Source organism: Amycolatopsis mongoliensis (genome assembly GCF_030285665.1).
Taxonomy (GTDB): Bacteria; Actinomycetota; Actinomycetes; order Mycobacteriales; family Pseudonocardiaceae; genus Amycolatopsis; species Amycolatopsis mongoliensis.
The window spans coordinates 619,422-675,931 of the sequence record NZ_CP127295.1; the positions used below are offsets into that span (position 1 = coordinate 619,422).

Below are 56,510 nucleotides of genomic sequence, written 5' to 3' on the forward strand. Positions count from 1 at the left end.
GACGAGAACAGGCCGTCCGGGACCAGGCGGACGCCCACCCGGGGCGCCGTGCCCGCCGCCGCGCAGATCGAGTACGACCGGCGCTCGTCCCGGCCCGCCACCGACCGGCGCAGCGTCAGCGACTGACCCGGCTTGAACGCGAACTCGGCGGACAAGGGAGCGGGCACGTCGAACGTCACCGCGACCGCGTCCTCGCACAACCGCGTGACGCCCGCGACCTTCAGGGGGTGAAACGCCACCTCAGATCTCCTTGACCTGTTCGAACGGTTCGGCACACGCACGGCAGCGCCGCAGCGCCTTGCACGCCGTCGCGCCGAAGCGGGACTGCTCCTCCGTGTCCGTGGAACCGCAGTGGGGGCAAGAAACCCGGGAAACCGGCGCCGTCAGCGTCAGCGGGATCGGCCCCGACCGCCGCGGTGCCGCGCCCGGCGGGGCGATCCCGGCCGAGGCCAGCTTCCGGCGCCCCGAAGCCGAAATCCAGTCCGACGACCAGGCCGGTGACAGCTGCGTCCGGATCTCGACGTCGGCGAAGCCCGCCGAAACCAGCGCGTGCTCCAGGTCGTCGCGCATGGTGTCCATCGCCGGGCAGCCGGTGTACGTCGGCGTGATCGCGACGACCACGCGCCCGCCTTCTTCGGACACCGAACGCAGCACGCCCAGGTCCGCGAGCGTCAGCATCGGCAGCTCGGGGTCGGTGACCGTGGCCGCGACGGCCGCCGCGGTCACCACTTCGCGTCCGGCATCGCCCGGGCGACGCTCTGCAGCTCCGCCAGCAGGAACCCCATCTGCTCGGTGTGCACGCCGTCGCGGCCGGTCCGCCCGGAAACCCCGGCGAGCTCCCCCGAAGACGGCCGCACCAGCGTCGCCGCCGCCAGGGCCTGGTCCAGCACCGCGTCGAACTCCGGCCGCAGCGAGGCCGCGTCCACCAGCTCCACCGGGTGCGTGCGGAACAGCTCCCCCACGTACGGCCAGACCGCGTCGAGCCCCTCCTGCATCCGCTCGTGCGACACCGGCGTCCCGTCGCCCAGGCGGACCAGCCACTGCGCCGCGTAGTCGCGGTGGTAGGTCACCTCCTTGACGCCCTTGTCCGCGATCGCGGCCAGCACCGGGTCCACCGCCGGCACGAGCCGCTGCAGCAGCGCGAGGCGCCACGTCGAGAACACGAACAGCCGGGCGATCAGGTGCCCGAAGTGACCGCCGCCCAGCTCGGCGAGCCGGACGTTGCGGAACTCGTTCTCGGCGCGGAAGAACGCGAACGAATCCTCCGAGCGCGAAGAGCCGTCGGCCTTGCCGGCGCGCGCGAGCAGCAGCCGCGCCTGGCCGAGCAGGTCGAGGCCGATGTTCGCGATCGCGACCTCGTCCTCCAGCTCGGGCGCGTGGGTGCACCACTCCTGCAGCCGGTGGGAGAAGACCAGCGCGTCGTCGCCCAGCATCAGGCAGTACGCCGCCAGCCGGTCACCGTCCACACCGGACGGCACGGACGTGTCCACTCCGGACAGCGGGTCCTCGAAGCCGGTGCCGAACGCCCAGCGCGTGTCGTTCTCCTCGGTCAGCGACTCGTACACGTTGTCGAAACTCATATGTGCGGCACCTCCTCGGGGATGTCGTAGAACGTCGGGTGCCGGTAGACCTTGTCGCCGCTCGGCGCGAAGAACGGGTCCTTCTCGTCCGGCGACGACGCGGTGATGTCCGAAGCCCGCACGACCCAGATCGACACGCCTTCGTTGCGGCGGGTGTAGAGGTCGCGCGCGTGGTGCAGCGCCATCTGGTCGTCGGCCGCGTGCAGCGACCCGACGTGCACGTGGTTCAGCCCGCGCTTGCCGCGGACGAACACCTCGTACAGCGGCCAGTCGTGCTTGACCGGGCCGGGAGCGGCGGGAACGCCCTCCAGCGGGACGGCCCCGTGGCCGCCTTCGGCAGTCAGGTCGCTCACTTCCGCTCCTCCTTCTTGGCCGCGTGCGCCACCGCGGCTTCGCGGACCCAGGCACCTTCTTCGTGCGCGCGGCGCCGGTGCGCGATCCGCGAAGCGTTGCACGGGCCGTTGCCCTTCAGCACGTTCTTGAACTCGTCCCAGTCCACCGCGCCGAAGTCGTAGTGCTCCCGCGAGGCGTTCCACTTGAGGTCGGGATCGGGGAACGTGACGCCGAGGGCGGCGGCCTGCGGCACGGACATGTCGACGAAGCGCTGCCGCAGCTCGTCGTTGGTGTGGCGCTTGACCTTCCACGCCATCGACTGCGCGGTGTTCGGCGAGTCGGCGTCCGGCGGGCCGAACATCATCAACGACGGCCACCACCAGCGGTTCACGGCCTCCTGGACCATCTCCCGCTGCTGCTCGGTGCCCTTCATCATCGTCATCAGCAGCTCGAACCCCTGCCGCTGGTGGAAGGACTCCTCCTTGCAGATGCGGATCATCGCCCGCGCGTACGGCCCGTAGGACGACCGGCAGAGCGGCACCTGGTTGCAGATCGCCGCGCCGTCGACCAGCCAGCCGATCACGCCGACGTCGGCGAAGGTCAGCGTCGGGTAGTTGAAGATCGACGAGTACTTCTGCTTGCCGTTGATGAGCTTGTCGGTCAGGTCCGCGCGGTCGGCGCCCAGCGTCGCCGCCGCCGAGTACAGGTAGAGGCCGTGGCCGGCTTCGTCCTGCACCTTCGCCAGCAGGATCGCCTTGCGCCGCAACGACGGCGCCCGCGTGATCCAGTTGCCCTCGGGCTGCATCCCGATGATCTCCGAATGCGCGTGCTGCGCGATCTGCCGGATCATCGTCTTGCGGTAACCCTCGGGCACCCAGTCGCGCGGCTCGATCCGCTGGTCGCGCTCGATGGTGTGCTCGAAGTGTTCCTCAAGCGAAGCCACAGCTGTCACGGCTGCTCCTTCGAAACCAGGGTCAGGACGTCGTACTTGGCCACGGACTCGCCGTCGGCGTTGGTGACGTCGGCGTCCCAGCGGACCTCGCCGTACTCCTGGTCGATCCGCGGGGTGATCTGCTTGGCGGTGAGCGTCACCGTCAGCGAGTCGCCGACCTTGACCGGGGTGAGGAACCGCAGGTTCTCCAGGCCGTAGTTGGCCAGCACCGGACCCGGCTCGGGCGAGACGAACAACCCTGCCGCAAACGAGACGACCAGGTAGCCGTGCGCGACGATGCCGCCGAACAACGGGTTCGCGGCCGCCGCCTCCGGGTCGGTGTGGGCGTAGAACGTGTCGCCGGTGAACTCGGCGAAGTGGTCGACGTCCTCCTGCGTGACCGTCCGCGGCCCGGCGACGACGGAGTCGCCGATCTTCAGTTCGGCCAGGGACTTCCGGAACGGGTGAACGTCGCCTTCGGTGCGCGGCGCGCCGGTCACCCAGCGGCCGGTCACAGAGGAAAGAACGGCCGGCGAGCCCTGCACCGCCGTGCGCTGCATGTGGTGCAGGACGCCGCGGATACCGCCCATCTCCTCGCCGCCACCCGCGCGGCCCGGTCCGCCGTGGACCAGCTGCGGCATCGGCGAGCCGTGGCCGGTGGACTCCTTCGCGTCGTCGGCGTCCAGCACCAGCAGGCGGCCGTGGTACGGCGCCGCGCCGAGAACGACGTCGCGCACGAACTCCTTGTCGGCCGAGACCACGGACCCGGCGAGGCTGCCGCCGCCGCGAGCGGCGAACTCGACGACCTGCTCGGTGGACGTGTAGGGCATGAGCGTCGAGACCGGGCCGAACGCCTCGACCTCGTGCGGCTCCGACCGCTCCGGGTCCGCCTTGAGCAGCACCGGCGAGATGAAGGCGCCGCGCTCGGCGTCGGCGTCGACGACCTCGACGTTCTCGGGGTCGCCGAACACGACGCTCCCGGCGTCCAGCAGCGCCTTCAGCGACCGCCGGACCTCCTCGCGCTGCTCCAGGCTGGCCAGCGCGCCCATCCGGACGCCCTCCGCAGCCGGGTTGCCGACGGTCACCTTCGCGAGCCGCTCGGCCGCGGCGGCAGCGACGTCGTCGAGGAGCGAGGCCGGGACGAACGCGCGGCGGATCGCCGTGCACTTCTGGCCCGCCTTGACGGTCATCTCGGTGGTCAGCTGCTTGACGAACAGGTCGAACTCGGTGGTGCCCTTGACCGCGTCCGGGCCGAGGATCGAGCAGTTCAGCGAGTCGGCCTCGGCGTTGAACCGGACGGCGTTGCGGATGATCGCCGGGTGCGCCCGCAGCTTCTGCGCGGTGGACGCCGAGCCGGTGAACGACACGAGGTCCTGCGCGGTCACGTGGTCCAGGAGGTCGCCGACGCTGCCGGCGACGAACTGCAGCGAGCCCTCGGGCAGGATCCCCGACTCGATGATCAGCTCGACCAGCCGCGCGGTCAGGTAGGCCGTCGAGCTGGCCGGCTTCACCAGGCTCGGCACCCCGGCCAGGAACGCGGGCGCGAACTTCTCCAGCGGCCCCCACACCGGGAAGTTGAACGCGTTGATCTGGATGGCGACGCCCCGCAGCGGGGTCGCGATGTGCTGGGCGACGAACGTCCCCCCGCGCGAAAGCGGCTCGACGTTGCCCTCGACGTAGACGGTGTCGTTCGGCAGCTCGCGCTTGCCCTTCGAGGCGTAGCTGAACAGCACGCCGATGCCGCCGTCGATGTCGAACTTGGAGTCACCGAGCGTGGCGCCGGTGCGCGCGGAGAGTGCGTACAGCTCCTCGCGGTGCTCGCGCAGGTGCGAGGCCAGCGCCTTCAGCAGGGCCGCGCGCTGGTGGAACGTCAGCTCCCGCAGCGCCGGGCCGCCCACCCGGCGGCCGTACTCCAGCGCACCCGCGAAGTCGACGCCCTTCGACGAGATCCGGGCGACCTCCTCGCCCGTGGCCGCGTCGTGCAGCGGGACGCCCTCGTCCGCCGCCGTGTGCCACTCCCCGGAGACGTAGCTGCGCAGCACTGCCATCAGGTCCCGACCTCCACCGAATTACCTACCGGACGTTCAGTTATTTGCATGGTAACCGCCGGGCTCCGGGATCGGAAGGGGTGACGCTTGACACCGGCGGTGCCACTGCCTTTACTGAGCGGCACCGCCAGGTGACCGTCCATTCGGTAGGTCAGGCACGGAGGACGAATGACCAACGCCGCGCACACCATGTTCGCCGCCGACGAGGCGTCGCGCGCGCTGGGCATCGAGCTGGCCGAAGCGAGCGACGGCCGCGCCGTCGCGACCATGAAGATCACGCGCGAGATGGTCAACGGCCACGACATCGCGCACGGCGGGTACGTCTTCCTGCTGGCCGACACGGCGTTCGCCTGCGCCTGCAACACCCACGGCCCGGTGACGGTCGCCGCGGGCGCCGAAATCTCGTTCGTCGCGGCCGGCCGGCTCGGCGACCACCTCGTCGCCACCGCCACCGAGCGCACCCGCTACGGCCGCAACGGCATCTACGACGTCACCGTGCACCGGGAGACCCCCGGCGGGCCCGAGGTCGTCGCCGAATTCCGCGGCCGCAGCCGCGTCCTCTCCGCGAAACAGGACCGACCATGATCGAGGCGAACATCGGCGCGGACGAGCTGGCCGCCCTGCAGCTGGAGCGTCTGCAGTGGACGCTCGGGCACGCCTACGCGAACGTGCCCGCGTACCGGCGGAAGTTCGACGAGGCCGGCGTCCACCCGGACGACTGCAAGGAGCTCGCCGACCTGGCGAAGTTCCCGTTCACGACGAAGCAGGACCTGCGCGAGAACTACCCCTTCGGGATGTTCGCCGTCCCGCAGGACCAGGTGCGGCGCATCCACGCCTCGAGCGGCACCACCGGCAAGGCCACCGTCGTCGGGTACACCGAACAGGACATCGACACCTGGGCGACGGTGATGGCCCGGTCGATCCACGCCGCGGGCGGCCGTCCGGGCCACAAGGTGCACGTCGCCTACGGCTACGGCCTGTTCACCGGCGGGCTGGGCGCCCACTACGGCGCGGAGAAGCTGGGCTGCACGGTGATCCCGGCGTCGGGCGGGATGACGGCGCGCCAGGTGCAGCTGATCACCGACTTCCGGCCCGAGGTCATCATGGTCACGCCGTCGTACATGCTGACGCTGCTCGACGAGTTCGAGCGCCAGGGCGTCGACCCGCGGGCCAGCTCGCTCAAGGTCGGCATCTTCGGCGCCGAGCCGTGGACCGAGCAGATGCGCACCGAGATCGAGGAGCGGTTCGCCCTCGACGCCGTCGACATCTACGGGCTGTCCGAGGTGATGGGCCCGGGTGTCGCGCAGGAGTGCGTCGAGACGAAGGACGGCCTGCACATCTGGGAGGACCACTTCTACCCCGAGGTGATCGACCCCTACGAAGAGAACGTGCTGGGCGGCGGCGAAACCGGTGAGCTGGTGTTCACGTCGCTGACCAAGCAGGCGCTGCCGATCATCCGCTACCGCACCCGCGACCTCACGGCGCTCTCGCCGGGGACCGCGCGCCCGGCGTTCCGGCGGATGGCCAAGGTCACCGGCCGCACCGACGACCTGATCATCCTGCGCGGGGTCAACGTCTTCCCGACCCAGATCGAAGAGATCGTGCTGCGCACCGCCGGGCTGAGCCCGCACTTCCAGCTCGTCCGGACCACGCGCGGGCGGCTCGACCACCTGACCGTGCGGGTCGAAGCGCGCCTGGACGCGGCTCCGTCCGACCGATCACAGGCGGCGGAGACGCTGGTGGCGGGGGTCAAGGACGGCGTCGGGGTGACGGTGTCGGTGGATGTCGTCGACCCGGACACGCTCGAGCGGTCCATGGGCAAGATGCGGCGGATCATCGACCAGCGGGAGAAACCGTGACCACCCCGCGCCGCGGGCGGCCGGGCTACGACCTCGAATCGCTGCTGCAGGTGGCGGTGCGCCTGTTCAACGAGCGCGGCTACGACGGCACGAGCATGGAGGACCTCTCCCGCAAGCTCGGCATCACGAAGTCGGCGATCTACCACCACGTGCCCAGCAAGGAGGAGCTGCTGCGGTTGTCGGTCGACCGGGCGCTGGACGGGCTGTTCGCCGTCGCGGCGGAGACGGCCGAGCTGGACGGGCGCGCGATCGACCGGCTGGAGCACCTGGTGCGGGGCAGCGTGCTGGTGCTCGCCGACCGGCTGCCGTTCGTGACGCTGCTGCTGCGCGTGCGCGGCAACACGAAGGTGGAGCGGGCGGCGCTGGCCCGGCGGCGCGAGTTCGACCTGCTGGTGACGGACCTGGTGAAGCAGGCGGAAGCCGAAGGCGACATCCGCCCGGACGTCGACCCGGCGGTGACCGCGCGGCTGGTCTTCGGCATGGTGAATTCGCTGATCGAGTGGTACAAGCCGCGGCGCGGGTCCTCGGCGACCGAAGTGGCGGACGCCGTGTGCAAGGTGGCGTTCGAAGGCCTGCGCACCCCGTCGTGAGTGGTTAGGGCGGTTCTAACCGCCCTAACCACTCACGACGGGGTCAGTCCTGTGCGTTCTGGGGTGGGCGCCCCGCCTGCCAGAGAAGGGCTTCGCGCAGTTGCTCGATCAACCGCTCGTCGTCCGCTTCGGACGGGTCGACGCCCAGCGGGATCCAGCGCTCGGAGACTTTCGAGCCTTCGTCGTAGCCCGTGATCACAATTCCCGAGTACGACAGGGACTCTTCGTCCGCGCAGTCGCCGTCGGGAAGGGGTTCGTCCGCTTCGAAAGCCTCGTCGAAGCTGACGTGACGATGCTGCAGGCGGACGCTCACCCAGCGTCCGGCCGGCCGGATCGGCGCGCCTTCCTCGGTCATCTGGCTCCTACCCCCGGTCGCTGGCCTCTGCCGTCTCGTCGCATCCGGGCGCCGGGAAGTTACCGGCGGGTTGTTCCGGTTGCGTAACGACGAAGGTTGACTCGAAACACCCGTTGGCCGCCACCGGAGTCACTCTCTTGACGAGAAGTCAACTGCTTGTTGACAGCGTGCCGCTCCCCCGCGAGGCTGAGCGGATGACCAGTGGGACCCGGCCGCGGCGCCGCCGCCTCGAACCGGCCGAACGGCGCGCGGAGATCCTCGCCGCCGCCCGGCACCTGTTCGGTGCGGGCAGCTACGCGTCGGTGTCCACTTCGGACATCGCGGAGGCGGCCGGGGTGGCGCGCCCGCTCATCAACCACTACTTCGGCGGCAAGCGCGAGCTCTACCTGGAAGTGGTGCGGCAGCTGATGATCGTGCCGGCGCCGGTCACCGAAGCGCTGCCGGACACCACGATGGAGGAGCGGCTGGCGATCGGTGTCGAGCGCTGGGTCGACGTCGTGGACCGCAACCGGGACGCCTGGCTGACCGTGATCGGCCCCGAGTCCGCGGGCCGCGACCCCGAGATCGAGCGGATCATGCTGGAGGCCGACGAGGTAGCCGCCGACCGCGTCCTGGAAGCCGCGCTGATGACCGACGTCACCGAGGGCCGGGAGGAGCTGCGCGCGATGATCCGGTCGTTCGGCGGGCTGCTGCGGGCCGCGTCGCGCGAATGGCTGATCCGCGGCACGCTCGACCGCACCGCGCTGCGCACCTTTCTCACCGATTCGATCCTCAACCTGCTGAAGGTCACCTACCCGGCGGTGCTTGCCGAGCGGCCCGGAAGCGGCGGGCGAACGCCGCCGGCGTCATCCCGGTCCAGCGCTTGAACGCGTAGATGAAGCTCGACGCCTCGGCGTACCCCAGCCGGTACGCGACGTCTTCGACCGACAGGACGCCGGTGTCGAGCAGCTCCTCGGCCAACGTCTGGCGGACCTCGTCGACCAGCGCGCGGTAGCTGGTGCCGGACTCGGTCAGGCGCCGCCGCAGCGTGCGCGTGCTGAGCGTCAGCTGGCGGGCGATCTCGTCCATCCCGGCGTCGACCCCGCCGAGCCGGACCAGGCGCTCCCGCACCTGCTGCGAGATGCCCGAACGCCGGCGTTTGCGCGCGACGAGCGCTTCGCACTGCGTGGCGCACAGGGCGACGGTCTGCTCGTTGGCCTGCGGCAGGGGCAGCATCAGCAGCGCGGCGTCGAGCGTCGCGCGGCAGGCGTCGGCGCCGAACCGCGGCACCAGGCCGAACGCGGCCCGGTAGGGGTCCACTGTGGACAGCTCGTGCCGGAAGCTCAGGTCGTCCAGCACGATCTCCGGGAGCAGGTCGCGCATGACCGAGAAGATCGCTGCCAGGTCGCGCAGCACGAGGAAGCGGGCGACGTCGGCGGGCACGCGGCTGTCGTCGAGCTCCAGCGTCAGGCGCCCGTCGTCCAGCTCGACGTGCGGGATGCAGAAGGCGAAGCTGAGATCGAAGTAGCGTAGCGAGAACAGCATCGCGTCCCGCAGGGTCGGGCTGCTGATGCAGGCGAACCCGAAGATGCCGAAGGTGGTGACGCGGTAGCGGCGGCCGAGCTCCAGTGCCGTCGCGTCGGAGCCGTCCAGGTCGACCAGGGCGCGGACGACGGCCAGCTCCTGCCGCGCGTCGACCTGCACCGACGGGTCGGCGAGGAGCTCCGGCGAGAGCGTGGTCGCGGCCAGCAGCTTCTCGGCGGGCAGGCCGCGGTCGGCGGCGAACCGGGTCATCAGCTCGATGCTCGCGGTGCCGCGCGGGAAGTCCCAGTCCTTGACGGCGGGCGCGGCGAGCTCGGCCATGGCCGGAAGTATGGATGACGGCCGTTCGCCCGTCGAATCGAGGACCGGAACTGTCCGGGGTGATCGTTAGGGTGACGGCGTGGAGACCTTGAGCCGGCGGGCCCTGAACCGCGCGACGCTGGAGCGCCAGCTGCTGCTGCGCCGCGCGAAGATGTCCGCCCACGACGCCGTGGCGCACCTGGCCGGGCTGCAGGCGCAGGCGCCGTTCCCGCCGTACTACGCGTTGTGGTCGCGCCTGCACGGGTTCCGGCCGAAGGAGCTGGCGGCGCTGCTGGAAGAGCGGCGCGTGGTGCGGATCGCGCTGATGCGCGGCACGGTCCACCTGGTGACGGCGGCGGACGCGCTGGCGTGGCGGCCGGTGGTGCAGGTGCTCTACGACCGCGACCTGAAGACGAACACGCAGCACGCCCGCGAGCTGGCCGACCTGGACCACGACGTCGTCGCCGGGGCGGCGCGGGAGCTGCTGACCCGGTCGGCGCTGTCCTCCACGGTGTTGGGCGCCGAGCTGGCGCGACGCTGGCCGGACCGCGCTCCGGCGTCCCTGACGCACCTCGCCCGGGGACGGCTGCCGCTGGTGCAGACTCCGCCCCGGGCGATCTGGGGCAAGGCCGGGCAGACGACGTACGCGTGTCTCGACGAGTGGGTGGGTGCGCCGCTTCCCCCGCCTGCGCCCGCTTCGCTCATTTCGCGGTATCTGCGGGCGTTCGGGCCGGCGACGGTCGCGGACGTGCAGGCGTGGGCGGGCATCACGCGGCTCGGCGAGGTGGCTTCTGCGATGGACCTACGCCGCTACCGCGACGAGGACGGCCGGGAGCTGCTGGACCTGCCGGAGCTGACCGTGCCGGACGAGGACGTCCCGGCGCCGCCGCGCCTGCTCGGGCCGTTCGACCAGACGATCCTCTCCTACGCCGACCGGACGCGGGTGATCTCGGACGAGTACCGCAAGCGCGTCATCAGCCAGAACGGACTGGTCAAGGGCACGCTGCTGGCCGGCGGGCAGGTGCGGGGCTTCTGGGAGACCACGAAGTCGAAGCAGGCGGCGATCGTCGAGCTGTCGCCGTTCGAGAAGCTGCCGAAACGCGACCTCGCGGCGTTGGAGAGCGCGGCCGGACGCCTGCTGAGCTGGGCGGAACCCGACGCGGAGACCCGGGACGTGCGCGTCCGCCCGCCGGCGTGACGGGCTGGCCGGAATTCTCGATCGAGTGACCGTTCGTGGCCTGTTGTCACAGGCGTCCGCTGCGTAGCTTTTTCGCATGAGTAGTTCGGCGAAGGGGCCGTCGGTGCTGATCGTGGGCACCGGCTTCGGCGGCATCGGGACGGCGATCGAGCTGAAGCGCGCCGGGTTCACCCACTTCACGATCCTGGAAAGCGCGGCCGAACCCGGCGGCGTCTGGCGGGACAACACCTACCCCGGCGCCGCGTGCGACATCCCGTCGCCGCTCTACTCGTTCTCCTTCGAGCCGAACCCGCGCTGGCCGAAGCGGTTCTCGCACCAGCCGGACATCCTCGCCTACCTGCGGCGCGTCATCGCCAAGTACGGGCTCGAGCCGCACATCCGCTACCGGACCGAGGTCACCGGAGCCGCGTTCGACGAGGGACGCGGCGTCTGGCGCGTCGAAACGCAGAGCGGCGAAACGTACGAGGCAAACGTTTTCGTCCCCGCCGTCGGCCAGCTGTCGCGGCCGGTGCTGCCCGGCATCCCGGGCCGGGAGAGCTTCGCCGGCGACGCGTTCCACTCGGCGCGCTGGGACCACGGGGTGGAGCTGACCGGCAAGCGCGTCGCCGTCATCGGGACCGGGGCCAGCGCCGTCCAGTTCGTGCCCGAGCTGCGCAAGCACGCGAAGCACGTCACGGTCTTCCAGCGCACGCCGCCGTACGTCATGGCGAAGTCCGACCCGACCTACCGGCGGTGGCAGCACTGGCTGTTCGAACACCTGCCGCCCACGCAGCTGCTCGGCCGGCTGCGGATCTTCCTGCTCGCCGAGTACGCGACGTACGCGATGACGAAGCACCCCGTGCTGGCGAAGATGTTCGAGCTGCGGACGGCCCAGCTGCGACGTCGTCACATCAAGGACCCGGACCTGCGCGCGAAGCTCAAGCCGGCCTACCCGCTGGGCTGCAAGCGGATCCTGTTCACCAACGACTACCTGCCCGCGCTGGCGCAGCCGAACGTCGACGTCGAGACGCGCCGGATCTCCTCGATCACGGCGAACGGTGTGCGGGTCGAGGACGGGACCGAGCTCGAGGCGGACGTCCTGGTCTACGGCACCGGGTTCGCCGCGACGGAGTTCCTCGGCCGGATGAAGGTGCTCGGCCTGGGCGGCCGGTCGCTGCAGGACGCCTGGTCCGGCGGCGCGCGGGCGTACCTGGGCATCACCGTGCCCGGGTTCCCCAACATGTTCTGCGTCTACGGGCCCAACACCAACCTCGGCGCCGGGTCCATCATCTACATGATCGAGCGCCAGGCGCGCTACATCCGCCAGGCGGTGGAGCAGCTCGCACGGCCCGGCGTGTCCTATGTGGACGTGCGCGCCGACGTCGAAGAGCGCTACGACCGGGAGGTGCAGCGACGGCTGGGCCAGAGCGTCTGGAGCGCGTGCACGAGCTGGTATCGCCAGGCCGACGGCCGGGTGACGACCAACTGGCCGGGCCTGGTCACCGAGTACGACCGCCGGACGCGCCGGCTCGACCCCGCGGACTTCCGGGTGGTGGCGTGATGGACTACGACGTCCTGGTGATCGGTTCGGGCTTCGGCGGCAGCGTCACGGCGTTGCGGCTGACCGAGAAGGGCTACCGCGTCGGCGTGCTGGAGACCGGCCGCCGGTTCGCCGACGACGAGTTCGCGAAGACGTCGTGGCGGCTGCGGAAGTACCTGTGGGCGCCCGCGCTGGGCTGTTTCGGCATCCAACGGCTGACGTTGCTGAAGAACACGTTCGTGATGAGCGGCTCCGGCGTCGGCGGCGGGTCGCTGGTGTACGCGAACACGCTGTACGAACCGCCGGACAAGTTCTACGCCGACCCGCAGTGGGCGCACATCACCGACTGGAAGGACGAACTCGCGCCGTACTACGACCAGGCGAAGCGCATGCTGGGCGTTATCGAGAACCCGGCGACGACGGCCGCGGACCGCGTGCTTTCCGAGGTGGCCGAGGACATGGGCATCGGGCACACGTACCGCCGCACACCGGTCGGCGTCTACTTCGGACAGTCCGGAGTGGACCCGTTCTTCGGCGGCGCCGGTCCCCGGCGGTCCTCCTGCACGCTGTGCGGCGAGTGCATGACCGGCTGCCGGGTCGGGGCGAAGAACACGATGGTGAAGAACTACCTGTACCTGGCCGAGCAGGCGGGCGCGGTGGTGCACCCCTTGACGACGGCCGTTTCGGTGCGGCCGATCCCCGGCGGGTACGCCGTGGACGCGCGGCGCACCGGTGGCCGTTCCCGCCGAACGTTCACGGCGTCGCAGGTGGTGTTCTCCGCGGCTGCTTTGGGGACGCAGCGGCTGCTGCACCGAATGCGCGACACGGGAACGCTTCCTGCTCTCTCGCCCCGGCTGGGACTGCTCGCGCGGACGAACTCCGAGGCGGTGCTGGCGGCGCGGTCGCTGCGGTCGGACACGGACTACACGCGCGGGGTCGCGATCACGTCGTCGATCCACCCGGACGAGGTGACGCACGTGGAGCCGGTGCGGTACGGGCGCGGCAGCAACGTGATGGGCCTGATGGCGACGGTGCTGGTGGACGGGCAGCCGGGCCGCCGGCGCTGGGTGCTGGGGGTGCGTGAGCTGTGGCGGCAGCGTCGTGACCTGCTGCGGATCCACAACCCGCGGCACTGGTCGGAGCGGATGATCGGGCTGCTGGTGATGCAGACGTTGGACAATTCGGTGACGACGTACACGAAGCCAGGCCTGTTCGGGCGGCGGATGACGACTCGCCAGGGAGCGGGAGCGCCCTCACCATCGTGGATCCCGGCGGGGCACGAAGTGACGCGCCGGGTGGCGGAGAAGATCGGCGGCCTCCCCCAGGGCGCTTGGACGGACATGGCGAACATCCCGATCACGGGCCACTTCATCGGCGGCTGCACGATCGGCGACTCGGTGGATTCGGGGGTCATCGATCCGTATCAGCGGGTGTACGGGTACCCGGGGCTGCACGTGGTGGACGGGTCGGCGATCACGGCGAATCTCGGGGTGAACCCGTCGCTGACGATCACGGCGCAGGCCGAGCGGGCGATGGCGTTCTGGCCGAACCGGGGCGAGACGGACCCGCGGCCCCCACTGGGAGCCTCTTACCAGCGGGTGGCGCCGGTGGCGCCGAAGAACCCGGCGGTCCCGTCGGAAGCCCCGGGAGCCCTGCGGCTGCCGCTGACCCCCAAGCCGTGAATGGCACATCGAGGGACTTGAAGTCCCTCGATGTGCCATTCACGGCTTTTCAGTGCGTGGTCACGGCAGGCCCGCGAGCCCGGCCGAGACCGTGTTGGCGAACGCGTACCCGTTCGACGCGTCCCAGTTGATCGACCACGTCATCGCGCCGCGGATCGCCGGGTACGTCGTCGACGGCTTGAAGCTGCCGCACGAAGTCCCTCGGGCCAGGCAGTTCAGCGCCGACACCGTGTTGGCCGGCGCCTGGTACCCGCCGCCCGCCGCCTGGGACGACGCCGGGAGGCCCAGGCCGACCTGGTCCGCGCGCAGGCCGCCCTGGAGCTGGATGCACGCCAGCGCCGTCAGGAAGTCGACCGTGCCCTGCGCGTACACACTGCCGTTGCAGCCGAGCATCGTCCCCGAGTTGTAGTACTGCATGTTGACGACCGTCAGGATGTCCTTGATGCCCAGCGCGAGCTGGAAGTAGCCACCCTGGGTGCTCTGCATGTCGATCGTCTGCGGCGCCATCGTGATGACCTTGCCGCCGCCGTTGTAGATGCTCCGCAGCGCCTGGCCCATGTACGTCGCGTTGATGCCGTTCTCGAGGTCGATGTCGACGCCGTCGAAGCCGTAGTTCGAGATCAGCGACTTGACGCTGTTCGCGAAGTTGTTCGCCGACGACGAGTCGCTCACGCTGATCGTGCCGTTCTGGCCGCCGACCGAGATGATGACCCGCTGGCCGCGCGCCTGGACCGTCTTGATGTCGGCCTTGAACTGCGCGTCCGTGTAGCCGCCGAGCTGCGAGGACAGACCGGAGTCGAGCGTGAAGCTCACCGCTCCCGGCGTGCCCGTCGCGTCCGCGAACGACACCGCGATGATGTTGTACTTCGTCGGGACGTCCGCGAGCTTCAGCGCCTTGGCGCCGTTGTAGAAGTTCTGCCAGTAGCCGGTCAGGACGTGCTTCGGCAGGTCACCCTGGGTCGGCGGCGGCGTGGTCGTCGTCGGCGGGGTGGTCGTGGTGGGTGGCGTCGTCGGGGTGGTGGGCGTGGTCGGTGTCGTCGGCGGCGGGGTGCCCGGGCCGTCGAGGCTGACGTCGTCGGCGTAGTACGTCGGCTGGGCGTACCAGCCGTGCAGGTACACCGTCAGCGACGTGCTCGAGCCGGTCGTGAAGCTCAGCGACAGCTGCGCGTAGCCGCTGGTGCCCGGGGTCCACGTGCTCGTCGTCGCCGAGCCGGAAACGCCCAGGTAGACGTAGCTGCCCTGGACCCACGCCGACAGCTGGTACGCCGTGTTCGGCGAGACGGTGAGCGTCTGCGAGCACTGCGCGTTGTCCGACGACGTCGGCGTCGCGCTCAGGGCGCGGCTCCCGCTGTGGACCGGGGTGCTCACCGCGGTCGGCACGGCGGTGCAGGTCCAGCCCGAGGTGCCGGCTTCGAAGCCGGGGTTGGCCAGGATGTTCGCCGCCGAAGCGTTGCCGGCGAGAACGAACGTCACGCCGAGGCTCAGCGCGACCACGGAAAGTAACGAAAGCAGGGCTAGGCGAACCTTGGGGACCACGGGCGACCTCCACGGGCGGTGGTGAGGCAGGTCACCACAAAATGGACTAGACCAATCTGATTGTCAAGGAGCCCCATCCGAAAGTCGGGGCGGCGGAAACGGCAGAATGAGACGATCGGAACCAGGGCGAAGCAGGAGCGTGTAGCAGTGAGCGTGTCGGTCGAGCAGAAGATCGCCGAAGAACTGGGCGTGCGCGAAGGGCAGGTCAAGGCCGCCGTCGACCTGCTCGACGGCGGCTCGACCGTGCCCTTCATCGCGCGGTACCGCAAGGAAGTCACCGGGATGCTCGACGACGCGCAGCTGCGCACGCTCGAGGAGCGGCTGCGCTACCTGCGGGAACTCGACGAGCGCCGGCTCGCCGTGCTCGAGTCCATCCGGAGCCAGGGCAAGCTCGACGAGGCCCTCGAGGCCTCGATCCTGGCCGCGGACACGAAGTCGCGGCTGGAGGACATCTACCTCCCCTACAAGCCGAAGCGCCGCACGAAGGCCATGATCGCGCGGGAAGCCGGGCTCGAGCCGCTGGCCGACGGCCTGCTGAACGACCCGTCGACGGACCCGCAGGCGGCGGCCGCGGTGTTCGTCGACGCGGACAAGGGTGTCGCGGACGCGCAGGCGGCGCTCGACGGCGCCCGCTCGATCCTCGTCGAGCGCTTCGCCGAGGACGCCGACCTCATCGGCGAACTGCGCGAGAAGATGTGGGGCCAGGGTCACCTGGTCGCCAAGGTCCGCGCCGGCAAGGAGGAGGAAGGCGCGAAGTTCTCCGACTACTTCGACTTCTCCGAGCCCTACACCAAGCTCCCCTCCCACCGGATCCTCGCGATGCTGCGCGGCGAGAAGGAGGAGGTCCTCGACCTCACGATGTCGCCGGACGAGCCCACCGACGAGCCGCAGGCCGGGCCGACCGACTACGAGACGCGCATCGCCGCGAAGTTCGGCATCGCGCAGCAGGGCCGCCCGGGCGACAAGTGGCTCGGGGACACCGTGCGCTGGGCGTGGCGCACCAAGATCCTCCTGCACCTGGGCATCGACCTGCGGATGCGGCTGCGCCAGGCGGCCGAGGACGACGCCGTGCGCGTGTTCGCGGCCAACCTGCGCGACCTGCTGCTCGCCGCTCCGGCGGGCACCCGCGCGACGATGGGCCTCGACCCGGGCTTCCGCACCGGCGTCAAGGTGGCCGTCGTCGACGCGACCGGCAAGGTCGTCGACACCCACGTCATCTACCCGCACCAGCCGGCGAACAAGTGGGACCAGTCGATCGCCGAGCTCGCGGCGCTGGCCGCCCGGCACAAGGTGGACCTGATCTCGATCGGCAACGGCACGGCGTCGCGCGAGACGGACAAGCTCGCCCAGGAGCTGATCAAGAAGCACCCCGAGCTGAAGCTGACGAAGGCCGTGGTCTCCGAGGCGGGCGCGTCGGTGTACTCGGCGTCGGCGTTCGCTTCGCAGGAGCTGCCGAACATGGACGTCTCGCTGCGCGGCGCGGTCTCGATCGCGCGGCGGCTGCAGGACCCGCTGGCCGAGCTGGTGAAGATCGACCCGAAGTCGATCGGCGTCGGGCAGTACCAGCACGACCTGTCCGAGGTCTCGCTGTCGCGCTCGCTCGACGCGGTGGTCGAGGACTGCGTGAACGCGGTCGGCGTCGACGTCAACACCGCGTCCGCGCCGCTGCTGACCCGGGTCTCGGGCATCACGACGGGGCTGGCCGAGAACATCGTCTCCCACCGCGACACGAACGGGCCGTTCCGCTCCCGGATGGCGCTCAAGGAGGTCGCGCGGCTCGGGCCGAAGGCGTTCGAGCAGTGCGCGGGCTTCCTGCGCATCCCGGACGGCGACGACCCGCTCGACTCGTCTTCGGTGCACCCGGAGGCGTACCCGGTGGTGCGCCGGATCCTGACGAAGACGGGCACCGACCTGCGCTCGCTGATCGGCAACACGCGGACGCTTTCGTCCTTGAAGCCCGCCGAGTTCGTGGACGACACGTTCGGCCTCCCGACGGTGACGGACATCCTGGCGGAGCTGGACAAGCCCGGCCGCGACCCCCGCCCGGCGTTCAAGACGGCGACGTTCGCCGAGGGCGTGGACAAGATCGGCGACCTCAAGCCGGGGATGCGCCTGGAGGGCGTCGTCACGAACGTGGCCGCGTTCGGGGCGTTCATCGACGTCGGCGTGCACCAGGACGGGCTGGCGCACGTTTCGGCGCTGTCGAAGAACTTCGTGAAGGATCCGCGCGAGGTCGTGAAGCCCGGGGACATCGTGAAGGTGAAGGTCCTCGACGTCGACGTGCCGCGGAAGCGGATCTCGCTGACGCTGCGGCTGGACGACGAGCCGGGTGCCCCGTCCGGCAACCGCGGCGGTGGCGGCGGTGGCGGTCGTGACCGCGGCCAGGGCGGCGGTGGCGGTGGTCAGCGCCGCGGCGGTTCGGGCGGCGGCGGTCAGCGCGGCGGTGGCGGCGGCCGGGGTGGCAACTCCGGCTCCGGCGGCAGCGGCTCCATGGCGGACGCGCTCCGGCGGGCCGGGTTCGGCAAGTAGCGAGCAAGATCCCGTGAAGGCCGTCTTGGGGACCAAGGCGGCCTTCACGGCTTTCCGGCTCAGCGCAGCGCGACCAGGCCCACCGCGAACAGCACCGCCGGCACCACCGCGGCCGCCGCGCTGATCAGCCCGGTTCCGCCGCGCCAGCCCACCGGGGACGCGTCGAGCACCAGCCGGCGCACCAGCGCCGCCTCCACCACCGCCGCCAGCAGGAAGCCGAACCCCACGCTGAAGATCGCCACCGCGCCGACGAAGAACAGCCCCGACGTCGACGCCACCCCCAGCGGCGCCGCGACTTCCCACCGGACCAGCCCGGCGGACACCGCGAGCAGCGCCAGCAGCAGCACGAACGCCACCAGGAAGCCGATCCGCGCGGTCGTCTGGTGCTGGGCGTGCGCGAACCACCAGAACCCCGCGTCGAGCGCCGCCACGACCGCGGCGAGCACCAGGAACCCGGCACGGAACGTCAGCACCCGATCACCCTAGCGAGGCGGGACCTGGCTCATGAGCGCGGTCGGATGACCGTCCGGGTCGGCGAAGAACGCCATCCACTCCTCCACCCCGGACTCGTGGCGGAAGATCAGGTGCGGCGCACCGAGGAACTCCACACCCCGGGAGCGCAGCTCGTCGTACGCCGCGTCGATGTCCGGGACCCGGAAGTACAGCACCGACTCCGTACCCTTCGGCTCGCCGGCGGTCAGGAACAGGCGGACGCCGTCGCAGTCGAAGAACGCCAGGTCACCGAAGGTGTAGAGGTGCTCCAACCCGAGCACGTCGCCGTAGAACGCCTTCGCCCGGCCGAGATCCGCGACCGTCCGCGAAACCTGCCCGATCGGTCCCAGCACCGCCGCCTCCTCACCCGCCCGGCCGGCGAGCGCGCTGTCCGCCGGGGCGCCGCGCCACGCGCGCAGCTCGGCCCGCCCGGTCAGGCCGAGCTTGCGGACCGCGTTGCCGACGTGGAACTTGACGGCGTCCCGGCTGGTGCCGCGCCGCCGCGCGATCTCGCCGTTGGTCAGGCCGTGGCGGACCGCGTCGACCACCCGCCACTCGGCGGGGGTCAGCCGGTCGGGGTGCCGTGGCCTGCCGCGCTCGCCCACGCGCCGACGATAGCCCCGGATCCGCCGAATTACCCTCCCCCGGCGAACCGCGCTTCCACGCTGCCCAGCGCGCCGAAGTCCGCCACGACGTGGCCGCCGGCGTGGATCGGGCACGGCGGGGTCGCCGTCCCGGTCGTCACGACGTCGCCCGGGCGCAGGGAACGGCCGTGGCGGGACAGCTCCATCGCCAGCCAGTGCAGGGCCAGCCGCGGGTCGCCGAGCACCAGGCTGCCGCTGCCGCGCGAGAACTCCTCGCCGTCGGCGTGCAGGACGACCGCCTGCCGCGGCAGGTCGAGGTCGCGCCAGCCCGGGACCGGCCGCCCCTCGACGAACCGGCCCGCGCACGCGACGTCGGCCAGCAGCTGCGGGCCGCCCGCGTGCTGGTGGTCGGTGTAGCGGCTGTCGGGCATCTCCAGCGCGAGGAACATCGTGTCGACCGCGTCGAGCACCGCGGTCAGCGACGGCGACGAGCCGGGATCGGCCTTGAGCCGGAAGGCGAACTCGGGTTCGGCGACGCCCATGGTCATCGTGTCGGCCGGCACCGGCTCGCCTTCGGCGTGGCGGAACCGCTCGAACATCACCCCCGGCAGCGGGCCGGGGACCTCGAGGTACTTCCGGGCGTACGCGGTGGTCGCCGCGATCTTCCAGCCGGACACCGGCCCGGCCAGCTCGGCGAGCGCCGCCTGCGCGGCCATGCCCTCGCCGGCGTCGCGCGGGCGGGCGTCCTCCGGAAGCCCGTCGAGACGCTTGCCGGTCTGCCACGCGTCCCAGATGAGTTCCGCCGCCCGCTCTCGGTTCACGCCCGTGATCTTGCCAACCGGAACACCGGGTGTCGATCGGCTTCCGCCGCGAAGGCTTCGGCGGGGTCACTGAGCTTCGCGTCGAAGAACGGCGCCGTCACGGGGATCTTGCGGACGTACGCGCGCAGGACCGGCCCGGCGGTCGCGGCGTCGGCCTCCTCGACCGTCCACGTCTCCCGCGTGCGGCCGCGCCGCAGCCGGGCGGTGGCGTCGGCGCGCAGGTTGTGCACCCAGCCGACCTGCCCGTACGGCGAGACGAGCCAGCGGTCGCCGCCGACCTCGAGGACGTTGACCGGCGTGGTCCGGTCCACGCCGCTCTTGCGCCCTCGCGTGGTCAGCAGGTACCCGGTGCTCCCGTTGATCGGGATCCCGCGCGCCAGCAACGCCCGCACGACCACGTTCGCGGCTTTCCGCGCTACCCCGAGCCGGTACTTCCTGGCCATCACGGGTGCATAGCGTAGACCCCGGAGAGGTCGCGGACCCGCGCCCAGACGTTCTCGAAGCGCTCGGTGTCGACCACCGGCTTGCGCAGCGCGGCCAGCGCGATCGCCTGCTGGGCTTCGGTCGAGCTCGCCTTGCCGTTGAGGTCGACCGCGGCGGCGCTGAAGTCCTGCACGAGCACCGCGAAGATCTGGTCGACGACCTGCTCGTCGAGCCCGGTGATCCGCGCCTGCTCCAGGATCAGCTGGCCGTAGACGACGAGCGTGAACAGCTCGGTGAGCGCGAGCCCGAAGTCGAGGTCGGCCTGCTGCGCCTCGTCCGGCGCCGCCTCGGTGAGCAGCTTGACCAGCGAACCGGCCTGCTCGGTGAAGAGCGCGACGTTCGGGATGTGCGCGGCCTCGGCGTAGGCGGTCTTCCAGTCGTGGAACCGGATCTTCGACAGCCCGCGGGCCGGGCCCTGGCGGAAGAGGAACTCGTCGTCCGCGGCGTCGGTGCGCGTCGGGACCGGCGCGTACTCCTGCGGCGCGAAGAGGTAGGCAGGCATGAACTTGGCGATCAGCGCGAGGTTCACGGCCACCGTGCCCTCGAGCTTCGGCAGGCCGTCGATGTCGTTCTTCGACATCGCGAGGTAGGTGTCGGCCTCGAAGCCCTTGGCCGCGACGACGTCGGCGACCAGGCCGATCACCTTCTGCGCCTCGGTCGTCACCTTCATCTTGGTGATCGGGTTGAACAGCAGGTAGCGGCGGTCGTCCGGGTTCGCGCTGCGGAAGTAGTCGACGGCCCGGTCGGAGAACAGCTTCATCGCGGTCAGCCGCGCGTAGGCCTCGACGAACTCGCGGCGCACGTGCGGGAAGTTCGTCACGGGCTTGCCGTACAGGACGCGGTTGTGCGCGTGCGTGATGGCCTCGTACAGCGAGTGCGTCGCCATGCCGATGCCGCCGAAGCAGAGGTTGAACTTGCCGATGTTGACGGTGTTCAGCGCGGCGCTGAAGGCTTCGGCGCCGACGTGCAGGATGTCCTCGGCCTGCACCGGGTAGTCCTCGAGCCGGAACTCGGCGACGTACATCTGCGACGGCACGACGTTCTTCACGACGTGGTAGTTCGGGTGCTCGGAGTCGGCGTAGAAGAAGACGTACTGGTCGGGGCCCTCGACGCCGTCGATGCGGCCGAAGACCGACACCGTGCGCGCGCAGTTGCCGTTGCCGATGTAGTACTTCGAGCCGGTGGCGCGGTAGCCGTCGCCGTCCTTGGTGAGCACCAGGTCGGAGGAGTAGATGTCGGCGCCGTGGTCCTTTTCGGACAGTCCGAAGGCGCCGACGCCACCCGCGTCGAGCGCGTCCGCCGCGCGCTTGCGGGCGACGTCGTTGCCGCTCTGCCACACCGGGCCGAGGCCGAGGATGGTGACCTGCCACGGGTACCAGTAGTTGAGCCCGTAGAAGCCGAGGATTTCCGACAGCGCGGCGACGCGGGCGGTGTCCCAGCGCTTGTCCGGGTTGCCGTCGGCGTTCGCGGCGGGCGTCAGGAAGGTCGAGAACAGGCCTTCCTTGCCGGCGAACTCGAGGAAGTCGGCGTAGAAGGTGCGGGCGTGGTAGTCCTCGGTGAGCTTCGCCTTGCCCCGCTGCTCGAACCAGTCGATGGTGGCCCGGAGCAGCCTGCGCGTTTCCGCGTCGAAGTGGGCCGGGTCGTACTCGTGCGGGTTCAGCAGCATGGGTGAGCCTCCTCGATTACCGACCAGTAACTTAGCAAGCCCCCCAGAGTGCGGGCAATCTCACTGGGGGTACGTCACCCCGGCCAGCTATACTGATCATGCGGGCCGCTCAGTTCTGCCTCGGCCCGCTGCTGTTGTCGACTACCACGCGCCGCGGCCGAAGACAGGTCTGCGCCGGGCAGGACAACCCTTCTCAGGTAATGGAGACCAGGGCGCGAGGCGCCCGCATGCACTTATGACCACCTTCGCTGAACTCGGCCTGCCCGCCACCCTCGTGGACTCGCTGGCCGCCCAGGGCGTCACCGCGCCCTTCCCCATCCAGGTGGCGACCCTGCCGCACACCCTCGCCGGGCGTGACGTGCTCGGCCGCGGCCGGACCGGCTCCGGCAAGACCTACGGTTTCGTGCTGCCCGTGCTGGCGCGCCTCGCCGAGGGCCCGACCCGGCGCAAGCCGGGCCGGCCCCGCGCGCTGATCCTGGCGCCGACGCGTGAGCTCGCGACGCAGATCGAAGCCTCGATCCTGCCGCTGGCCAAGCCGCTGGGCCTGCGCACGACGACCATCTTCGGCGGGGTCAGCGCGAACCCGCAGATCACGAAGCTGCGTGACGGCGTCGACATCGTCGTCGCCTGCCCCGGCCGGCTCGCCGACCACATGCGCTCCGGGCACGTGAAGCTCGACGCCGTCGAGATCACCGTCCTCGACGAGGCCGACCACATGGCCGACCTGGGCTTCCTGCCCGAGGTCCGGCGGATCATGGACCAGACGCCCTCGCGCGGGCAGCGGATGCTGTTCTCCGCGACCCTGGACAACGGCGTCGACGTGCTGGTCAAGCGCTTCATGACCGACCCGATCACGCACAGCGTCGACTCGGCGCAGTCGCCGGTGTCGACGATGGAGCACCACGTCCTGCACCTCGAGGAGACCCACCGGCTGCCGGTGCTGGTCGACCTGACCGCCGCCCCGGGCCGGACCCTGGTGTTCACCCGGACGAAGAGCCGCGCGAAGGCGCTGACGCGCAAGCTCGTGGCCTCCGGCGTCCCGGCGGTGGAGCTGCACGGCAACCTGGGCCAGAACGCCCGCACGCGCAACCTCGAGGCGTTCTCCTCGGGCGCGGCGAAGACGCTGGTCGCGACGGACATCGCGGCCCGCGGCATCCACGTCGACGACGTCCGGCTGGTCATCCACGCCGACCCGCCGGTGGAGCACAAGGCGTACCTGCACCGCTCGGGCCGCACGGCCCGCGCCGGCGCGTCCGGCACGGTGGTCACGCTGATGACCGACGCGCAGGTCCGCGACGTGCGGGACCTGACGCGCAAGGCGGGCATCAAGCCGACGACGACCCAGCTCGGCCCGGGTCACCCCCTGCTGGCGGAGCTGGCCCCGGGCGAGCGTTCGTTCACGGCGTCGCCGAAGCGGCCGCCGGTGGACAACCGGCCCAAGAAGGTGACTGCTTCCGGCGCGGCGCCGGGCAGTGGCCGCGGCCGCCGGGGCACCGGCGCGCCGAAGGAGAACCGGGGCGGGCAGCGGTCTCGCGCCAACGGCCAGGGGTTCCGCGAGGAATCGCGGGCGGCCGGCCCGGAGAAGTCCGGTGGCCGCCGGTCGGGTGCCGCTTCCGGCGGTGCGCGACGCTCCGGCGCTGCCGCGGCCGCCTCGGGCGGGTCCCGGCGGTCCGGTGCGCCGGCCGCTTCGGGTGGCTCGGCCCGCTCGGGAGCTCCGGCCGCGGCCAACCGCCGCTCGGGCTCCGGCGGCGTGGCGGCCTTCTCCTCCGGCACCCGCGCGGGCGGCCGCCGAGGCCGCTGAGCGACTGAACCGAACCGACAGACCCCGGACCGCGCGTCCGGGGTCTGTCGTCTCGGCAGGCAGCGCATCCGCGGATCGCGTGCGATGCTCTCGTGATGGACGACACGGACCTGGTGCAGACCGGCATCGGCCTGCTGGCGTCGGTCTACCGGCTCCGCCTGAACCTGCAGGGCGAAGGCGACGAGTCCGGCTCGAGCGGCTACCCCGAATTGCTCGAAGGGGCCCTCGACTTCACCATGACCGCGGACTCCACGGTGCCGCCGGAGTACGCCGCCGAGGTCCAGGACGTCGTCAAGCAGGCGATCGACGAGCTGGCCCGGCGTCAGGAGGCGATCCTGCGCGGTCTGCTGCTGGGGTTCGTCAAGATCGTCGAAGCCTACGAAACGGACCAGCCCGGACCGGACGTCCTGCAGCTCCTGCAGCAGCTCTCCCTCGAAGTCGCGGTGGAGTGAGCTTCACGCACGGCCGGCCGGGACCGGGTGCGCCAGGATCCGGCCGGTCCTTTCCGCCGCCGTCCCCACCCCGTCGAGGCCTCGCCACTCTTGCGTGACCAGGTACAACGTGTCCTCGCTGAGCGCGCACGCGAAGCAGCCCCGGCCGAGCGACAGGGTCTCCAGCACCTCTCCCCCGCGGCGCACCCGGCTGCACGAGCGGCCCGGCACATCCGACACCCACACCGCGCCCGCGGCGTCGAGAGCGATGCCGTCCGGAACGCCGGTGCCCAGGTCGGCCCACACCGTCCGGTCGGCCAGGCCGCCGCCCGGGAGCACGGAGAACACCGTCAGCCGGTTCGCGTACGACTCCGCCACGATCAGCGTCGAGCCGTCCGGGGTCAGCGCCATGCCGTTGCCGAACGCGATGTCGTCGGCGACCTGGCGGACCTCGCCGTCGCGGGACACGTGGAGGATCGCCCCCGGGCGGAACTCCTCGCCCGCCATCAGGTCGAACCCGCCGCCGTTGACGTAGCAGCCTCCGTCCCGGGCCACGACGATCTCGTTGAAACCCACCCCGCCCAGGTCGGCGTGGGTGACCAGCCCGGAAGGCGTGAGCCGCAGCAGCAAGCCGTCCGACGAAGAGACGATCAGGGGCTGCCCGTCCAGGAAGTCGAAGCACATCGGCATCGTCGGGAAGTCCGCGCGGAACACGACCTCGCGCTGTCCCGCCGGGGTGACCGCGCCGATCTCGTGCGCCAGCCAGTCGGCGAACCACAGCCGTCCGTCGTGCCAGCGCGGTGACTCACCGAACGCGATTCCCTCCAGCACCACCGCAACCACCGGAAACTCCTTCGCTCGGGAACGCTTGCGAAGGGTACGTCGAGGCCGGGAACCCGGCTTCGACATCGGCGACCGGCTAAAGCGAGGAAGTCAGCCCGCGGGCCCGCAGCACCGCGCGTTCCAGCGGCCGGAACACCACCAGCTCGATCCCGACGCCGACCAGCAGGATCAGGAAGATCGCCGCGATCACCGTCTCGATGCTGTTCAGCGACGACCCCTGGTTGAGGTACGCGCCGAGCCCGACGCCCAGCTGCGGCGACAACGCGATCAGCTCCGCGGCCATCAGCGAGCGCCACGAGAACGCCCAGCCCTGCTTCAGCCCGGCCAGGAACCCGGGCAGCGCGGCCGGCAGCAGGATGTGCCGGGCCGACGAGAGCCGGTTCGCGCCCATCACCTGGCCGACGCGCGGCAGGATCGGCGGGATCTGGTCGATGCCGGACACCAGGCCGTTGGCGATCGACGGCACCGAGCCCAGCAGGACGACGAAGTAGATCGCGCCGTCGTTGATGCCGAACCACAGGATCGCGGCCGGCACCCACGCCACCGACGGCAGGCTCTGCAGCCCGGTCAGCAGCGGCCCGATCGCCGCCCGCACCACGCGGACCTTGGCCACGACCAGGCCCAGCGGCGTGCCGATGAGCACGCCGGCGACGAAGCCGAGCGCGGCGCGGTGGACCGACGTCCAGACGAAGCCGAACACCTCGCCGCTGACGACGCGGCTCCAGAACTCGTCCCACACCGCGAGGGGCGCGGGCAGCTGGGCCTCCGACCAGAACGCCGCCGCCCAGAGGATCTGCCAGACGACGATCAGGAGGACGAGCGCGAGCACCGGCGGCAGGAAGCCCCAGGCGAACCGCTTCCAGAAGCTCGGGCGGCGGTCGCCGACCGGGGCGTCGAGCGAGTCCAGTCCGGCGCCGACCGCGTCGAGGTCGGCCTCCGCGGGCCGGTCAAGCTGCGGCATGGGTGCTGATCACCTCGCGCAGGTGCCTGGTGATTTCCTCGGTCAGCTCCTCGGCGTCGGCCAGCGGCACGTCCGTCCACTCGCGCACGACCCGCCCGGGCCGCGACGACAGGAGCACCACGCGCTGCCCGAGCCGGACCGCCTCGCGCACGTCGTGGGTCACGAACAGCACCGACGTGCCGGTGCTGCGGTAGACGCGCAGCAGTTCGCCCTGCAGGACGTCGCGGGTGATGGCGTCGAGCGCGGCGAACGGCTCGTCCATCAGCAGCAGCGCCTGCTCGGGGTCACCGCCGACGCGCAGGGTCGCGGCCAGCGCGCGGGCCAGCGCGACCCGCTGCCGCATCCCGCCGGACAGCTCGTGCGGCCGCTTGGTGCCCGCGCCGTTCAGCCGGACGAGCTCCAGCAGCTCGGCGGCCTTTTCGCGACGCTCGGCCCGCCCGAAGCCGGCCAGCCGCAGCGGCAGCTCGACGTTGCGGGCCGCGGTCAGCCACGGCATCAGCGCGGCCTCCTGGAACATGACCGCGGGCCGCGACGTGTTCAGCGTGATCTCCCCCGCCGACGGCGCGTCCAGCCCCGCGACCAGGTTCAGCAGCGTGCTCTTGCCGCAGCCGGACGCGCCGAGCAGGCAGACGAACTCGCCGGGCGCGACCGTGAGGTCGACGCCGTCGAGCGCGACGACCGCGCGGCCGGCCGGACCGAACGCCTTGCGGACGCCGTCGAGCCGGACCGCGGTCGCGCCGGTGAAGCTGCTCCGGCCGGTCGGGAGGGTCGTGGTCATCGCTGGCTGCCTCTCGAGATCACTTGGCGATTTCGGGCGCGTTCACGGCGGGCTGGTTCTTCTCCTTGAGGACCTCGTTCAGCGGTCCGAAGTCGGCGAAGCCCTTCAACGCTACCGCCGACTTGACCACACCTGCCGTGACCGAGTCCTGCGCGAGCTGCGGGAACTCGGCCGGGATCGGGTCGGTGGTCAGCTCGATGTTCGAGAACGCGCGGTCGATGACGGCCTGGCTCAGGCTGCTGCCGGCCAGCTCCTTGAGGGCGCCGTTGACCACGGTCTTCGCGTCCGCCGGGTTGGCCTTCGCCCAGTCGATCGCGGCCAGCTGGCCCTTGAGGACGGCCTTGACGGTGTCCGGGTGCTGCTGCAGGAACTCGCTGCGCACGATGACGACGGTCGTCGGGAAGCGGCCGTCCGGCCACAGGCTCTTCTCGTCGACCAGGACCTTCGCGCCGGCGTCGAGCACCAGCCGCGAGGACCACGGCTCGGGCAGCCAGCCGCCGTCGAGCTCGCCCTTCTTGAAGGCGTCGAGCGTCTTGGAGTTGTCCAGGTTGGTGATCTTGACCTGGTCGGTCAGCTGCTTGCCGGCCAGGAACTTCTTGAGCGCGACGTCCTGGGTGTTGGCCAGCTGCGGCGTGGCGATCGTCTTGCCCTTGAGCTGGTCGACGCCGGTGATGTCCGGCTTGACGACCAGCTGCGCGCCACCCGAGACGGCGCCCGAGACCAGCTGGATCGTGCCCTTGGACTTGGTGAAGGCGTTGATCGCCGGGCCGGAGCCGATGAAGGCGATGTCGAGCGAGTTGCCCAGCAGCGCGTTGACCTCTTCGGGGCCGGCGTTGAAGGTCTGGGTGGTGAGCTTGGTCGAGCCCAGCTCTTGCTTGAAGAAGTCCTTCTTGACGCCGATCAGCGCGGGCGCGTGGGTGACGTTCGGGAAGAAGCCGAGCCGCACCTCGCCGGCGGTCCCCTGGTTCGCGGCCGGCGCGGCGGTGCTGTCGGCACGGGAACAGCCCGCGAGCACGCCCACGACGGTCAGGGCGGCCAGCGCCGAGGCCAGGAAGCGGGTTCTGTGGTGGGTGCGCACGTCGGCGTCGCCTTTCGGGGTCGGTGTCGGGGCGAGGTTCGCACGGTCACCCACCCAGGCGCATAGCCATCCGCATCTCGGGAAATCCGGTGAGATTCCTTGACATCGGTGACCGGGTGCGCCTACGGGCTGCTGGTCCTCGCGCTCGGTGCCGGAAGAGCATGCGGGCTTCGCGCGGTGGACGCGAGATGTTCCCGGCATCTGAAACGGCCTGCGCGGTGCGGGCAACCGGCCGCGTCACCCGAACGTGGTACAGGTGACGACGGATTCGGGAGGGAACATGACGAGCCGACGGGGCCAGGGAGCCACCGGCGTCCGCGTGGCGCTGGTCGTGCTGTTCATCGGAATGGGCCAGGCGACGTTCGAGTGGTTCAGGTCGCTCGGGATGGACGCGGTGACGAGCCTGGTGGTCTGGGCGATCCCGGTCTTCACCGCGGCGGCGGTGACCGGGGTGTTGTGGCTGGCGTCGGACCGCGCGTTCGCGCTGCGGAACTGGCTGCCGGTGGCGGTGAGCATCCCGGTGTACCTGGGCGGGGCGTTCGGCCTCGCCACGGCGACGGCGAGCCTGGTGGCCTCGGTCTTGACGGGGATCGGGTTCGGGATCGCGGTGGTGGCGCTGGCCGGCATGGCCCGCTCCCGGCGACGCGACGACGCCCGCCAGCCCGCCCGCCACTAGCGCCCCAATGCGGCGTTGGGTGCGTCCCACGCACCCAATGTGGCGTTCGGTGCGCCTGACGCACCCAATGCGGCGCTCGCTGCGCCCCACGCACCCAATGTGGCGTTCGGTGCGTCCCACGCACCGAACGCCACATTGGGACAGCCGGTCAGCGGCGGAGCAACAGGGACACGTCGCCGAACTCGTGCCACAGGTACCGGCGCTCCACCGCCGCGTCGTACGCGCGCTGGACCAGGTCGTGGCCCGCCACCGCCGCGAGCAGCAGCAGGTGGGACGCCTCCGGTGCGTGCAGGCCCGTGATGATGCCGTCGACCACCCGGGCCGGGCGGTCCGGGCCCAGCACCAGATCCGTCCACCCCTCGGCCGCGCCGTCGGCCGCCGACTCCAGCGCCCGGGCCGCCGTCGTGCCCACCGCGATCACGCGGCCCCCGCGCGAGCGGACCCACGACACCAGCGCCGCCGTCGTCGCCGGCACCCGGAAGCGCTCCGCCTGAGGCGGCTCGCCCGCCTCCGGCGACGACACTCCGGTGTGCAGCACCAGCGGCGCGAACAGCACACCGTCGGTGACCAGGCGCGTGACCAAAGACGCCGAGAACGGCCGCGCCGCCGAGGGCATCTCCGCGCTGCCCGGCTCGCGGGCGAACACCGTCTGGTAGTCCGAAAGCGGCCACGCGCGCGGCACGTACCCGTACCGGATCGGGCGGCCCACCGCCGCGAGGAACCCCGGAACCGGCCCCTCGGCCGACACCGCCGCACGCCAAAGCCGTGAGCTGCCCGGTGCGGCCGGGCCCAGCAGGGTCAGCGACGCGCCCCCCGGCAGCTCCAGGTGCTCCCCCTCCCGGCCGTCGAGCAACGGGCCCCCGGGCGCGCGCAGCTCGACGACCCAGGAACCGTCGTCGAGCGACGTCGAAAAGTGGACGACGACCGGACGGCCCCCTCGCCCAGCGTCGACCGCCGCCGGCAGCGTCCCGGACGTGTTCACCACCAGCAGGTCCCCGGGGAGGAGGTGCGACCCCAGGGAGGAGAACACCGTGTGGTGGACGCCCGAAGGCGAAGCGACCAGCAGGCGGACCTCGTCGCGTGCCACGCCGCGGGCCTCCGGTGGGGCCGACGCCGACAGCTCGTCCGGCAGGTCGAAACGGATGTTCATGCGCTCACCAGGAGGTCCGCGGCGCGGTAGCGGCCGCTGGGCGGGCGTTCGTCGAGCAGCCGCAGGAACGCCGGCACGGCCGACTCCGGCAGCGGCCGGTCCGAGATGTCCTCGCCCGGGAACGCGCGCTGGTGCATCGCCGTGCGCAGGTCGCCCGGGTCGACCGCGTACACCGCCAGGTCCGGGTGTTCCGCGCCGAGCACGGCGGTGACCTGGTCGAGCGCGGCCTTCGCCGAGCCGTAGCCGCCCCAGCCTTCGTACGCTTCGACGGCGGCGTCCGAGCTGACGTCGATGATCGTGCCCCGCGCCGCTCTCAACGCGGGCAGCAGCAGCTGCGTCAACGCGAGCGGCGCGAAGACGTTCACGCGGTAGACGTTTTCCAGCTCTGCCAAGGGATAGCGACCCAGCGGCGGCAGCGGGCTGGCGCCGAGCGAGCTGGCGTTGTTGACGAGCAGATCAAGGGCAGGACTGGCGTCGGCCAGAGCTGCGCGGTGGGCCGGGTCGGTGACGTCGCCGGGGACGGCCGTGAAGCCGGTTTCCCGGGCAGCGGCCGCGAGCGCGGCCGGGTCCCGGCCGTCGCCGACGACTGTCCACTTGCGACTCACCAGTGCGGCGGCCAGTGCTCGGCCCAGGCCCGCGGACGCACCGGTGACGAGTGCGGTTGGCATGGTTCCTCCTTCGAGGGGTACCACACCATCGTCAAACCTCTACATTACTTGAGGTCAACCCGGCGCCGGAGCAGGAAGTACGCTGCCAGCGAAACGACGAGCCCGACGTAGTACGCGAGATCCGCGCCGTGCAGCGCCGACGCGACCGGTCCGGTGTAGAGGGACGTGTTCATGAACGGCACCGCCGCCCCGAACCCGGCCACGAACGCCACGAGCGCCGCCCACGGCCGCGGGGTCGTCGAAGCCAGGACGTCCACGTGCCGCCCGCCGCGGGTCCGCGCGAGCCAGTCCGGGACGACGACGCCGAGGAACGGCGGGATCCAGTAGCTGACGAACAGCAGCACGTTTTCGAACTTCGCCGACAGGTCACCGCTGTGCATCCAAAGGATCAGCGCGAACGCGAGCACCGTGACGACCACCGCCGACACCGGGCGCCGCAACCGGACGCCGACGGTCTGCAGGGCCAGCGAGCCGCTGTAGTCGTTCATCGCGTTCGAAGACACCGCCGCGAGCGCGATCACCGCCAGCGCGAGGGCGCCCAGGAACCCGCCGCCGAGCAGGTTCGCGACACCGGCCGCCGTCTGGTCGCCCAGCGACGCCCCCAGGGCGAGCCCGAGGCCTTCGCCGATCGCGTAGGACGCCGTCAGGCCGAGCAGCGTCGCCAGGAAAACCGACCGCGACGACGTCCCGGCCGGCAGGTAGCGGCTGAAGTCCGACGCGTAGGGCGCCCAGGAGATCGCCAGCGACAACGCGATCGTCGTGAACAGCACGACACCGCCCGCCAGGTCGGCGCCCGAAGCGGTGTCGGCGGTGGCGATCGGGTGTCCGGAAAGGACCTTCACGGCGAGTGCGGCGAACGCGAGCACCAGCAGCACGCTCATCACCGCCTGCACGCGGTGGATCAGGGCGTACCCGAACACGCCGAGCGCGCACTGCAGCACCAGCACGATCAGCACCGCGGCCCAGAACGGCAGCCCGGTCAGCTCGGCGAGGGCCTCGCCGCCGAACAACCCGACCAGCGCGTCCCAGGCGATCGAGCCGAGCCACTGGACGAGCCCCGGCAGCACGACGCCGCCGCCGAAGGCCAGCCGGGCCAGCGGCAGCTGGCCGGTGCCGGTGCGGGGTCCCCAGGTGGACAGGTACGCCACCGGCAGCGACCCGAGCACGGTGCCGGCGAGCATCGCGGCCAGGCCCGTCCAGAACCCGAGGCCGAGCGACGCGGCGAGCGTGCCGGTGAACACCGCCGTCATCGTCAGGTTCGGCGCGAACCACACGCTGAACAGGCGCCACGGCCGCCCGAACCGGTTGCCTTCCGGCACCGGCGCGATGCCGTGGGTCTCGATCGCCAGGTCACGGCCGCCGGTGGGCATGCGCCCGCCGAAGACCTCCGCACCCAGGCTTCGTCCGCTCATGTCGTGCCTCCTGTCGCGATCACCCTAAAGCGCGGCCGCGTGGTGTAACGCGACGGCCCGAACGGGCGAATCACGGGGTGCCGTTGCCGGTCGCACACACCCGCCAGGATCGCCCGGCGCGGCTCACCGGGAGGGCTGCGTGGTCCAGCATCCGCGGACGCTCGCGATGACCGGCCTGCTGGCCGCCGGTTTCGCGCTCGGCGTCACCGCGTCGGCCCTGAAGGCGGCCGAGGGCAGCCACTCCGCGCTCGACACGGCGCTGAGCACCGCCACGGGGTTCCTGTTCCTGCTCGCCGGCGCGGTCGCGCACGTGCGGCGCCCGGCGAACCCGATCGGCGTGCTCATCGCGCTGGCCGGCGTCGCGCTGTTCCTCGAGGACCTGCAGTTCACCCCGGACCCGGTGCTCTACACGATCGCCGTGCCGCTGCGCGCCGCGTCCAGCCCGGTGATCGCGCACCTCGTGCTCGCCTTTCCCCACGGGAGGCTCCGGTCGCGCTGGGAACGGCTGCTCGTCTTCGCGGCCTACCTGGTGGTCCTCGGCACGGGCGTGGTCGGGCTGCTGGTCAACGACGACCCGCGCGACCTGCTGGCGATCTCGGCCGACTCGGCCGGGGGCGCGTTCGCCGACCGCGTGCTGGAGCTCGCCGCCACGGCGATCAGCGCCGGCGTGGTCGTCGTGCTGCTCTACCGGTGGCTGACCGGCCGGCTCCCGCAGCGGCGGCTGCTGTCGCCGGTGATCGTCATCGCGCTGGCCGGCGCGCTCGCGTCGGGTGTCGGCACGGCGCTCGGCGACGGGCACCCGCTGTCGGCGCCGATGCTGCAGGGGTACCGGATCCTGTTCTGCCTGTGGCCGCTGGCGTTCCTGACCGGCGTGCTGCGCGCCCGCGTCGGCAACGCCGAGATGATCCGGCTGCTGCTGGAGCGCGACGGCACCGGGCTGGCGGCGCTGGTGCAGGACGACGAGGTCTGGAAGGACAGCCGGTCGATCGACGCGCTGAACGCGGCGGCCGGGCTGGTGCTCGACAACCAGCGGCTGACCGCGGAGCTGGAGCAGCGGCTGGCCGAGGTGCGGGCGTCGCGGGCCCGGCTCGTCGCGGCAGGCGACGAGGAGCGCCGTCGCCTGGAGCGCGACCTGCACGACGGTGCCCAGCAGCGGCTGGTCAGCGTGGTGCTGCTGCTGCGGATGGCCGACCGCAGGCACGGCGGTGCACTCCCGGAAGAGGTCCGGGCGCTGCTGTCCGGCACGGTCGACGAACTGCAGACCGCGATCACCGAGCTGCGCGAACTCGCCCGCGGCATCCGCCCGGCGATCCTCACGGAGGCGGGGCTGGCCGCGGCGGTCCGGTCGCTGGCCGACCGCATCCCGATGGAGGTGGCGCTGTCGGTCGCCGAAGTGCCGCGGCTGGACTCGGCGGTCGAGGCGACGGCGTACTTCGTGACGTCGGAGGCGTTGACGAACGCCTTGAAGCACGCGCAGACCGATTCGGTGGACGTGCGGATCGCGGTGGCGGGCGGCGAGCTGCGGATGGAGGTGACCGACAGCGGCGTCGGCGGCGCGGACATCGACGGCGGCACGGGCCTGGCGGGGCTGCGCGACCGCGTGCAGGCCCTCGGCGGTGAGCTGGGCGTGGACAGCGGCACCGGCGGCACGACGGTCCGCGCCGTCATCCCGCTCGGCGAGGACCCCTGAACGCCGTGAAGGCCCCCTTACCGGCTTCTTGCGCCGGTAAGGGGGCCTTCACGGACCTCGAAAACTAGACGAGCAACAGGAACAGCAGCCCGTTGGGCGTGCCGAGACCCGTCACGTCGTCGTAACCCGGGGTCGTGTGGATGGTCAGACCCTGGTAGTCGAGCGTGCGCACCGAGGTGAGCAGGCCGTCCGAAGCGTCGACCGAGTTCGCGTAGTCGACGCGCTCCACCGCGGCGTCCACGTGCTTCACATCGCTGATCGCCGAGGTGCGGGAGGTCAGCTTGTAGATCACGGGGTTGATGAAGCCGTGGTGGAAGTGGTCGAAGCTGTCGGCCACCGCCATGATGCCGGCGAACACCGGCGACGCGAGGCTCGTGCCGCCGATCCGGTACTGGTCGTAGTAGGCGCCGTCCGGGAAGGTCTGCGTCTGGCCGACCAGGAAGCCGGTGTTCGGGTCACCGACCGCGGAGATGTCCGGGACGACCCGGCCCTTCTTGTGGCCTACCTGGTTCTTCGTCGACAGCGCGTCCGGCACGACACCCTTCTGGTAGAAGGGCTGCTCGAACAGGCGGCTGGTGCCGCCACCGGAACCGCTGGTGTAGTTGGCGGGACCGTAGACGCCGTTGGTCAGCGTCGACTTGCTGGTCTCCCAGCCGGTCTCGAAGATCCGCTTGCCGTCCTTGCCGATCGCGACGGACGTGCCGCCGACCGCGGTGATCCACGGCGCCGAGGCGGAGAAGTCCGGCGACGGCGTGCCGAGGCGCGCGACCTCGTCGCCGTTGTCACCCGAGGAGAAGTAGACGCCGATGCCCTCGAGCACCGCCTGCAGCGAGATCTGGTTGAACACCTTGACCTCGTCGGCCGGGATGTCTTCGCCGGTGTCGCCGTAGGAGTTCGACACGATGTCGGCCTTGTGGCCGGCGATCACGTAGTTCAGCGCCACGTCGAGGGCGTTGTCCTCGCAGGACTCCCCGCCGACGTACAGGATGTCCGCACCCGGCGCGAGACCGTGGGCGGCCTCGACGTCGAGGGTCTCCTCGCCGTACCAGCCCGCCGCGTCACACTGGTCCGGCGGCTCGAGGACCGGGTTCGCCGGGAAGACGTGCTGCTTGAACTGGCTCTGCTTCAGCGGGTGCTGCGGGTCGTTCTTCTTCGCGTAGGTGCTCGCGTCGGCGTAGATGGTCGGCGAGGCGAACGCGTCCACGATGGCGATCGTGGTGCCCTTGCCGTCCGCACCGACCTTGTCGACACCGTAGGCCGACCGCAGCTGCGCGGGGGTGTAGCCGCACGGGGCGTACGGCAGGTGCTTGCCGTTGTAGGCGGGGTCGGTGGTGTCGACCTTCTCGCCGTAGTACGCGCTGCACGGCCTCGCGTTGCGGAAACCGGGCCCGGGCGGGACGTCGGCCGGCGTCCCGGAGCCGGTGGCGTGGTCCGGCTTGAACAGGTTGGTCGCCTGGTCCACGCCGACGACACCGAGCACGTCGCTCGCCAGGTTCGCGGGCACCGACAGGTTCTTGTCGGCGGCGCGGAGGGTCTGGCCCTTGACGCTGTACTTGCCCAGCTTGACGTCGAACGCCTTCTGCGTCTGGTCGGCGGTGCCGGTGGCCTCGACGTAGGCGCGGTTCGACGGGATGTCGCCGATGCTGAACCCGCTGCCGGTCAGCCACGCCTTGACGGCGTTCACCGTCGCGTCGCTCGCGGCGAACCGGTCGCGCACCTGGTCGGGGCTGAGGTACTGGCGGTAGGTCTTGCTGTCCGGATCGGACACGGCCTGCGCCAGCGCCTCGGCACCGGCGTTGTCGCGCTGGTTCAGGTAGACCCGGAAGCTCAGCTTGGACGCGGGCGCCGTGTCGGCGACCTTCGCCTGCGCGTTCGCCCACAACGGGTGCGACTGCGGAATGTCGGAACGCCCCTGCGCCGACGCCGTCGCCGGCACGGCCGCGGTCAGGCCGCCGACCACCGCGAGCGAAAGGAGCAGGGTGGAGCTTCTTCGCACAGAAATCTCCCTCTCGAAAGCGGCCCCCAGGAAATGGGCCTGGAACACCGGACGAGACTAGATCGGTGTTCCGCTCGCGGGGAAGTACTTGCGGAACCGTTATCTGGTCGCGAATTCACGTGGTCGTGCCCGTGGTACGGAAATCCGATTTGTCGCACGGAAAACGCGAGGAATAGGCCTCGATGTGAGGTACGTCCGGTTCGTGCCCGTATTGCGGAACACGCGGGCCGGGCGCCCACCACCTACGAAAGTCGGTCGCTCCGTCCACTCCGGACAGTCCACGGGTGACGGCAGTTCGGCCGTCAGGGCCGCGCTTCGAGCCGCCGGTCCACCGCGGCCGGCGCGAACTCGGCCTCGACGACCATCGCCACCGCCCCGCCGAGCGCTTCACCCCGGCCGCCGATTTCGACGCGCAGGTTCTGCGTCGAGCGCGGCAGCGCACGCTGGTAGAGCACCTCGCGGACGCCGGCCACGAAGTGCGGCTCGGCGAGGTCGCCGGCGATCACCAGCACGCCCGGGTTGACCACGCAGACCAGCGTCGCCAGCACCTCCCCCACCTGCCGCCCGGCGGCCTCGGCGAGCCGCACCGCGGCCGGTTCGCCGGCCAGGATCCGCTCGCGGACGCCCGAGCCCGACGTCGTCGGCAGGCCCAGCTCGGTCAGGCGCGCGGCCAGCGCGCCCCCGCCGGCGACCGCCGCCAGGCAGCCGAGCGAACCGCACAGGCAGCGCGCGTCCGGGTGCCCGGGCAGCCGGACGTGCCCGATGTCGCCCGCCCCGCCGTCGACGCCGCGGTACACCTCGCCACCGATGACCAGCCCGGCGCCGATCCCGGTGGACGCCTTGACCACGACCAGCGCGGCCGTGTCCGGGTAGCGGGCGCGGTACTCGCCCAGTGCCATCAGGTTCGCGTCGTTGTCGACCAGCACCGGCGCGCCGAAGCGCGCGCCGAGGAAGGCGTCGATCGGGTAGCCGTCCCAGCCGGGCATGATCGGCGGCTGCGTGACCCGGCCGCGGCCGGGTTCGACGGGGCCCGGCACGGAAATGCCCACGCCGCACACCGGGCGGCCCACCTCGGCCAGCATCGTCTCGAACCACTCCGCGATCCGGCCGAGCACCGGCTCCGGGCCGTCGGCGACGCGCAGCGCGCCCGCGCGGTGGTCCAGCCGCCGTCCGGCCAGGTCGGTGAGCGCGGCCTCGGCGTGCATCGTGTCGACGCTCGCGGCGAGGACGACGGCGTGCTGGTCGTCGAACCGCAGCCGGTGGGCCGGGCGGCCACCGGTGGAGTCCTCCTGGCCGCCCTCGACCAGCAGACCGGCCGCCTGGAGCCGGTCCAGCCGCGCGGTGAGCGTGGTGCGGGACAGCCCGCTGCGGGCGCGCAGGGCTTTTCTCGTGGTCGCCTGCCCGGTCCTGACCAGCCACAACAGCTCACCGGCGCTCGTCGGCGTCGTCATCCGCACCCCCTCTCCGGTGTGGTCCGCATCATCCCAGTCTCCACTTTTGTCCATTGACAAGACATAAGTGGGAGATAGATTGGACACATGGACGTAACATGGGGGCGTGCGGCGGCGGTCCTGGACGCCAACTGGCTCGGCTCGTCGACCGTGCCCTCGCGCTCGCTCTACCCGCACCAGTGGAGCTGGGACTCGGCGTTCATCGCGCTCGGCCTGCGTCACCTTTCGCCCTCGCGGGCCCGGCGCGAGCTGCTGACGCTGTTCTCCGCGCAGTGGCGCGACGGCCGGATCCCGCACATCCTCTTCAACCCCGACACCCCGCCCGAGGCGTACTTCCCCGGCCCGGACTTCTGGCGCGCGCGGCGGACGTCGGGGCTGGTCCAGCCGCCGGTGCACGCGCGGGCGGTGCTGGCGGTGCACGAGACCGACCCCGACCGCACGTTCCTCGCCACGCTGTACCCGAAGCTGCGGGCCTGGCACGAATACCTGCGGACCCACCGGGACGCCGGCGGGCGCGGGCTCGCGGCGATCGTGCACCCGTGGGAGTCCGGGATGGACAACAGCCCGGCCTGGGACGGGCCGCTCTCGCGCGTCACGCCGTCGGCCGGGTTCGTCCGCCGCGACCTGCAGCACGGCGCCGCGGCCGACCGCCCGAGCGACGAGGACTACGGCCGGTACGTCCGGCTCGCCGCGGACTACCGGGACAGCGGTTACCAGGACCCGGGCGCCTTCGTGGTGGAGGACCCGGGGTTCAACGCGCTGTTCGCCGACGCCGAGCTGGCGCTGGCCGCAATCGCCGAGGAGCTCGGCCTGCCCGCGGCGGCCGCCGCGCACCGCGAAGCCGCGGCGCGCGTCGAGAAGGCGATGCAGGAAACGTTGTGGGACAACGGCTTCTTCTTCGCCCGAGACGTCCGGACCGGCGTCCGGACGCGCGAGTACACCTGCGCCGGCCTGCTGCCGCTGCTGCTGCCGGACCTGGCCGTCGCCCCGGCCCTGCTGGCGACGGCCACCGGCCCGCGGTTCCGGCTCGGGCGCGTGCACGGCGTCCCGAGCCACGACCTGACCGCGCCGGAGTTCGACCCGGGCCGCTACTGGCGCGGCCCGTCGTGGTCCAACGTCGGCTGGCTGGTCCGGCAGGGGCTGCTGCGCCACGGCGAGCACGCCCTGGCGTCACGCCTGCGGGACGACCTCGTCGAAACGGCCGCCCGGACGGACTTCGCCGAGTACGTCGACCCGCTGACCGGCGCCGGGCACGGGGCCCGCTCGTTCGGCTGGACCGCGGCGCTGACCCTGGACCTCCTGGCTCAGCCCGCCGCCGTCGCGTAGTCCGAGCCCAGCCAGGTCTCGTCGATCCGGAGCCGCTTGTAGCGCGTGCTGTCGCTCGACGCCGCGTACGTACTCGTCACCTGGAGGCGGACGTACCTCGCCGTCACCGCGGACAGGTCGACGAACTGGACCCCGCGATGGCTCGGGAGCGTGCCGGACTTCACCGCGCTGCCCCAGTTCTTGCCGTCGCTCGACACGAACACCTGGTACGCCTTGATCCGCGCGGACTGTTCCGTGTCCGACCGGGCGTAGCTGACCGAGTCCTCCCGCTGGTTGACGCCGAGGTACTGGACCTTCTTCGCCGACCCTAGGTCGTAGTCCAGGGTGACCGGCAAGGTCTTGTTGTTGTCGAAGTACGTCAGGTAGTCGCCGTCGCTCGCCGCCTGTCCACTGTGGCCGCCGGCGGACGCGCTCGCCTTGAGCGTCACCGACTTCGGGTCGTACGTGCCGGTGCGGCCGGCCGTCTCGACCTTGAACACCGTGTCGTAGGTGTCCCACCCGGACAGCCCGGTCAGCGTCAGGCTGCCGCCGCCCTGGCTGAACGAAATCGCCGCGCCGGTGCGGAGGTTCGAGACGCCACGGACGCGGTAGCCGTTGTCACGGACCTTCAGCGTGCTCCCCGACGGCTTGGTCAGGACGTGCACGTACTGCGTGTCCCCCTTGATCGTGATGACGCCGTGCGCGCCGTCGTTCCAGAAGCCCGGTTGCATGCCGCCGTACATGTACCCGGCGCCCTCGGTGCCGCCGAGGGACTCCCAGATCGGGCTCAGGTAGGTGTCGGCGAAGGTGTTGAACGCCTCCTGGTTCGACGGGAACCTGCCGTTCACCATCGCCGTCTCGGCCATCAGCGACTTGATCGACGAGCCCGAGTTCGTCACCAGACGTCCGATGTTCAGCGCCTTGTTCACCGCCGAGTTCGAGCCGCCGTACCACCACGAACCCGTGTCGGGCAGCTTGAAGCACGCCTCCGTCAGCCGCGGCATCGCCGTGTAGGTCGCCTGCGGGTAGTCGTAGGACGGCGACATGCCGGTCTTCTGCTCGTTGCTGATCGTGTCCATGATCGGCGTGTCTTCGTTGTTGTTGCTCAGCAGGTAGTCCGGTCGCTGCCGGTAGATCTGGGCGTACAGGTCGTGCGACTCCCAGTAGGCGTTGTCGTTGTCGATCCAGAACCCGCCGAGGTCCGGGTAGTTCTTCATGACCTCGAAGAAGTTGTCGTAGCTGAACTGGCCGAAGCCGTCCTGGCTGTCGAGGTTCACATTCTTGCCCTTGTACTTCGAGTAGCCGGCGGAGTCGAGCCACTCGTGGCCGCCTTCGTCGTGCCACTGGGCGTCGTTGGTCATGTAGAGGACGACCTTGAGCCCCCGGGGTTTCGCCGCGGCGATCAGCTCGCCGAGGAAGTCCCGCCTGGTGGTACAGCTGCCGGGGATCTTCGACGGCCAGGCGCGCGAGTAGCCCAGCCGGCTGTGGAACGACGCGAGCACGAGGTACGACGCGTGCAGCTTCTTGGCCTCGGTGACCCAGTAGGCGGGACTCCACCCGCCGTCGGTGATCGCCTTTTCCCAGGCGCCGCAACTGGTGTAGCCGGGCGAGGTGCGCATGCCCCAGTGCAGGAACAGGCCCGCCTGGCTGTCGCGCAGCCACTGCTGGGACGGCTTCTGCAGGTCGGCCGACGCCGGGGCGGCGACGAGCCCGGCCACCACCAGCATCGAAGCGCACGCGGCGAACACCCGGCGCAGAAATGTGCCTGACATGAGCGACCTCCAAGTGGTCTGGTCCACTCGGTGGTGTACTCCTGGCGTCCGGGCACGGTCAAGACTGAGATCCGACCTTTTCGCCGCGTCCCGACGGCCGGTACATCACGACTACCGCCAACCGGGTTAAATATCTGATATATGACACAAGAGATCCGATCTCTCTTGACTCGACCTCCCGAGGGCGAGTAGATGTTCTCCCCAGAGAGCGCTTTCGCTCCCTCCCACCGCTCCGGCGAACGGGCAGCACGCCGCGCCCCCCAGAGCTGGTCGGGATGCCGACGGACGGCGGATCGGCATCCCGGCCACCCATTCCGGGGCGGGGCACCGTCTCGAAGACGGTGCCCCGCCCCGGAACTGCCCGCTCCACCAGGGGCCCGTGCACGAAAGGACGTCGAATGTCCGAGCACTCCCTTCGCCCGACCCGGCGCGCGGTCCTGGCCGGCACCCTGGGCGCGCTGGGCGCCCTCGCCGCGGCGGGTCCCGTCGCGCGGGCGGCGGACCGGCTCCCCCCGATCGGCGGCGCGGCGGCGCCGGCGGACTGGTCCCGCGCCGTCATCGACTCGACGATGAAGCGCTACACCCCGGACAAGATCGGCGGCTGGGGCTACACCCTCGGGCTGTACCTCTACGGCCAGTACCTCTTCTACAAGCGCACCGGGGAGAAGAAGTACTTCGACTACATCGTCGCGTGGTACGACCGCTTCATCACCGACAGCGGCATCTCGAACAGCTTCACCAACCTCGACTCGATGCGCTCGTGCCAGATGCTGCCGCTGCTGTTCGCCGAGACCGGCCGCAAGAAGTACAAGACGGCGGCCGACCAGCTGCGCAAGCGGTTCCCGGCCTACCCGCGCACGTCCGACGGCGGCATGTTCCACGCGACCGGCAAGGTCGGCCAGCTGTGGGGCGACGGCGTCTACATGGCCCAGCCGTTCCTCGCGCTGTACGGCGCGGCGTTCGACGACGGCGGCTACTGCTTCGAGGAGTCGGCGAAGAACCTCGCCGTCTCCTTCAGCCACCTGCGCGAACCGGCGAAGGGCCTGCTCTACCACGCCTACGACGAGGACGGCTCCGAGTCGTGGGCGTCCGGGGCCGGGCACCACTCGAAGTACCACTGGGCGCGCGCGATCGGCTGGTTCGGCATGGCGGCGATCGACATCCTCGAGGTGCTCCCCGCGAACCACCCGCGGCGGGCGGCCCTGATCGACATGGTCCGGTTCCTGGCCGCCGGCTATGAGCGCTACCAGGACGCGGCGACCGGCCGCTGGTACCAGGTCGTCGACCGCGGCGGCGAGGCGAAGAACTGGCTGGAGACGTCGGCGTCGTCGATGTACACGTTCACCCTGGCCCGGGGCGTCGAACGCGGTTACCTGCCGGCGTCGTACCAGGCGGTGGCGGACCGCGGGTACGCCGGCGTGCTTCGCAAGGTGTCGGTGGGCTCGGACGGCCTGACGAACATCACGGACATCTGCGAGGGCACGAACGTCGGGGATCTGCCGTACTACTACGGCCGGGCCCGCAAGACGAACGACTTCCACGGCCTGGGCGCGTTCCTCATCATGAACGAGCAGTACCGGCACTGACCTCGAGGCGCGCCGCAGAAGGGGCCCCGGCTCACCGGCCGGGGCCCCTTCGTGTGTGACGGAGGCCGGGACTCGCGTGATCGAGCACGGAACTCGCGTGCTTGAAGCCGGAACTCGCGAGGTACGGCTCCGATCACGCGAGTTCCGGCTTCGATCACGTCGGCTACGGGTTACGTCAGCAGGTCGAGGTGGAGCCTGACGCGGTCACCCGCAGGGCCGAGCCCGACGTGGTCGCCGAGTTCTTGACGCAGTAGCCCGTCACCGTCTGGAACCCGACGTCGAACGGGCTCTTCGCGCCCTTCTCCGCCGTGAAGTGGTCGAACGTGATGTCCGAGCTGTTGTTGACGATGCTCGCCGGCCGGCCGTCGTCCTTGGCGAACTCCACCGAGCTGTCGACGAACCGGACGCCGGACGCGTAGTGCAGGTACCAGCCGTAGGACGGCCGCGTCCCGATGCTCTTCGGGTTGTAATCCGAGGCGTCGTTGCTCGGGACACCCGTGCCCATCGGGCCGTTGCCGCCCGGGACGTTCAGCTTCACGCCGGTGAACGTCACGTCCGAGACGCGGTGGGTGCTGTCGGCACCCCAGATCGTCGGGCTGAAGTTGGTGCCCGTGTGCGCCCCGGTGACGGTGTCGAACGTGATGCCGCCGATCGAGCCGACACCCGGCTGGTTGCCGCACCGCTTGCGCGTGCCGATCTTCATCATGATCGGCGAGTACGTGCCCGACATCGTGATGTTGCGGTAATGCACGTCCGAGATCTTCGCGCCGTCCATCGAAACGATCCCGATACCGGATTTGTGCGCACCGGTGATCGTGATGTCCGAGAACTGGTAGCCGGTGAAGTCACCGCACGTCTCGGAACCGAACATCAGCGCGTTGCAGCAGACCGCCGACAGTTTCGCGTTGTTCACCGTGACGTTCCCGTTCGGCAGTTTCGCACCGAGCGCGTAGTCGCTCTTGAACACGAGTGCGTCGTCGTTGGCCGCGATGGCGACATTCGTGATCTTGACGTTCGTCGTGCTGATGATGTTCCAGCCGTCGCGGTCGCTCGCGGTGTCGATCGTCAGCTTGTCCGAGACGACGTTCGTGCAGCCGTTGATCAGCGCCGCGAAATGACCGCCGCGGCGCAGCTTGATCCCGGACAGCGTGAGCCCGTCACAGCGGGTGAGCGAGAGGATCTTGTCGGCTTCGCCGGACTTCGGGTTGCCGGTGATGAGGTTGCCGCCGCCGTCGATCGTGCCGGCGCCGGTGAACCCGATGTTCGTCAGCTTGTCGCCGAAGAACATCGCGTCGTGGAAGTGGCTGTGGCCGTAGTCCTGGTAGTCGTCCCACTGGTTCGGCTCGGCCTTGTCGTAACTGTCCGCACTCGACCCGGTGATCGTCGCCCCCGCGTCGAGCTGGATCGTCACGTTGCTCTTCAGGTGGACGGTGTCGGCCGATTTGTAGGTGCCCGAAGTGAACCGGACGGTGCCGCCGCCCGCCGCGTTGGCCGCCGTGATCGCCTTGTCGATGGCGCCGGAATCGTTGGTGGACCCGTTCCCCTTGGCGCCGTAGTCCTTGACGTCGTAAACGCCGCCGGGTGCGGCGGCGGACACCCCCGCACCGGCCACCACCAATGCCGCGACCGCGCCGGAGATCAGCAAGAACCTTTTCACCTTGGAACCGCCTTGTCATGGATTCGAGAAAGCTCGGCATGACGGCGGAGCACTCAGCCTACGAGTGCCGAGAGCGGGGTGTCAAGATCGCCGGAAAAGCGCGGAAAACCCATTCCGTCCGGGCCCTGGGGGGACCCGCGCCACCCCCAGTCGGACGCGGGTCCCCCGGTGTTCGGTGTGGCCGGAAACAGCAAGGGCACCGGGGCCGGCTCCGGTGTCCTTTCAGGATTTTCGCAGTCTACCTTCGGAGAGCCCGGGGAAACCGTGCGTCCGTCATGGTCCGGACCATGAATTCGTCATGACCCGGGCGGCTCAGGCGAACCCTACTCCGGACGTCAGCAAGTGGAACGCCCGTTCGGCCGCCGCGACGGCCACCGGCCGGCGCCGGGCCGCGGGGACACCGGCCGCGACCGCGTCCATGTTCGCCGTGGCCAGCGTCCGGCGGACGGCCGCGATCTGCGCGGCGGCCAGCCCGGCGTCGGGCGACGGGACGCCGGCCTCCGCGAGCGCGGCGGCCAGCGCCGCCTCCCCCGCGGAGGTGAACTCCGCCAGCCGCGCCCCCAGCGCCGGCGTGCCGGTGACCAACCGGAACACCGTGAGCACGTCGGGCTCGTCGCACAGGCCCGTCACCGGCGATCGCTCCTCGAGCCCCCGCAGGAACGCCTCGCGCAGGGCCGCCAGCGCGCCCTGCCCCGGCCGGCGGCCGCGGACGACGTCCGCCGCGCCGGTCTCGTGGTCGGCGAACCGGTGCAGCACCAGGTCCTCCTTCGTCGGGAAGTAGGCGAAGAGGGTCCGCTTGGACACCTCGGCCACCCTCGCCACCTCGGCGACCCCGACGGCGTCGAACCCGCGGGCGGTGAAGAGCCCGATGGCCGCCGTCGAGATCGCCGCCCGCGTGCGGAGCTTCTTGCGCTCCCGCAGGCCCAGTTCTTCGGTCATGTCACGCAGCGTAGCGCTACGCCTCAGACTTTCTGCAGGCCAGGCTTACCCGCTTGCACTACGTAGCTGACGTCGTTCTTGATCACGACCGACGCCGGGTCGTAGACGCTGGTGTCGGAGGTGGTCATGAAGTCCGCCCGCATCTGCGCCGGCGTGGTCGTGACGCGGACGTAGCCGCGCTCGCCCTTGCAGTACTTGATGTGCGGGTTGTTCGCCAGCCAGGCCGCACTCGGCGGGGTCGCGGTGTCGCTGTTGCTCGTCACCGACGTCGTGACCAGCTCCGAGCCGATGAGCGGGTCGCTGTGGTCGAAGTAGTCGAGCCGCAGGTCGGCGGCCCAGTGCCGGTGGACGTCGCCGGTCAGCACGACCGGGTTGGCGACCTTCCGGTCGACCCAGCCCTTCGCGATCCGGTCGCGTGAGGCCTCGTAGCCCTGCCAGGAGTCCGGGCTCTCGCAGGTGGCCTTGTCGCCGTCGCCGTCCCGCGTGGCGAAGAAGACCTGCTGGCCGAGGAAGTCCCAGGTGGCCGGGTGCGACTCGAACTGCTTGAGCAGCCACGCTTCCTCGGTGCTGCCCAGGATGCTGCGCGCGGTGTTGCGCATGTCGGTGCAGGCCGGGCCGGCCGAGCCGGACGGGTCGGCCACCTGGGCGTTGCGGAACTGGCGGGTGTCGAGCATGTGGAACCGGGCGAGGTTGCCCCAGACGAACTGGCGGTACAGCTGGATCGAGGCGCCGTTCGGCTTCGCGGTCGAGCGGATCGGGGTGTGCTCGTAGAACGCCTGGAACCCGGCGGCCTTGCGCGCGGCGGACGCGGGCGAGGTGGTGCCGTTCCAGTTGTTCATCACCTCGTGGTCGTCGAACACGACGATCCACGGCGCGATCGCGTGCGCGGCCTGCAGGTCGGCGTCGGTCTTGTGCTGGCCGTGCCGCGCCCGGTACAGCGCGAGCGTGGTCGCGTCGTCGGCGACGGCGAGGCTGCGCGGGTTGCGCTCCGCCGCGGCGCGGCCCGACTTCTTCTCGTAGATGTAGTCGCCGAGGAACAGCACCAGGTCCGGGTCGTCGGCCACCACGCCCTTGTACGCGTGGTAGTAGCCCTCCTCCCAGTGCTGGCAGGAGGTGAAGCAGTACTTGAGCTGGTTGACCGCGGCCCCGGCGGCGGGCGCGGTGCGCGTGCGGCCGACCGGCGAGAGGTAGCCCGAGCTCTTGAACCGGTAGAAGTACTCGCGCGCCGGCTGCAGCCCCACGGGTTCGATGTGGACGCTGTGCGCGGACGCGCGGACCGCGTTCACCGAGCCGCTCTGCACGATCGAGCTGAACGCCTCGTCGTTCGCGATCTCCCAGTCGACCGCGTAGGTGGCGTCCGGCATGCCGCCGTAGCCGTCGGCGTTCAGCGGCGCCGGCGCGAGTCTCGTCCAGAGCACCACGCTGTCGGGAAGCGGATCGCCGGAGGCGACGCCGAGCTGGAAGGGGTCGTGGATGGTGGGCGCGGCGGCCGTGGTGCGGGCGTTCGCCCAGGACGGCAGCGCCGCCGACGCCGCGGTGGCGGTGACCGCGGCGAGCCCGCCGAGCAGGACCTTGCGCCGGTTGACCTGAACCATGTCGGAAATGCCTTTCGGGGAAGGGGAGCCGCGGTCAGGCCGCGAAGTCGGTGATGCCGTCGGAGCAGGACTTCAGGTCGGGCTTGGCGGTCGTGTAGTTCGCGACGCAGACCTTGTAGAACACCCAGCCGCCGTGCGGGACCGTGACGGCCTTGTCGACCTTCGTGCCCTCGCCGCCGGAGTTCCAGACGTAGAACGGCCCGGCGCCGCCCTTGAGCCAGTACGCGACGACGGCCGAGTAGCCGTCGGCATCCGTGTCGTAGACCAGGAAGTGCGAGTCGGACGAGCGGTACTGCGCCTCGCCCGCGCACGCGTCGGCGCACTGGCCGCTGCCCGAGCCGACGCCGCAGTCGGGCGCGATCCGCTGGTCCGAACCGGTGTAGACGTAGGTGTCCGAGATGTACCCGCCGAGCGCGGGCACGTAGTCCCACAACGTGCCCGTGCCGTAGGTCCCGGTCACCGACGAGCCGGTGATCTGGCAGTCGATGGTGACGGACGCGCCGTTCGCGACGGTCTTGACGGCCGTGGCTCCCGCGGTGGGTGCCCGGCGGACGTTGAGCGGGTCGCCCGCGGTCTTGACGGTGCCGGTCGCCGCGGCCGACGCGGTGGCCGCGCCACCCACCGCCAGCGCGCCGACCGTCGCGAGGACGGCTCCCATTCCGGCCATCCGCCGGAGGTTCGAACGCTTCATGGCGGGAGCGTGACCCGGGCTCGTACACGAGCCGTACAAAGCGCCCACGGGCCTGCGCAGACACTCCGAATGGATCTATCCCCCGAGGTCGAACGGGCCATAGCATCCGGCTATGGGGGAACTCATCGGGCAGGTTGAGGCCACCTCGCTTACCATCCGCGTCCTCGGTCCGCTGGAGGTCACCGCCGCCGGGCGGGTGATCCCGCTCGGCGGGCCGAAGCCCCGGCTGCTGCTGGCCGCCCTGGCGCTGCAACCGAACGTCGTCGTGTCCGCCGACGTGCTGGTCGAGGTGCTGTGGCCGCAGGCGGCCCCGCGGTCGGCCGCGGCGAACATCCGCACGTACGTCCATTCGCTCCGAAGACGGTTCGCCGAGCTCGACCCCGACCTCGGCGAACGGATCAGCAGCCGGGCCTCCGGCTACCTGCTGACCGCGTCGCCGGAAGAACTGGACCACCTCGCCTTCACGGCCTTGGCCGGCGAAGCGCAGGAAGCGCTCGACCGGGCCGACGCCGAGAGCGCTCTCAAGCTGCTCGACCGGGCCGACGCGCTGTGGCGCGGCGAAGTCCTCGAAGGACTCCCGCACGACCACAGCTGGGGCGCGACCGTCGCCCGGCTCACCGAGCTCCGCCTGTCGGTGCAGGAGCAGCGCCTGCGGGCGCGGATCGACCTCGGCCGCTGCGGCGAAGCCGTCGCCGAGCTGCGCGGCCTGGTCACCGAACACCCGCTGCGCGAAGAACTGTGGGCGCAGCTGATCGTCGCGCTGCGCGCCGCCGGCCGGACCACGGACGCCGTCGAGGCGTACGAATCGGCCGAGCGGGTGCTCCGCGAGGAGCTCGGCGCCGAGCCGGGTGCCCGGCTGCGGGAGCTGCGCGCGACGCTGGTGTTCGAAAACGTGCCCGCTGCGCGCCCGGTGGACTTCGTCCCGGTCTGCCAGCTGCCGCTCGACCTGCCGGACTTCACCGGCCGCGACGACGTGCTCCGCGAGGTCGCCGGCCTGATGCGCGAGCGCGCGGCCTCGGGCACGCCCGCGGTGGTCGTGCTCTCCGGCGCCCCCGGTGTCGGGAAGTCGGCGGTCGCCGTCCGGGTGGCGCACGCGGTCCGCGACGACTTCCCCGACGGCCAGCTGCACGTCGACCTGGCCGGCACGTCGTCGTCGCCGCGGGCACCGATGGGTGTGCTCGCGGAACTGCTGCGCGCGCTGGGCATCCCGGACGCCGGCCTGCCGCGGGAGCCGGCCGAACGCTCGGCGCTGCTGCGCTCGCGGCTGGCCGGGCGGCGGATGTGCATCGTGCTCGACGACGCCGGGAGCGCCGCTCAGGTGCGGCCGCTGCTGCCCGGCGCCGGAGCCTGCGCGGTGCTGGTGACCAGCCGGATCCGGCTGCCCGGGCTCGCCGGGGCGACACCGGTGGACGTCGACCTGCTGCCCGAGGCCGAAGGCGCACGGCTGCTGGAGGGCATCGTCGGTGCCGAGCGGGTGGCCGCCGAGCCGGAGAGCGCCGCGGCGATCCTGCGCCAGTGCGGGCACCTGCCGCTGGCGATCCGGGTGGCCGGCGCGAAGCTGACGCACCGGCCGGGCTGGACGCTGCGGCTGCTGGCCGACCGGCTGCGCGACGAGCACCGGCGGCTCGACGAGCTGCGCGTCGGCGACCTCGCCGTCCGCGCGAGCGTGACGCTCTCCTACGACCTGCTGCCGATGTCGGCGGCCACGGCGTTCCGCGGGCTCGGGCTGCTCGGGCCGGTGCAGTTCCCGCCGTGGGCGGTCGCGGCCGTGCTGGGCCGCCGCGACGCCGAGGACGTCCTCGACGTGCTGGTCGACGGCCACCTCGTCGAGCTCGTCGGCTCCGACCCGGCCGGGCAACCGCGCTACCGGCTGCACGATCTCTTGCGCGTGTACGCGGTGGAGCTGGCGGAGCAGAGTGACGCGGCGAAGACGCGTGCGGCGCTTCGGCGAGTCCTCGAGGGGTACCTGGCCCTCGCGTTGGAAGCCGCGCGCCGGATGCCGCTGCACTTCTTCGGCATGTACCGCGACGACGAGCTGCCGCGCCCGGCCGTGCCCGCCGACGTCCTGCCGGACGATCCCGCCGCGTGGTTCGCCGCCGAGCGGCACACGAGCGTCGCGGCGGTTTCCTTGGCGGCCGAGCACGGCTTCGACGACCTGGCCTGGCAGCTGGCCTCGGCGCTGACGCCGTACTTCGACCTGCGCGGCCACCAGGACGACTGGCACAGCACGCACACGATCGCCCTCGAGGCGGCCCGCCGCACGGGTTCGCTGCGCGCGGAGGCGATCGTGCAGCGCAACCTCGGCCAGTACCTGCTCTACCAGGACGAGTACGCCGGATCGCGGGTGGCGTTCGCGGAGTCGAAGGCGCTGTTCGAGCGGGTCGGCGACGCGCAGGGCGTGGCCATCGCGCTCACCGGGCTGGCCACGATCTCGCGCATCGACGGCGAGGACGGCCTGGCGCTCGACCACTGCCACGAAGCGCTGAAGCTGTTCGCGGAGGAAGGCGACCCGAACGGCGAAGCGGTGGCCCGCCTGGGCGCGGGCGCGGTCTGGATGTCGCGCGGTTGCTACGCGGCGGCGAAGCGCTGGTTCACCGACGCCCTGGAGCTGTCGGCGGCGATCGGCGACCGCCACCGCGAGGCGCACGCGTACAAGCGGCTGGGGTTGCTGTTCCAGCACCAGGGCAACCTGGCGGCGGCCCGCGAGCACGTCGACCAGGCGATCGCGATCTTCACCGAGCTCGGTGACGACCACTGCGTCGGGTACGCGAACCAGAACCTCGGGGAGCTGTGTCTCCACAGCGGGGACTTCGCGCACGCGCAGCTGTTGCTGGTGAACTCGCTTGCGGTGCACCGCCGCAACGGGGACCGGCGGTCGGAAGCCGAGGTGTCCCAGCTGCTCGGTGAGCTGCACCGGGCGTTGGCGCAGCCGGAGCGGTCTCGCGACTATTCGGAGCGGGCGCTGGCGATCTGGCGGGAGCTTTCGAGCCGGCCGCCGGAGCCCGTGACCTCGGTGGAGGAGCCGCCGCACATCGTTTCGGCCTGACGGACAAACTGCTTGTACGGATCATGTACGCCGCCCGGTCAGTCTTTCGCCACGTTCGAGTGAACGAGTGCGAGAGGAGAACCGGGGATGATCCGGATCAAGAAAGCCGGCCGCGTGACCGCGGCGGTTCTGGCCGCCGGAGCGGTGACGGCGCTGGCCGGAGCACCCGCCCAGGCCGCCACGGCCGGGACCGGCGCCGCCTGGCAGGCCGATGTGTCCACTGTGGACTACGACGACGTCAACGTCACCGGCGCGGGCGGAACGCTGACCCTGGCCGACGCCGCGTGGCACAGAACCGCGCAGGTGTTCGCCGGCAGCGAAGGCAGCTTCGTCACCACCGAGCACGCGCTGGGCAGCCCGGCGAACCGCGTCAGCGCCGAACTGTCCGCCGACACCCCGAAGGGCACGACGGTCGAGGTCGACGTCCGCGGCCGCACCGGGGCGGACGACTGGACCGAGTGGACGCCGGCCGGCACGGCCTTCAAGACCGCCGTCAGCGCCGTGCAGGCGCGGATCAGCCTGCACAGCGACACCGACGGCGTCCGCCCGGCCGTCAAGAGCCTCGGGCTGAGCGCCGACAGCGTCCCGCAGGTGAACGCGCTGGCCGCCACGGCCGCGCTGACCTACAAGATCTACGCCACCCGCGAAGGTCTCGTCGGCGGCACCACCGCGAACGGCCACGTCATCACCAGCCGCGACCACTTCGTCGCGCTGCCGTCCGGCCGGGGACTTTCGCCGAAGGCCTCCGGCTCCTACAGCGTCCGCGTCTGCAAGACCGACAACAGCCGCTGCGAGTACGCGCCGGTGTGGGACGTCGGGCCGTGGAACACCAAGGACGACTACTGGAACCCGGCGTCGGTGCGCGCCGAGTACAAGGACCTCCCGCAGGGCCAGCCCGAGGCCTACGCCGCCTACCACAACGGCTACAACGGCGGTAAGGACGACCTCGGCTACAAGGTCGGCAACCCGGCCGGCATCGACCTCGGCGACGGCGTCTTCTACGACGGCCTCGCGATGTCCGACAACGGGAACGTGAACGTCACCTACCTGTGGACCGGCACCGGCCCGACCGGCACGGTGAAGACCGCGGGCGACCCGATGAACGTGCGGGCGAGCGCGAGCACCTCGGCCGCCGTCAAGGGCCTCGCGGCGAACTACGCGCGGGTGAACATCGAGTGCTACGTCCAGGGCGACAGCGTCACCGGCACCTTCGGCACCAGCACCATCTGGGACCGGATCGGCCCGAACAACTACGTGTCGGACACCTACCTGCAGACCGGCTCCGACGAACCGGTCGCGCCCCTGTGCTGAACCGCGGCTCGAGCGAGCCCCGAGTATCGCGTGGTTGACTGCCCTCACCCCCGCGAGAAAAGCGAAGGCCCGGCTTCCCCCGCCGGGCCTTCGCCCTTTCCGGGATATTCCACTCACCGGTCCATCATTCACATTCATGAACAGCTGCCCGCCCGCTGTACAACGCCCGGGCGATTGTGAAAAACTTCCGGGCACCTGGAACATTTCCCCACACGGAATGGCGGGCACCTGTGAGCGTTACCCGGAGAACCCTGCTGACCACCGCGGCCGGTGCCGCGGTGGCGGCGAGCGCCAGCACCTCCACGGCCGCTTCCGCGGCTTCCCTCGATGCCTCCGACCAGGCATCGGTCACCCGGACGCTCCGCCAGGCGGCCGATTACGCGGTGGCCAAGCTGCGTGCGGTGGCCCCCGGCGTCACCGCGTTTCCGGTCGGCACGAAGTTCGAGAAATGGACCTATTCGCAGAATGGCGACTGGGTCGGCGGATTCTGGCCCGGCCAGTTGTGGCTGGCGTACCTGCACAGCGGCGACGAACAATTCAAGACCCTCGCGCTGGCGTCCGCGGACAAACTCGCGCCGCGCCAGTTCGACACCGGCACACACGACCTCGGTTTCCTCTTCTACCCGTCGTGGGTGACCGCGTGGCGGCTCACCGGCGACGACAAGTGGAAGGCGGGCGCGGTGCAGGCCGCGGCGTCACTCGTCAAGCGCTACAACCCGGCCGGGAAGTTCCTCCGCGCCTGGGGCGCGCTGACCGACCCGAAGGACGCGGGCCGCGTCATCATGGACACGATGATGAACCTCGACCTGCTGGCCTTCGCCGGCCGGCAGACCGGGGATCCGCAGTACCTCGAAATCGCCGTCGCGCACGCGAAGACCGCGCAGAAGAACTTCGTCCGCCCGGACGGGTCCACGCCGCACGTCTTCGACTTCGACCCGGTCACCGGCGCGCCGATCGGGCCGAACACCGTCCAGGGTTACAGCCCGGCGTCGTGCTGGTCGCGCGGGCAGGCGTGGGGCGTCTACGGGTTCACGACCATCCACCGCCGCACCGGCGACCAGGAGTTCCTGACCACGGCCCGCCGGCTGGCCGACTTCGCACTGTCGCACCTGACGGCCGACCACGTGCCGGTGTGGGACTACCTCGCGCCGCAGGCACCGAACGACGTCAAGGACGCCTCCGCCGGGGTCATCATGGCCTGCGGCCTGCTGGACCTCGCGGAAATCACGCACCGGCCGCAGTACCGGGACAGCGCGCTGCGGATCCTGTCGGCGGTCTCGCAGACGTGCCTGACGACGAAGTCCACCCGGGCCGAGGCGAGCGTCGCGCGCTGCACCCGCAACCGGCCGGCCGAGGACGGCATCGAGGTGTCGCTCCCCTACGCCGACTACTACCTGCTGGAAGGCATCCTGCGGGTGCTCGACCGGCGCAAGGTCGACCGCGCCGTCGACCTGTCCAGCGTCTGATCCCGGCCGGGGAGGCCGCCACCTCCCCCGACCGTCAGTGCTGGTGGTGGGCGTGCACCTTCGCGTGGCCCAGGCCGCGCCCGATCATCCACTTGTTCACCGGCACGGTGACCACGAAGGCGATGGCCAGCGAAAGCACCAGCGCCAGCCAGAACAGGAAGCTGGCGAGGCCGGCGTCCATCGCCCCGGGGATCGCGACGACGATCGTGTTGTCGATCAGCTCCATGACGGCGATCGACACGGTGTCCGCGGCCAGCGCGACCTTGAACGCCGCCGCCAGGGCCAGCCCCGACTTCAGCACGCCCCGCATGGTCAGGCCGTAGCCGAAGACGAACGCCAGGACGATCGACAGGACGACGGTGGCCGCGTTGTGCAGGCCGAACGCCGTGCCGAGGACCATGCCGAGCACCTCACCGATCGCACAGCCGGTCAGGCAGTGCAGGGTCGCCTGGATCGCTGTCGCCCACGAAGCTCCGTGCTGTTCGTTCATGCCCGAGACTATACCCCCAAGGGGTATGTATGTCGCTGTCTCGCGCGCCACAGCGTGGCCCCCGGCGGGAGTGCCGGGGACCACGCCGGGATCAGGCGGCGAGGAGCGCGGTCATCCGGTCCACCTCGGCCTGCTGGGTGTCGGCGATCCGCTGGGCCAGCGCCTTGGCGTCGGCGTTGCTCCCCCGGTCCAGCTCGGTGCGCGCCATGTCGATCGCCCCGCGGTGGTGGTCGACCATCAGCGTCAGCCACTTCCGGTCGTAAGCGGCGTCGCGGAGGGTGTCGAGGTCACCGGTCTCGACCATGCCCGGCATCGAGCCGTGCTCGGTCATCGCCGGGGCACCCCACTGCTTCAGCCACGCCGTGAGCTGGTCGATCTCCGGCTGCTGCGCCCGGGCGATCCCGCTCGCCAGGGCGACGACCTGCGGGTTCTTCGTGTGCTGCGGCACGGGCGTCGCCATTTCGACCGCCTGCCGGTGGTGCGGGACCATCTGCTGGGCGAAGGTGACGTCGGCGTCGTCGTGGTCGGCGGGGGTGGCGCACCCGGTCAGCCCGAGCGCGGTGACGGCGGACAGCACGAAGCCCGCCAGGAACTTCCTGGACATTTTCTTCCTCACTGGAGTTCTTGCGGAGGGGCACGGCGGAACCGCGCCGATCAGATCCGCAGAACGCAGTGGGCGGCGAGCAGGAGACGACCGCTGCGCGGAGGCGGCGGGCGGGCACCACGAGGCCGGCCCGGCACCTGCCGGACGACCACGGCTCCGCCGGCCCGGCCGCCCAGCAGGACCACCGCGAGCAGGAGCACCACGGCCGCCGTCACCACCGCGAGGCAGTCGTGGAGCGGGGAATGCCCGCCGTGGTGGTCCGGCATCGGCGGCGCGGCGTGGAGTTCCGCCGCCATCGAAGCCGAAGCGACCGGCCCGTGGTCCGCGGGCACGTGGTGCATCGCCACCACGGCGAGCGCCAGCGCGCACAGCAGCAGCCAGCGGGCGGGCACGGAACAGCGAGTCATCGTCGCCCAGCGTAACCGACGCCGCGGACCAGGCGAATCGCCGCCAGAAACCCACGAGGGAGAACTCACTTCCGTAACCCTTTGCGCACATCCCGTTGACCACAGTTACGCGGGGCCCTACCTTCCCCCTTGGTCTCCACCATGCGCAGACCGTTCGAGAGTCCTGAGGAATGGGTGGGGATGCGAGGGCCGACGAAGACGTCCCGGCTGGTCGCGACGCTGCTGCTGGGCGCGGCGCTCGCGCTCGGGGGGTGCTCGGCACAGCTGGGCAGCGCCCCCGCGCCGGGGCCGACGCGGATCGTGTTCGTGCCCAAGGTCGCCGACATCCCGTACTTCCAGGCGATGAACAACGGTGGCCTCGAAGCGGCGAAGCAGCTGGGCGTGCAGTGGTCCACGATCGGCCCGAAGACCGTCGACCCCGCCGACCAGGTCACCATCATGCGCGACCTGATCGCGAAGAAGGTCGACGTCATCGTCGTCGCGCCGAACGACCCGGCGGCACTCGCGCCGGAGATCGCCGAGGCGCGGGCGAAGGGCATCCACGTGCTCACCTCGGACACCGACGCGCCCGGCACGCAGCGCGAGGTGTTCGTCAACCAGGCCAGCGCCGAGGGCATCGGCACCGCCCTGACCGACGCGCTGATGAAGCGGACCGGCGGCGCCGGCAAGTACGCGATCGTCTCGTGCGGCCCGGCCGCGGCGAACCTCAACACCTGGATCTCGGTCCAGAAGGCGTACACGGCCTCGCACTACCCGAAGGCGCAGGTCGTCGAGACCGTGTACGCGGGCGAAGACCAGGACAACGCGACGAACCTGGCCAAGGAGCTGATGGCCCGCCACCCGGACCTCACCGGCCTGGTCGGCGAGTGCACGACGTCCGCGCCCGGCGTCGCGAAGGCGGTGCGCGAGCAGCAGAAGATCGGCCAGGTGTTCACCGTCGGCGTCGGGACGCCGCAGTCGATCAAGCCGTTCCTGCTCGACGGTTCGTGCTCGCAGTCGGTGCTGTGGAACGTCGAGTCGCTCGGCTGGCTGACCGCGTGGACGGCCAAGCAGGTCGCCGACGGCAAGCCGCTCCAGGCCGTCAACAAGGTGAGCCTGGAGTTGCCGGCGGTGCGGTACGACGCCGCGTCGAAGACCGTCCTGCTGGGCGATCCGCTGCTCATCACCGCCGACAACGTCGACCAGTTCAAGTACTGACGGGCTACCGCACGTCGATCGTGACCGTCGCGGTGCTCGTCACCGCCGGGAGCCTCGTCGTGTCGACCACGAGGTACTCGCCGTCGTCCTGGCGGCCGTCCGGCAGCGTCTTCGGGTGCAGCGCGTACGGCGGGGCCGCGTTCGTCACGCCGTCGATGCCGAAGTCGTTGTCGTTGCCGATCACGAGCGTGCGGCCGCCGTCGGTGGTCGCGACGCCCTCGACCTTGTCGTGCCCGAAGAAGCCGCCGCTCGGGTCGAGCCCGGTCACGAGCGCGCCCAGGTCCAGGTACAGCTTCTTGCTCACCGGCTCGATCCCGGCGGCGGCGAGGTCCGTCGTCGCCTCGGCCGTGGTGTCCTTGCCGACGTAGGCGTCGATGCTCTTCCCGCCGACGAGCAGGCCGCCCTTGGCGGCGTCGTACCCCGCGGCCCGCGGGCCTACGTCGGTGGCGCCGGTCAGGTCGATCTCGTAGAGCTTCTTGAAGGCGCCCGGCTCCATCTTGCCGTCACGCTCGTCCACCAGGAAACGCGTCGCCGAGAGCGCGGTGATCTCGCTGACCGCGGTGCCGGTCGTGTCCGGGTCGTCGAGCAGGTAGAGGTACTCGTGGGTGGCGCGGGTGCGCAGGTCGACGGTGACGATCCGCAGCGTGGTGACGTTGCCCGGCTTCTTCGTCAGGTCCGGCTGCTGCAGCGCCGACTGCATGACGCCGACGAGCGTCCGGCCGTCCGGGGTCACCGCGAGGCCTTCCATGCCCTTGTTCGGCACGCGGTACTTCAACTCGGCCGGCAGCGAGCCGTCGAACGGCGAGAGGCGCTCGATCGCGCGGCCGTCGCGGCCGAAGTGGGTGATGAAGGGGCCGTACTCGTCGGAGACCCAGAAGGTGCCGTCCTTCTGGGCGACCAGGCCTTCGGAGTCGTAGCCGTTCGCCGACTTCGGCAGGACGTTCCCGGTCAGGTCGACGATCTTCTCGCCGGTGTCGGCGAGCGGGCTGACCTGGCCGTTGTAGGGCGTGCCGTCCCCGGCGCGCAACGGGATGCTCTTCTCCAGCACGGCCTTGCCGTCGCGGAGCCGGAACTTCCCGATGGCGGGGGTGAACGCGGGCAGCGGCTCGATCTTGCCGCCCCCGGGCGCGTCGACGTTCGGGCCGCGGTCGGTGAGACCGTAGAACTCGTTCTTCTCACCGGGCACGGGGGTGAGCGCCGAGCCGTACGCGCCGCCCTTGACCTGGACGCCGCCGATGGTGGCGAGCGGTTCGAGGGACGTCGGGTAGAGCCGCACGGCGTCGGAAACGGTGTAGGTGAAGGAGTCCCGGCCGGTGAAACCGGGGGCGGGGGTGTAGCGGAGGGTGCCGCCGGGGCCGATCTCGACGCTCCCGTGCGCGGCGGCGGTGTGCCGGACGACCGCGGTGGCGCGGTCGTTGCCGAGCACGTCCGCGGTCAGGGTCCGCCCGGCCCGGGTGCGGAGGTGGTCGTCCTTCGCCCGCG

At 71.1% G+C, this 56,510-nt stretch carries 50 protein-coding genes (2 of these 50 cut by a window edge); 18 read left to right on the forward strand and 32 right to left on the reverse strand.

What is annotated here, in order from left to right; translation table 11 throughout:
• The 6 genes in view from paaE to paaZ are tightly spaced (at most 38 nt apart) and all read right to left on the reverse strand, a layout consistent with a single transcriptional unit that may run on beyond the window.
• Positions 1-239 carry the 5' end (the start) of a 1,2-phenylacetyl-CoA epoxidase subunit PaaE gene (gene paaE, locus QRX60_RS02970; protein WP_285999259.1) on the reverse strand. The gene continues 811 nt to the left of window position 1, outside the view, so 239 of the gene's 1,050 nt are visible here — the first part of the coding sequence; the start codon lies at positions 237-239; its stop codon lies beyond the left edge, outside the window.
• Position 240: 1 nt separating this feature from the next.
• Positions 241-729: a 1,2-phenylacetyl-CoA epoxidase subunit PaaD gene (paaD, locus tag QRX60_RS02975; protein WP_285999260.1), complete on the reverse strand. Its 489-nt coding sequence runs from the start codon at positions 727-729 to the stop codon at positions 241-243.
• Positions 723-1,580, reverse strand: a complete 858-nt coding sequence (paaC, locus tag QRX60_RS02980; RefSeq protein ID WP_285999261.1) for a 1,2-phenylacetyl-CoA epoxidase subunit PaaC — start codon at positions 1,578-1,580, stop codon at positions 723-725. The genes paaD and paaC overlap by 7 nt, the downstream gene beginning before the upstream one ends.
• The gene (paaB, locus tag QRX60_RS02985; protein WP_286003483.1) at positions 1,577-1,891 is read right to left on the reverse strand and encodes a 1,2-phenylacetyl-CoA epoxidase subunit PaaB; all 315 of its coding nucleotides are present in this window, start codon (positions 1,889-1,891) and stop codon (positions 1,577-1,579) included. Before paaB ends, paaC begins: the two co-directional genes overlap by 4 nt.
• A gap of 38 nt (positions 1,892-1,929) precedes the next feature.
• A complete protein-coding gene (gene paaA / locus QRX60_RS02990; RefSeq protein WP_285999262.1) occupies positions 1,930-2,865 on the reverse strand; it encodes a 1,2-phenylacetyl-CoA epoxidase subunit PaaA in 936 nt (311 codons plus the stop codon).
• Positions 2,862-4,892: a phenylacetic acid degradation bifunctional protein PaaZ gene (gene paaZ, locus QRX60_RS02995; protein WP_285999263.1), complete on the reverse strand. Its 2,031-nt coding sequence runs from the start codon at positions 4,890-4,892 to the stop codon at positions 2,862-2,864. Before paaZ ends, paaA begins: the two co-directional genes overlap by 4 nt.
• A gap of 168 nt (positions 4,893-5,060) precedes the next feature.
• Between paaZ and paaI the strand changes: the two genes are divergently transcribed.
• Genes paaI through QRX60_RS03010 form a run of 3 tightly spaced genes read left to right on the forward strand, consistent with a single transcriptional unit; the run spans position 5,061 to position 7,341 of the window.
• Positions 5,061-5,477 carry a hydroxyphenylacetyl-CoA thioesterase PaaI gene (gene paaI / locus QRX60_RS03000; RefSeq protein ID WP_285999264.1) on the forward strand — a complete coding sequence of 139 codons (417 nt, stop codon included), beginning with the start codon at positions 5,061-5,063 and terminating at the stop codon, positions 5,475-5,477.
• Positions 5,474-6,751 carry a phenylacetate--CoA ligase PaaK gene (gene paaK, locus QRX60_RS03005; protein ID WP_285999265.1) on the forward strand — a complete coding sequence of 426 codons (1,278 nt, stop codon included), beginning with the start codon at positions 5,474-5,476 and terminating at the stop codon, positions 6,749-6,751. Before paaI ends, paaK begins: the two co-directional genes overlap by 4 nt.
• Positions 6,748-7,341, forward strand: a complete 594-nt coding sequence (locus tag QRX60_RS03010) for a TetR/AcrR family transcriptional regulator (protein ID WP_285999266.1) — start codon at positions 6,748-6,750, stop codon at positions 7,339-7,341. The genes paaK and QRX60_RS03010 overlap by 4 nt, the downstream gene beginning before the upstream one ends.
• Positions 7,342-7,384: 43 nt before the next feature.
• Here QRX60_RS03010 and QRX60_RS03015 read toward each other — a convergent pair whose 3' ends face one another.
• Positions 7,385-7,696, reverse strand: a complete 312-nt coding sequence (locus tag QRX60_RS03015) for a hypothetical protein (RefSeq protein ID WP_285999267.1) — start codon at positions 7,694-7,696, stop codon at positions 7,385-7,387.
• A gap of 194 nt (positions 7,697-7,890) precedes the next feature.
• Between QRX60_RS03015 and QRX60_RS03020 the strand changes: the two genes are divergently transcribed.
• Positions 7,891-8,562, forward strand: a complete 672-nt coding sequence (locus QRX60_RS03020; protein ID WP_285999268.1) for a TetR/AcrR family transcriptional regulator — start codon at positions 7,891-7,893, stop codon at positions 8,560-8,562.
• Here the strand turns inward: QRX60_RS03020 and QRX60_RS03025 are convergent.
• Complete coding sequence (locus tag QRX60_RS03025) at positions 8,483-9,538, reverse strand: AraC family transcriptional regulator (RefSeq protein WP_285999269.1); 1,056 nt, start codon at positions 9,536-9,538, stop codon at positions 8,483-8,485. The two genes, QRX60_RS03020 and QRX60_RS03025, sit on opposite strands and share 80 nt — an antisense overlap.
• Before the next feature lie 79 nt (positions 9,539-9,617).
• Here QRX60_RS03025 and QRX60_RS03030 point away from each other — a divergent pair, with 79 nt between their 5' ends.
• From QRX60_RS03030 to QRX60_RS03040, 3 genes are all read left to right on the forward strand, one after another.
• Positions 9,618-10,715, forward strand: coding sequence for a winged helix DNA-binding domain-containing protein (locus QRX60_RS03030; RefSeq protein WP_285999270.1), 1,098 nt, complete (start codon positions 9,618-9,620; stop codon positions 10,713-10,715).
• A 76-nt stretch (positions 10,716-10,791) separates the two neighbouring features.
• Complete coding sequence (locus QRX60_RS03035; RefSeq protein ID WP_285999271.1) at positions 10,792-12,255, forward strand: flavin-containing monooxygenase; 1,464 nt, start codon at positions 10,792-10,794, stop codon at positions 12,253-12,255.
• Positions 12,255-13,916, forward strand: coding sequence for a GMC family oxidoreductase (locus QRX60_RS03040; protein ID WP_285999272.1), 1,662 nt, complete (start codon positions 12,255-12,257; stop codon positions 13,914-13,916). The genes QRX60_RS03035 and QRX60_RS03040 overlap by 1 nt, the downstream gene beginning before the upstream one ends.
• Positions 13,917-13,976: 60 nt before the next feature.
• On the opposite strand, the gene QRX60_RS03045 is transcribed toward QRX60_RS03040, so the two are convergent.
• On the reverse strand, positions 13,977-15,452 hold the full coding sequence (locus tag QRX60_RS03045; RefSeq protein WP_285999273.1) for a chitinase: 1,476 nt from the start codon (positions 15,450-15,452) through the stop codon (positions 13,977-13,979).
• A gap of 147 nt (positions 15,453-15,599) precedes the next feature.
• Here QRX60_RS03045 and QRX60_RS03050 point away from each other — a divergent pair, with 147 nt between their 5' ends.
• A complete protein-coding gene (locus QRX60_RS03050; protein WP_285999274.1) occupies positions 15,600-17,981 on the forward strand; it encodes a Tex family protein in 2,382 nt (793 codons plus the stop codon).
• A gap of 59 nt (positions 17,982-18,040) precedes the next feature.
• Here the strand turns inward: QRX60_RS03050 and QRX60_RS03055 are convergent, their stop codons facing one another.
• From QRX60_RS03055 to QRX60_RS03075, 5 genes are read right to left on the reverse strand one after another with little or no spacing between them, the layout of a single operon-like run.
• On the reverse strand, positions 18,041-18,454 hold the full coding sequence (locus QRX60_RS03055) for a hypothetical protein (RefSeq protein WP_285999275.1): 414 nt from the start codon (positions 18,452-18,454) through the stop codon (positions 18,041-18,043).
• Between the two features lie 9 nt (positions 18,455-18,463).
• Complete coding sequence (locus tag QRX60_RS03060; RefSeq protein WP_285999276.1) at positions 18,464-19,078, reverse strand: VOC family protein; 615 nt, start codon at positions 19,076-19,078, stop codon at positions 18,464-18,466.
• Between the two features lie 29 nt (positions 19,079-19,107).
• Positions 19,108-19,878: a 2-keto-4-pentenoate hydratase gene (locus tag QRX60_RS03065; RefSeq protein ID WP_285999277.1), complete on the reverse strand. Its 771-nt coding sequence runs from the start codon at positions 19,876-19,878 to the stop codon at positions 19,108-19,110.
• Positions 19,875-20,321: a nitroreductase family deazaflavin-dependent oxidoreductase gene (locus tag QRX60_RS03070; RefSeq protein ID WP_286003484.1), complete on the reverse strand. Its 447-nt coding sequence runs from the start codon at positions 20,319-20,321 to the stop codon at positions 19,875-19,877. The genes QRX60_RS03065 and QRX60_RS03070 overlap by 4 nt, the downstream gene beginning before the upstream one ends.
• Positions 20,321-22,027, reverse strand: coding sequence for an acyl-CoA dehydrogenase (locus tag QRX60_RS03075; protein ID WP_285999278.1), 1,707 nt, complete (start codon positions 22,025-22,027; stop codon positions 20,321-20,323). Before QRX60_RS03075 ends, QRX60_RS03070 begins: the two co-directional genes overlap by 1 nt.
• Before the next feature lie 235 nt (positions 22,028-22,262).
• Here QRX60_RS03075 and QRX60_RS03080 point away from each other — a divergent pair, with 235 nt between their 5' ends.
• Both QRX60_RS03080 and QRX60_RS03085 read left to right on the forward strand, forming a co-directional pair.
• Complete coding sequence (locus tag QRX60_RS03080) at positions 22,263-23,828, forward strand: DEAD/DEAH box helicase (protein WP_285999279.1); 1,566 nt, start codon at positions 22,263-22,265, stop codon at positions 23,826-23,828.
• 95 nt (positions 23,829-23,923) lie between these two features.
• Entirely contained in the window at positions 23,924-24,280 is a 357-nt protein-coding gene (locus tag QRX60_RS03085; protein WP_285999280.1) for a hypothetical protein, read from the forward strand.
• A gap of 3 nt (positions 24,281-24,283) precedes the next feature.
• On the opposite strand, the gene QRX60_RS03090 is transcribed toward QRX60_RS03085, so the two are convergent.
• The 4 genes from QRX60_RS03090 to QRX60_RS03105 all read right to left on the reverse strand — a co-directional run bounded on the left by QRX60_RS03090 (position 24,284) and on the right by QRX60_RS03105 (position 27,919).
• Positions 24,284-25,102, reverse strand: a complete 819-nt coding sequence (locus tag QRX60_RS03090; RefSeq protein WP_285999281.1) for an SMP-30/gluconolactonase/LRE family protein — start codon at positions 25,100-25,102, stop codon at positions 24,284-24,286.
• Between the two features lie 76 nt (positions 25,103-25,178).
• A complete protein-coding gene (locus tag QRX60_RS03095) occupies positions 25,179-26,063 on the reverse strand; it encodes an ABC transporter permease (protein ID WP_285999282.1) in 885 nt (294 codons plus the stop codon).
• The gene (locus tag QRX60_RS03100) at positions 26,050-26,841 is read right to left on the reverse strand and encodes an ABC transporter ATP-binding protein (protein ID WP_285999283.1); all 792 of its coding nucleotides are present in this window, start codon (positions 26,839-26,841) and stop codon (positions 26,050-26,052) included. The genes QRX60_RS03095 and QRX60_RS03100 overlap by 14 nt, the downstream gene beginning before the upstream one ends.
• Positions 26,842-26,860: 19 nt before the next feature.
• Complete coding sequence (locus QRX60_RS03105; protein WP_285999284.1) at positions 26,861-27,919, reverse strand: ABC transporter substrate-binding protein; 1,059 nt, start codon at positions 27,917-27,919, stop codon at positions 26,861-26,863.
• 280 nt (positions 27,920-28,199) lie between these two features.
• Here QRX60_RS03105 and QRX60_RS03110 point away from each other — a divergent pair, with 280 nt between their 5' ends.
• A complete protein-coding gene (locus QRX60_RS03110) occupies positions 28,200-28,595 on the forward strand; it encodes a hypothetical protein (RefSeq protein WP_285999285.1) in 396 nt (131 codons plus the stop codon).
• Between the two features lie 148 nt (positions 28,596-28,743).
• Here QRX60_RS03110 and QRX60_RS03115 read toward each other — a convergent pair whose 3' ends face one another.
• From QRX60_RS03115 to QRX60_RS03125, 3 genes are read right to left on the reverse strand one after another with little or no spacing between them, the layout of a single operon-like run.
• A complete protein-coding gene (locus QRX60_RS03115) occupies positions 28,744-29,745 on the reverse strand; it encodes an S-adenosylmethionine:tRNA ribosyltransferase-isomerase (protein WP_285999286.1) in 1,002 nt (333 codons plus the stop codon).
• Complete coding sequence (locus tag QRX60_RS03120; protein ID WP_285999287.1) at positions 29,742-30,413, reverse strand: SDR family NAD(P)-dependent oxidoreductase; 672 nt, start codon at positions 30,411-30,413, stop codon at positions 29,742-29,744. The genes QRX60_RS03115 and QRX60_RS03120 overlap by 4 nt, the downstream gene beginning before the upstream one ends.
• A gap of 44 nt (positions 30,414-30,457) precedes the next feature.
• On the reverse strand, positions 30,458-31,825 hold the full coding sequence (locus QRX60_RS03125) for a purine-cytosine permease family protein (protein ID WP_285999288.1): 1,368 nt from the start codon (positions 31,823-31,825) through the stop codon (positions 30,458-30,460).
• Between the two features lie 166 nt (positions 31,826-31,991).
• Between QRX60_RS03125 and QRX60_RS03130 the strand changes: the two genes are divergently transcribed.
• The gene (locus QRX60_RS03130; RefSeq protein WP_286003485.1) at positions 31,992-33,515 is read left to right on the forward strand and encodes a sensor histidine kinase; all 1,524 of its coding nucleotides are present in this window, start codon (positions 31,992-31,994) and stop codon (positions 33,513-33,515) included.
• A gap of 64 nt (positions 33,516-33,579) precedes the next feature.
• Here the strand turns inward: QRX60_RS03130 and QRX60_RS03135 are convergent, their stop codons facing one another.
• Positions 33,580-35,511, reverse strand: a complete 1,932-nt coding sequence (locus QRX60_RS03135) for a S53 family peptidase (protein WP_285999289.1) — start codon at positions 35,509-35,511, stop codon at positions 33,580-33,582.
• Positions 35,512-35,813: 302 nt separating this feature from the next.
• On the reverse strand, positions 35,814-36,962 hold the full coding sequence (locus QRX60_RS03140; protein WP_285999290.1) for an ROK family transcriptional regulator: 1,149 nt from the start codon (positions 36,960-36,962) through the stop codon (positions 35,814-35,816).
• 87 nt (positions 36,963-37,049) lie between these two features.
• Here QRX60_RS03140 and QRX60_RS03145 point away from each other — a divergent pair, with 87 nt between their 5' ends.
• Positions 37,050-38,288 carry an MGH1-like glycoside hydrolase domain-containing protein gene (locus QRX60_RS03145; protein ID WP_285999291.1) on the forward strand — a complete coding sequence of 413 codons (1,239 nt, stop codon included), beginning with the start codon at positions 37,050-37,052 and terminating at the stop codon, positions 38,286-38,288.
• Here the strand turns inward: QRX60_RS03145 and QRX60_RS03150 are convergent.
• Complete coding sequence (locus QRX60_RS03150; protein ID WP_285999292.1) at positions 38,267-40,039, reverse strand: discoidin domain-containing protein; 1,773 nt, start codon at positions 40,037-40,039, stop codon at positions 38,267-38,269. The two genes, QRX60_RS03145 and QRX60_RS03150, sit on opposite strands and share 22 nt — an antisense overlap.
• A 398-nt stretch (positions 40,040-40,437) precedes the next feature.
• On the opposite strand from QRX60_RS03150, the gene QRX60_RS03155 reads away from it, so the two are divergent.
• Positions 40,438-41,625 (forward strand): glycoside hydrolase family 88/105 protein, encoded by a 1,188-nt coding sequence (locus QRX60_RS03155; RefSeq protein WP_285999293.1) that lies wholly within the window; start codon positions 40,438-40,440, stop codon positions 41,623-41,625.
• A gap of 175 nt (positions 41,626-41,800) precedes the next feature.
• Here QRX60_RS03155 and QRX60_RS03160 read toward each other — a convergent pair whose 3' ends face one another.
• From QRX60_RS03160 to QRX60_RS03175, 4 genes are all read right to left on the reverse strand, one after another.
• On the reverse strand, positions 41,801-43,282 hold the full coding sequence (locus QRX60_RS03160; RefSeq protein WP_285999294.1) for a glycoside hydrolase family 28 protein: 1,482 nt from the start codon (positions 43,280-43,282) through the stop codon (positions 41,801-41,803).
• A 312-nt stretch (positions 43,283-43,594) separates the two neighbouring features.
• Positions 43,595-44,221, reverse strand: a complete 627-nt coding sequence (locus QRX60_RS03165) for a TetR family transcriptional regulator (RefSeq protein WP_285999295.1) — start codon at positions 44,219-44,221, stop codon at positions 43,595-43,597.
• A 23-nt stretch (positions 44,222-44,244) separates the two neighbouring features.
• Complete coding sequence (locus QRX60_RS03170; RefSeq protein ID WP_285999296.1) at positions 44,245-45,816, reverse strand: alkaline phosphatase D family protein; 1,572 nt, start codon at positions 45,814-45,816, stop codon at positions 44,245-44,247.
• A gap of 34 nt (positions 45,817-45,850) precedes the next feature.
• Entirely contained in the window at positions 45,851-46,507 is a 657-nt protein-coding gene (locus QRX60_RS03175) for an SH3 domain-containing protein (protein ID WP_285999297.1), read from the reverse strand.
• 112 nt (positions 46,508-46,619) lie between these two features.
• Between QRX60_RS03175 and QRX60_RS03180 the strand changes: the two genes are divergently transcribed.
• The 3 genes from QRX60_RS03180 to QRX60_RS03190 all read left to right on the forward strand — a co-directional run bounded on the left by QRX60_RS03180 (position 46,620) and on the right by QRX60_RS03190 (position 52,330).
• Entirely contained in the window at positions 46,620-49,553 is a 2,934-nt protein-coding gene (locus tag QRX60_RS03180; RefSeq protein ID WP_285999298.1) for an AfsR/SARP family transcriptional regulator, read from the forward strand.
• Positions 49,554-49,640: 87 nt separating this feature from the next.
• The gene (locus QRX60_RS03185) at positions 49,641-50,864 is read left to right on the forward strand and encodes a hypothetical protein (RefSeq protein WP_285999299.1); all 1,224 of its coding nucleotides are present in this window, start codon (positions 49,641-49,643) and stop codon (positions 50,862-50,864) included.
• A gap of 230 nt (positions 50,865-51,094) precedes the next feature.
• A complete protein-coding gene (locus QRX60_RS03190; protein ID WP_285999300.1) occupies positions 51,095-52,330 on the forward strand; it encodes a glycoside hydrolase family 88 protein in 1,236 nt (411 codons plus the stop codon).
• Between the two features lie 34 nt (positions 52,331-52,364).
• Here QRX60_RS03190 and QRX60_RS03195 read toward each other — a convergent pair whose 3' ends face one another.
• From QRX60_RS03195 to QRX60_RS03205, 3 genes are all read right to left on the reverse strand, one after another.
• Positions 52,365-52,820, reverse strand: coding sequence for a DUF4396 domain-containing protein (locus QRX60_RS03195; RefSeq protein ID WP_285999301.1), 456 nt, complete (start codon positions 52,818-52,820; stop codon positions 52,365-52,367).
• 91 nt (positions 52,821-52,911) lie between these two features.
• Complete coding sequence (locus QRX60_RS03200) at positions 52,912-53,424, reverse strand: DUF305 domain-containing protein (RefSeq protein WP_285999302.1); 513 nt, start codon at positions 53,422-53,424, stop codon at positions 52,912-52,914.
• Positions 53,425-53,474: 50 nt separating this feature from the next.
• A complete protein-coding gene (locus QRX60_RS03205) occupies positions 53,475-53,831 on the reverse strand; it encodes a hypothetical protein (protein ID WP_285999303.1) in 357 nt (118 codons plus the stop codon).
• A 180-nt stretch (positions 53,832-54,011) separates the two neighbouring features.
• Between QRX60_RS03205 and QRX60_RS03210 the strand changes: the two genes are divergently transcribed.
• Entirely contained in the window at positions 54,012-55,028 is a 1,017-nt protein-coding gene (locus QRX60_RS03210) for an autoinducer 2 ABC transporter substrate-binding protein (protein WP_285999304.1), read from the forward strand.
• Between the two features lie 4 nt (positions 55,029-55,032).
• On the opposite strand, the gene QRX60_RS03215 is transcribed toward QRX60_RS03210, so the two are convergent.
• Positions 55,033-56,510, reverse strand: the 3' portion of a protein-coding gene (locus QRX60_RS03215; RefSeq protein ID WP_285999305.1) for an esterase-like activity of phytase family protein. The gene runs 85 nt beyond the window's last position; 1,478 of the gene's 1,563 nt are visible here — the last part of the coding sequence; the start codon falls outside the window, past its right edge; the stop codon is at positions 55,033-55,035.

Coding starts and splice junctions, on each gene's coding strand:
- paaC (WP_285999261.1), bottom strand. CDS start 1,580: ATGAGTTTCGACAACGTGTACGAGTCGCTGACCGAGGAGAACGACACG.
- paaZ (WP_285999263.1), bottom strand. CDS start 4,892: ATGGCAGTGCTGCGCAGCTACGTCTCCGGGGAGTGGCACACGGCGGCG.
- paaI (WP_285999264.1), top strand. CDS start 5,061: ATGACCAACGCCGCGCACACCATGTTCGCCGCCGACGAGGCGTCGCGC.
- paaK (WP_285999265.1), top strand. CDS start 5,474: ATGATCGAGGCGAACATCGGCGCGGACGAGCTGGCCGCCCTGCAGCTG.
- QRX60_RS03015 (WP_285999267.1), bottom strand. CDS start 7,696: ATGACCGAGGAAGGCGCGCCGATCCGGCCGGCCGGACGCTGGGTGAGC.
- QRX60_RS03020 (WP_285999268.1), top strand. CDS start 7,891: ATGACCAGTGGGACCCGGCCGCGGCGCCGCCGCCTCGAACCGGCCGAA.
- QRX60_RS03025 (WP_285999269.1), bottom strand. CDS start 9,538: ATGGCCGAGCTCGCCGCGCCCGCCGTCAAGGACTGGGACTTCCCGCGC.
- QRX60_RS03035 (WP_285999271.1), top strand. CDS start 10,792: ATGAGTAGTTCGGCGAAGGGGCCGTCGGTGCTGATCGTGGGCACCGGC.
- QRX60_RS03040 (WP_285999272.1), top strand. CDS start 12,255: ATGGACTACGACGTCCTGGTGATCGGTTCGGGCTTCGGCGGCAGCGTC.
- QRX60_RS03070 (WP_286003484.1), bottom strand. CDS start 20,321: ATGGCCAGGAAGTACCGGCTCGGGGTAGCGCGGAAAGCCGCGAACGTG.
- QRX60_RS03075 (WP_285999278.1), bottom strand. CDS start 22,027: ATGCTGCTGAACCCGCACGAGTACGACCCGGCCCACTTCGACGCGGAA.
- QRX60_RS03080 (WP_285999279.1), top strand. CDS start 22,263: ATGACCACCTTCGCTGAACTCGGCCTGCCCGCCACCCTCGTGGACTCG.
- QRX60_RS03085 (WP_285999280.1), top strand. CDS start 23,924: ATGGACGACACGGACCTGGTGCAGACCGGCATCGGCCTGCTGGCGTCG.
- QRX60_RS03095 (WP_285999282.1), bottom strand. CDS start 26,063: ATGCCGCAGCTTGACCGGCCCGCGGAGGCCGACCTCGACGCGGTCGGC.
- QRX60_RS03100 (WP_285999283.1), bottom strand. CDS start 26,841: ATGACCACGACCCTCCCGACCGGCCGGAGCAGCTTCACCGGCGCGACC.
- QRX60_RS03110 (WP_285999285.1), top strand. CDS start 28,200: ATGACGAGCCGACGGGGCCAGGGAGCCACCGGCGTCCGCGTGGCGCTG.
- QRX60_RS03115 (WP_285999286.1), bottom strand. CDS start 29,745: ATGAACATCCGTTTCGACCTGCCGGACGAGCTGTCGGCGTCGGCCCCA.
- QRX60_RS03120 (WP_285999287.1), bottom strand. CDS start 30,413: ATGCCAACCGCACTCGTCACCGGTGCGTCCGCGGGCCTGGGCCGAGCA.
- QRX60_RS03125 (WP_285999288.1), bottom strand. CDS start 31,825: ATGAGCGGACGAAGCCTGGGTGCGGAGGTCTTCGGCGGGCGCATGCCC.
- QRX60_RS03130 (WP_286003485.1), top strand. CDS start 31,992: ATGACCGGCCTGCTGGCCGCCGGTTTCGCGCTCGGCGTCACCGCGTCG.
- QRX60_RS03140 (WP_285999290.1), bottom strand. CDS start 36,962: ATGACGACGCCGACGAGCGCCGGTGAGCTGTTGTGGCTGGTCAGGACC.
- QRX60_RS03145 (WP_285999291.1), top strand. CDS start 37,050: ATGGACGTAACATGGGGGCGTGCGGCGGCGGTCCTGGACGCCAACTGG.
- QRX60_RS03150 (WP_285999292.1), bottom strand. CDS start 40,039: ATGTCAGGCACATTTCTGCGCCGGGTGTTCGCCGCGTGCGCTTCGATG.
- QRX60_RS03155 (WP_285999293.1), top strand. CDS start 40,438: ATGTCCGAGCACTCCCTTCGCCCGACCCGGCGCGCGGTCCTGGCCGGC.
- QRX60_RS03165 (WP_285999295.1), bottom strand. CDS start 44,221: ATGACCGAAGAACTGGGCCTGCGGGAGCGCAAGAAGCTCCGCACGCGG.
- QRX60_RS03170 (WP_285999296.1), bottom strand. CDS start 45,816: ATGGTTCAGGTCAACCGGCGCAAGGTCCTGCTCGGCGGGCTCGCCGCG.
- QRX60_RS03175 (WP_285999297.1), bottom strand. CDS start 46,507: ATGAAGCGTTCGAACCTCCGGCGGATGGCCGGAATGGGAGCCGTCCTC.
- QRX60_RS03180 (WP_285999298.1), top strand. CDS start 46,620: ATGGGGGAACTCATCGGGCAGGTTGAGGCCACCTCGCTTACCATCCGC.
- QRX60_RS03185 (WP_285999299.1), top strand. CDS start 49,641: ATGATCCGGATCAAGAAAGCCGGCCGCGTGACCGCGGCGGTTCTGGCC.
- QRX60_RS03195 (WP_285999301.1), bottom strand. CDS start 52,820: ATGAACGAACAGCACGGAGCTTCGTGGGCGACAGCGATCCAGGCGACC.
- QRX60_RS03200 (WP_285999302.1), bottom strand. CDS start 53,424: ATGTCCAGGAAGTTCCTGGCGGGCTTCGTGCTGTCCGCCGTCACCGCG.
- QRX60_RS03205 (WP_285999303.1), bottom strand. CDS start 53,831: ATGACTCGCTGTTCCGTGCCCGCCCGCTGGCTGCTGCTGTGCGCGCTG.
- QRX60_RS03210 (WP_285999304.1), top strand. CDS start 54,012: ATGCGAGGGCCGACGAAGACGTCCCGGCTGGTCGCGACGCTGCTGCTG.